Source organism: Streptomyces sp. XY006, from assembly GCF_002237655.1.
Classification (GTDB): domain Bacteria; phylum Actinomycetota; class Actinomycetes; order Streptomycetales; family Streptomycetaceae; genus Streptomyces; species Streptomyces levis.
In genome coordinates, this window is record NZ_NOKT01000005.1 from 113771 (window position 1) to 171441 (window position 57671).

The 57671-nt window shown below is 74.0% G+C and carries 48 protein-coding genes (2 of these 48 running past the window's edge); 27 read left to right on the plus strand and 21 right to left on the minus strand.

What is annotated here, in order from left to right:
- Both CHR28_RS08150 and CHR28_RS08155 read right to left on the minus strand, forming a co-directional pair.
- Positions 1-1128 carry the 5' portion of a GAF domain-containing protein gene (locus CHR28_RS08150; protein WP_094052826.1) on the minus strand. The gene continues 150 nt to the left of window position 1, outside the view, so 1128 of the gene's 1278 nt are visible here — the first part of the coding sequence; it begins with the start codon at positions 1126-1128; its stop codon lies beyond the left edge, outside the window.
- Positions 1129-1375: 247 nt separating this feature from the next.
- Positions 1376-3022, minus strand: a complete 1647-nt coding sequence (locus CHR28_RS08155; RefSeq protein WP_094052827.1) for an acyl-CoA dehydrogenase family protein — start codon at positions 3020-3022, stop codon at positions 1376-1378.
- Between the two features lie 110 nt (positions 3023-3132).
- On the opposite strand from CHR28_RS08155, the gene CHR28_RS08160 reads away from it, so the two are divergent.
- Positions 3133-4284 (plus strand): YihY/virulence factor BrkB family protein, encoded by a 1152-nt coding sequence (locus CHR28_RS08160; protein WP_094052828.1) that lies wholly within the window; start codon positions 3133-3135, stop codon positions 4282-4284.
- 16 nt (positions 4285-4300) lie between these two features.
- Here the strand turns inward: CHR28_RS08160 and CHR28_RS08165 are convergent, their stop codons facing one another.
- Positions 4301-5194, minus strand: coding sequence for an NmrA family NAD(P)-binding protein (locus CHR28_RS08165; protein WP_107473114.1), 894 nt, complete (start codon positions 5192-5194; stop codon positions 4301-4303).
- A gap of 81 nt (positions 5195-5275) precedes the next feature.
- Here CHR28_RS08165 and CHR28_RS08170 point away from each other — a divergent pair, with 81 nt between their 5' ends.
- Together CHR28_RS08170 and CHR28_RS08175 are read left to right on the plus strand one after the other, a co-directional pair.
- A complete protein-coding gene (locus CHR28_RS08170) occupies positions 5276-6211 on the plus strand; it encodes an AraC family transcriptional regulator (RefSeq protein ID WP_094052829.1) in 936 nt (311 codons plus the stop codon).
- A 187-nt stretch (positions 6212-6398) separates the two neighbouring features.
- Positions 6399-7088 (plus strand): helix-turn-helix domain-containing protein, encoded by a 690-nt coding sequence (locus tag CHR28_RS08175; RefSeq protein WP_094052958.1) that lies wholly within the window; start codon positions 6399-6401, stop codon positions 7086-7088.
- Here CHR28_RS08175 and CHR28_RS08180 read toward each other — a convergent pair.
- Positions 7068-7472, minus strand: a complete 405-nt coding sequence (locus tag CHR28_RS08180; protein ID WP_094052830.1) for a VOC family protein — start codon at positions 7470-7472, stop codon at positions 7068-7070. The genes CHR28_RS08175 and CHR28_RS08180 overlap by 21 nt on opposite strands.
- Before the next feature lie 76 nt (positions 7473-7548).
- Between CHR28_RS08180 and CHR28_RS08185 the strand changes: the two genes are divergently transcribed.
- Positions 7549-8202, plus strand: coding sequence for a ThuA domain-containing protein (locus CHR28_RS08185; protein ID WP_094052831.1), 654 nt, complete (start codon positions 7549-7551; stop codon positions 8200-8202).
- Between the two features lie 260 nt (positions 8203-8462).
- Positions 8463-9002 (plus strand): peptidoglycan-binding domain-containing protein, encoded by a 540-nt coding sequence (locus CHR28_RS08190; protein ID WP_094052832.1) that lies wholly within the window; start codon positions 8463-8465, stop codon positions 9000-9002.
- A 33-nt stretch (positions 9003-9035) separates the two neighbouring features.
- On the opposite strand, the gene CHR28_RS38920 is transcribed toward CHR28_RS08190, so the two are convergent.
- From CHR28_RS38920 to CHR28_RS08210, 3 genes are all read right to left on the minus strand, one after another.
- Positions 9036-9623 carry a helix-turn-helix domain-containing protein gene (locus CHR28_RS38920; RefSeq protein WP_373453336.1) on the minus strand — a complete coding sequence of 196 codons (588 nt, stop codon included), beginning with the start codon at positions 9621-9623 and terminating at the stop codon, positions 9036-9038.
- A gap of 199 nt (positions 9624-9822) precedes the next feature.
- Positions 9823-10245, minus strand: a complete 423-nt coding sequence (locus CHR28_RS08205) for a RidA family protein (RefSeq protein ID WP_094052833.1) — start codon at positions 10243-10245, stop codon at positions 9823-9825.
- A 187-nt stretch (positions 10246-10432) separates the two neighbouring features.
- Positions 10433-11527: a LacI family DNA-binding transcriptional regulator gene (locus tag CHR28_RS08210; protein ID WP_094052834.1), complete on the minus strand. Its 1095-nt coding sequence runs from the start codon at positions 11525-11527 to the stop codon at positions 10433-10435.
- Between the two features lie 252 nt (positions 11528-11779).
- On the opposite strand from CHR28_RS08210, the gene CHR28_RS08215 reads away from it, so the two are divergent.
- Positions 11780-13360, plus strand: a complete 1581-nt coding sequence (locus CHR28_RS08215; RefSeq protein WP_179272351.1) for a carboxylesterase/lipase family protein — start codon at positions 11780-11782, stop codon at positions 13358-13360.
- Positions 13361-13871: 511 nt separating this feature from the next.
- Here CHR28_RS08215 and mmuM read toward each other — a convergent pair.
- Positions 13872-14783, minus strand: coding sequence for a homocysteine S-methyltransferase (gene mmuM / locus CHR28_RS08220; protein WP_094052835.1), 912 nt, complete (start codon positions 14781-14783; stop codon positions 13872-13874).
- Positions 14784-14956: 173 nt separating this feature from the next.
- Here mmuM and CHR28_RS08225 point away from each other — a divergent pair, with 173 nt between their 5' ends.
- The 6 genes from CHR28_RS08225 (at position 14957) to CHR28_RS08250 (ending at position 22858) form a co-directional block, all read left to right on the plus strand.
- Complete coding sequence (locus tag CHR28_RS08225) at positions 14957-16273, plus strand: aminoglycoside phosphotransferase (RefSeq protein ID WP_179272352.1); 1317 nt, start codon at positions 14957-14959, stop codon at positions 16271-16273.
- A 273-nt stretch (positions 16274-16546) separates the two neighbouring features.
- A complete protein-coding gene (locus CHR28_RS08230) occupies positions 16547-17638 on the plus strand; it encodes a glycoside hydrolase family 43 protein (protein WP_094052836.1) in 1092 nt (363 codons plus the stop codon).
- A 1-nt stretch (position 17639) separates the two neighbouring features.
- Complete coding sequence (locus CHR28_RS08235; RefSeq protein ID WP_094052837.1) at positions 17640-19052, plus strand: RICIN domain-containing protein; 1413 nt, start codon at positions 17640-17642, stop codon at positions 19050-19052.
- Positions 19053-19169: 117 nt separating this feature from the next.
- Positions 19170-20216 (plus strand): rhamnogalacturonan acetylesterase, encoded by a 1047-nt coding sequence (locus CHR28_RS08240; RefSeq protein ID WP_094052838.1) that lies wholly within the window; start codon positions 19170-19172, stop codon positions 20214-20216.
- Positions 20217-20295: 79 nt separating this feature from the next.
- Entirely contained in the window at positions 20296-21978 is a 1683-nt protein-coding gene (locus CHR28_RS08245) for a DUF2264 domain-containing protein (protein WP_094052839.1), read from the plus strand.
- An 88-nt stretch (positions 21979-22066) separates the two neighbouring features.
- Positions 22067-22858, plus strand: coding sequence for an isocitrate lyase/PEP mutase family protein (locus CHR28_RS08250; protein WP_094052840.1), 792 nt, complete (start codon positions 22067-22069; stop codon positions 22856-22858).
- Positions 22859-22871: 13 nt separating this feature from the next.
- Here CHR28_RS08250 and CHR28_RS08255 read toward each other — a convergent pair whose 3' ends face one another.
- Entirely contained in the window at positions 22872-23459 is a 588-nt protein-coding gene (locus CHR28_RS08255; protein WP_094052841.1) for a TetR/AcrR family transcriptional regulator, read from the minus strand.
- Between the two features lie 435 nt (positions 23460-23894).
- On the minus strand, positions 23895-25217 hold the full coding sequence (locus CHR28_RS08260; RefSeq protein WP_094052842.1) for a jacalin-like lectin: 1323 nt from the start codon (positions 25215-25217) through the stop codon (positions 23895-23897).
- A 250-nt stretch (positions 25218-25467) separates the two neighbouring features.
- Here CHR28_RS08260 and CHR28_RS08265 point away from each other — a divergent pair, with 250 nt between their 5' ends.
- From CHR28_RS08265 to CHR28_RS08275, 3 genes are all read left to right on the plus strand, one after another.
- Positions 25468-27165 carry a PHP domain-containing protein gene (locus CHR28_RS08265; protein WP_094052843.1) on the plus strand — a complete coding sequence of 566 codons (1698 nt, stop codon included), beginning with the start codon at positions 25468-25470 and terminating at the stop codon, positions 27163-27165.
- Positions 27147-27674: a hypothetical protein gene (locus CHR28_RS08270; protein WP_256984162.1), complete on the plus strand. Its 528-nt coding sequence runs from the start codon at positions 27147-27149 to the stop codon at positions 27672-27674. Before CHR28_RS08265 ends, CHR28_RS08270 begins: the two co-directional genes overlap by 19 nt.
- Positions 27675-27818: 144 nt before the next feature.
- Positions 27819-29111, plus strand: a complete 1293-nt coding sequence (locus CHR28_RS08275; protein ID WP_094052845.1) for an MFS transporter — start codon at positions 27819-27821, stop codon at positions 29109-29111.
- Between the two features lie 28 nt (positions 29112-29139).
- On the opposite strand, the gene CHR28_RS08280 is transcribed toward CHR28_RS08275, so the two are convergent.
- The 6 genes from CHR28_RS08280 to CHR28_RS08305 form a co-directional block, all read right to left on the minus strand.
- On the minus strand, positions 29140-32016 hold the full coding sequence (locus CHR28_RS08280) for a glycoside hydrolase family 2 TIM barrel-domain containing protein (RefSeq protein ID WP_094052846.1): 2877 nt from the start codon (positions 32014-32016) through the stop codon (positions 29140-29142).
- Positions 32017-32028: 12 nt separating this feature from the next.
- The gene (locus tag CHR28_RS08285; protein WP_094052847.1) at positions 32029-32910 is read right to left on the minus strand and encodes a carbohydrate ABC transporter permease; all 882 of its coding nucleotides are present in this window, start codon (positions 32908-32910) and stop codon (positions 32029-32031) included.
- Positions 32907-33872: a carbohydrate ABC transporter permease gene (locus CHR28_RS08290; RefSeq protein WP_094052848.1), complete on the minus strand. Its 966-nt coding sequence runs from the start codon at positions 33870-33872 to the stop codon at positions 32907-32909. The genes CHR28_RS08285 and CHR28_RS08290 overlap by 4 nt, the downstream gene beginning before the upstream one ends.
- A gap of 20 nt (positions 33873-33892) precedes the next feature.
- Positions 33893-35158, minus strand: a complete 1266-nt coding sequence (locus tag CHR28_RS08295; protein WP_094052849.1) for an ABC transporter substrate-binding protein — start codon at positions 35156-35158, stop codon at positions 33893-33895.
- A 165-nt stretch (positions 35159-35323) separates the two neighbouring features.
- On the minus strand, positions 35324-36568 hold the full coding sequence (locus CHR28_RS08300; protein ID WP_094052850.1) for an ROK family transcriptional regulator: 1245 nt from the start codon (positions 36566-36568) through the stop codon (positions 35324-35326).
- A 395-nt stretch (positions 36569-36963) separates the two neighbouring features.
- The gene (locus tag CHR28_RS08305) at positions 36964-37467 is read right to left on the minus strand and encodes an STAS domain-containing protein (protein ID WP_094052851.1); all 504 of its coding nucleotides are present in this window, start codon (positions 37465-37467) and stop codon (positions 36964-36966) included.
- A 134-nt stretch (positions 37468-37601) separates the two neighbouring features.
- On the opposite strand from CHR28_RS08305, the gene CHR28_RS08310 reads away from it, so the two are divergent.
- Entirely contained in the window at positions 37602-37952 is a 351-nt protein-coding gene (locus CHR28_RS08310) for a helix-turn-helix transcriptional regulator (RefSeq protein WP_094052852.1), read from the plus strand.
- 55 nt (positions 37953-38007) lie between these two features.
- On the opposite strand, the gene CHR28_RS08315 is transcribed toward CHR28_RS08310, so the two are convergent.
- Positions 38008-39264, minus strand: coding sequence for a D-arabinono-1,4-lactone oxidase (locus tag CHR28_RS08315; RefSeq protein WP_094052853.1), 1257 nt, complete (start codon positions 39262-39264; stop codon positions 38008-38010).
- Positions 39265-39441: 177 nt separating this feature from the next.
- Between CHR28_RS08315 and CHR28_RS08320 the strand changes: the two genes are divergently transcribed.
- From CHR28_RS08320 to CHR28_RS08345, 6 genes are all read left to right on the plus strand, one after another.
- Complete coding sequence (locus CHR28_RS08320; protein WP_094052854.1) at positions 39442-40449, plus strand: hydroxyacid dehydrogenase; 1008 nt, start codon at positions 39442-39444, stop codon at positions 40447-40449.
- 131 nt (positions 40450-40580) lie between these two features.
- Positions 40581-41906, plus strand: a complete 1326-nt coding sequence (locus CHR28_RS08325; RefSeq protein WP_094052855.1) for a radical SAM protein — start codon at positions 40581-40583, stop codon at positions 41904-41906.
- A gap of 181 nt (positions 41907-42087) precedes the next feature.
- Entirely contained in the window at positions 42088-43581 is a 1494-nt protein-coding gene (locus CHR28_RS08330) for a cellulose-binding domain-containing protein (protein ID WP_094052856.1), read from the plus strand.
- A 206-nt stretch (positions 43582-43787) separates the two neighbouring features.
- The gene (gene rsgA, locus CHR28_RS08335; protein WP_094052857.1) at positions 43788-44894 is read left to right on the plus strand and encodes a ribosome small subunit-dependent GTPase A; all 1107 of its coding nucleotides are present in this window, start codon (positions 43788-43790) and stop codon (positions 44892-44894) included.
- Positions 44895-44985: 91 nt separating this feature from the next.
- Positions 44986-46401, plus strand: coding sequence for a DNA-3-methyladenine glycosylase 2 family protein (locus CHR28_RS08340; protein ID WP_094052858.1), 1416 nt, complete (start codon positions 44986-44988; stop codon positions 46399-46401).
- On the plus strand, positions 46398-46922 hold the full coding sequence (locus tag CHR28_RS08345; RefSeq protein ID WP_094052859.1) for a methylated-DNA--[protein]-cysteine S-methyltransferase: 525 nt from the start codon (positions 46398-46400) through the stop codon (positions 46920-46922). The genes CHR28_RS08340 and CHR28_RS08345 overlap by 4 nt, the downstream gene beginning before the upstream one ends.
- A gap of 44 nt (positions 46923-46966) precedes the next feature.
- Here CHR28_RS08345 and CHR28_RS08350 read toward each other — a convergent pair whose 3' ends face one another.
- The gene (locus tag CHR28_RS08350; protein WP_094052860.1) at positions 46967-47449 is read right to left on the minus strand and encodes a DUF456 domain-containing protein; all 483 of its coding nucleotides are present in this window, start codon (positions 47447-47449) and stop codon (positions 46967-46969) included.
- 210 nt (positions 47450-47659) lie between these two features.
- Between CHR28_RS08350 and CHR28_RS08355 the strand changes: the two genes are divergently transcribed.
- A complete protein-coding gene (locus tag CHR28_RS08355; RefSeq protein ID WP_094052861.1) occupies positions 47660-49495 on the plus strand; it encodes a protein phosphatase 2C domain-containing protein in 1836 nt (611 codons plus the stop codon).
- Positions 49496-49561: 66 nt separating this feature from the next.
- Positions 49562-51304, plus strand: coding sequence for a pyruvate dehydrogenase (locus CHR28_RS08360; RefSeq protein WP_094052862.1), 1743 nt, complete (start codon positions 49562-49564; stop codon positions 51302-51304).
- A 6-nt stretch (positions 51305-51310) separates the two neighbouring features.
- Here the strand turns inward: CHR28_RS08360 and CHR28_RS08365 are convergent, their stop codons facing one another.
- Positions 51311-52756 carry a helix-turn-helix transcriptional regulator gene (locus CHR28_RS08365; RefSeq protein WP_094052863.1) on the minus strand — a complete coding sequence of 482 codons (1446 nt, stop codon included), beginning with the start codon at positions 52754-52756 and terminating at the stop codon, positions 51311-51313.
- A gap of 236 nt (positions 52757-52992) precedes the next feature.
- Between CHR28_RS08365 and CHR28_RS08370 the strand changes: the two genes are divergently transcribed.
- Together CHR28_RS08370 and CHR28_RS08375 are read left to right on the plus strand one after the other, a co-directional pair.
- Positions 52993-53616, plus strand: a complete 624-nt coding sequence (locus CHR28_RS08370; RefSeq protein ID WP_094052864.1) for a hypothetical protein — start codon at positions 52993-52995, stop codon at positions 53614-53616.
- Between the two features lie 488 nt (positions 53617-54104).
- Positions 54105-54536 (plus strand): ATP-binding protein, encoded by a 432-nt coding sequence (locus CHR28_RS08375; protein WP_256984163.1) that lies wholly within the window; start codon positions 54105-54107, stop codon positions 54534-54536.
- A gap of 57 nt (positions 54537-54593) precedes the next feature.
- Here the strand turns inward: CHR28_RS08375 and CHR28_RS08380 are convergent, their stop codons facing one another.
- Both CHR28_RS08380 and CHR28_RS08385 read right to left on the minus strand, forming a co-directional pair.
- Complete coding sequence (locus CHR28_RS08380) at positions 54594-55634, minus strand: DUF2637 domain-containing protein (RefSeq protein WP_094052866.1); 1041 nt, start codon at positions 55632-55634, stop codon at positions 54594-54596.
- A 304-nt stretch (positions 55635-55938) separates the two neighbouring features.
- Complete coding sequence (locus CHR28_RS08385) at positions 55939-56790, minus strand: (2Fe-2S)-binding protein (protein ID WP_094052867.1); 852 nt, start codon at positions 56788-56790, stop codon at positions 55939-55941.
- Positions 56791-56965: 175 nt separating this feature from the next.
- Between CHR28_RS08385 and CHR28_RS08390 the strand changes: the two genes are divergently transcribed.
- A protein-coding gene (locus tag CHR28_RS08390) for a GntR family transcriptional regulator (protein WP_256984164.1) crosses the window boundary here: on the plus strand, positions 56966-57671 show its 5' portion. It continues 74 nt past the right edge of the window; only the first 706 of its 780 coding nucleotides appear in the window; it begins with the start codon at positions 56966-56968; the stop codon falls past the right edge of the window.

Genomic DNA, 57671 nt, shown 5'->3' on the forward strand with positions numbered 1-57671 from the left:
CCGCCGTACCCGGGACATCTCGGCACGCACCGTCACCGTACGGTCCGGGTCGCCGAACACGTCCGCCGCCAGGCCCGAGGCGCTGCGGCCCGAGCGGTGCACGGCCAGCAGGTACAGCAACTCCGCGTGCCGCGGGCTCAGTTCCCGGGTCCAGGAGCCCGCCGCGCCGGCCACCTCCACCGACCAGCGGCGCGCCTGTCTGAGGTCCAGCACGATCCGGGTCCTGCCGCGCGGCACCGGCTCGTCGGCCGCAGGCCGCAGCAGCCAGCCCCCGGCCAGCGGCTCCACCGCGCACAGCCCGAGCGCCGGCAGCCATCTCAGGCCGGCCGACAGCGACTTCGGCAGGGCCACGCGCCGCGTGTACGGCATGCCGCTCACCGCGGCCGTCCAGCCGTCCGCGTCGACGGCCAGGGCGCGGCCGCCGAGCCGGGCCAGCACCGGCGCCGCCACCGCGCGCAGCCGCTCCAGCGACTCCAGGTGCATCTCCCGCAGCCGCGCCTCGGCGAGCCTGGCCACCGAGTCGACCCAGGAGAGCGTGGCCGGATGCATCGTCTCCAGCGGCCCGCTGACGTCCACCACGCCCAGCAGCCGCCCGTCCCGCGGATCCGTCAGCGGGGCGCCGGCGCACGTCCAGCCGGCCTGGGAGCGCACGAAGTGCTCGGAGGCGAAGACCTGTACGGGCCGGCGCACCACCGCCGGAGTGCCCAGACCGTTGGTGCCGACCACGCTTTCCCGCCAGTCCGCGCCCAGCTCGAAGCCGAGCACGTCCGCCCGGCGCAGCACCGGCGGGCTGCCCTCGCGCCACAGCACCCGGCCGTCCTCGTCGGCCACGACCATGATGTGGTGGGCGACGTCCGCCGCGGCCAGCAGGCCCTGGCGCAGCACCGGCAGCACATGCCGCAGCGCCGACGACTCACGGCGCCGCTGCACCTCCTCGCGGGAGAGCGGATCGGCCCGGACGTCACGCTCGGGATCGACGCCGCTGCGCAGCATGCGCTCCCAGGACTGCTCGATCACGGGGCGCGGCGGGACGGGAGCGCGCCGCCCGGACAGCCGGGCGGAACGGACCTCGCTGAGGACCCGGGCCGCACGCGTGGTGTCCACAGCGGCCAGGTGCGTGACGTCCATACGCGTGCGCCCCCCGTAGTTGCCTTTTTGACCGTCTGTCTCATAGTGCCGTCTGCCCCGGGGGTGTGCGCACAGTCCGCACACAGTCACCAGCAAGTTGCAACCCCCTGCAACCCTGGTGGACGGCCCGGCCCTGACCGAAACTTGTGCCGCGCCGTCCCGAGCGGCGTTCAGTGGCTCGAACGGGCCAGTGCGGCGGGGGTGGTGCCGTGTCGGCGCAGCACCACCTCCGCTTCCCGCGGACGGGTCAGGACGCCGGGTCGTGCTCCGGCCGGGCCCGCTCCACCACCGCCGCCAGATCGAGCGTGTGCGGCAGCGTCCCGAAGGCGGCGCCCCCGTCACCGCCCAGCCGGGCCGCGCAGAAGGCGTCGGCGACCTGCGGCGGCGCGAAACGGACCAGCAGCGACCCCTGGAGCACCAGCGCGAGCCGCTCCGCCAGACGCCGCGCCCGGCCCTCCACGCCCTCCAGGTCGGCCAGTTCGGTCAGCAGGTTCTTGATCGCCGCGTCCAGCCGGTGATCGGCGCCGCGCGCCTGCCCGACCTCCCGCAGATAGGCGTCGAGCGCCCCCGGCTCCCGCCGCAGCGCCCGCAGCACGTCGAGCGCCTGGACGTTGCCCGCGCCCTCCCAGATCGAGTTCAGCGGCGACTCGCGCACCAGCCGCGGCATCCCGGACTCCTCGACGTAACCGTTGCCGCCCAGGCACTCCGCCGCCTCCACCGCGACCGCGGGGCACCGCTTGGTCACCCAGTACTTGGCGGCCGGCACCGCGATCCGCAGCAGGGTCCGCTCCTGCTCGCCTCCGTCGTCGCAGGCCGCCGCGAGGCGCAGCGCCAGCGTGGTGGCCGCCTCGGACTCGATCGCCAGATCGGCGAGGACGTTGCGCATCAGCGGCTTGTCGACGAGCCTGCCGCCGAACGCCTCGCGGTGGGCGCAGTGGTGCACGGCCTGGGCCACCGCCTGCCGCATCAGCCCGGCGGAGCCGAGCACACAGTCCAGCCGGGTCGCCGCCACCATCTCGATGATGGTGCGCACCCCGCGTCCCTCCTCGCCCACCCGGCGCGCCCAGGTCCCCTCGAACTCGACCTCGGCCGAGGCGTTCGACCGGTTGCCGAGCTTGTCCTTCAGACGCTGGATCCGGAACACGTTGCGCGAGCCGTCCGGCAGCACCCGCGGCACCAGGAAGCAGGTCAGCCCGTCCGGAGCCTGCGCCAGCACCAGGAAACCGTCGGACATGGGCGCCGAGCAGAACCACTTGTGCCCGGTCAGCTCGTAGGCGCCGTCCCGGCCGAGCGGCCGCGCGGAGGTGGTGTTCGCCCGGACGTCGCTGCCGCCCTGCTTCTCCGTCATGGCCATCCCGAACAAGGCCCCGGCCTTCTGGTGCGCGGGCCGCAGCTCACGGTCGTAGACCATGGACGTCAGCCGCGGCTCCCACTCGGCGGCCAGGTCCGGGTCCGCGCGCAGGGCGGGCACGGCCGCGTGCGTCATGGACAGCGGGCAGCCGTTGCCGGCCTCGACCTGCGTCCACACCACGAAGGCGGCGGCCCGCCGCAGATGCCCGGCGGGCCGGCCCCAGGCCGCCGTCAGACCGGCCGAGACACCCTTGCCGAGCAGCCGGTGCCAGGCCGGGTGGAACTCCACCTCGTCGATCCGGTGGCCGTACCGGTCGTGCGTGCGCAGCCGGGGCGGATTCTCGTTCGCCTGCGCGCCCCACTCCTGCACCTGGGCCGAGCCGGAGGTCCGCCCGAGCGCCGACAGCTCGCCGAGCACCTCCTCGCGCAGCTCCGGCTCCAGATGCCGTTCGACCGCGGCGGCCAGGGCCCGGTCCGCGGAGAAGACGTCGTACCCGACCAGCGGCGGGACCTGGTTCGTCACGAGGTGCGTGCTGCCTGCCATGGTGCGAACGTACCCCGCGGTAGCACCTCGGTCACCAGCGGACCCGGCCCGGTGTGCGAAGACCCGGCCTGTGGGTGAGTGGGGCCGGGCACGGCGGATACCGTTAGGGGGTGCAGCCAGCAAGTGAAACCCCCGACACGCCCTCCGGGCGCCTCCACCGTGCGCGGGCCCTCTACCGGAACGTCTCCAAGCGCAAGACCGCCTGGCTGTTGCTCAAGGACACCGTCAACTCCTGCATCGAGTACCGCATCCTGGGGCTCGCGGCCGAAGCCGCCTTCTTCACGCTGCTGTCGGTGCCGCCGCTGCTGCTGAGCATGATCGGGCTGCTCGGCTACGTCGACGCCTGGACCGGCGCCGACACCATCGCGAGCCTGCGCAGCAACCTCCTGGAGGCCTCGCGCACGGTGCTGTCCGACCGCGGCGTGCGCGAGATCGCCGAGCCGATCCTGCACGACGTGATGAAGGGCGGCCGGGTCGACGTCATCTCCCTCGGCTTCCTGATCGCGCTGTGGTCGGGCTCCCGCGCGGTGAACGTGTTCATCGACACCATCACTGTGATGTACGGCCTCGACGGCGTCCGGGGCATCGTCAAGACCCGCCTGCTGGCCTTCCTGCTGTTCATCGTCGCCCTGCTGATCGGCTCGGTCGCGCTGCCGCTGATGGTGGCGGGCCCGGACGCGATGGTGGACATCCTGCCGTGGTCGACGACGTTGGTGCAGGTCCTGTACTGGCCGGTGGTGATACTGCTGTCGATCGCGTTCCTCACCACGCTCTACCACGTGTCCGTGCCGGTGCGCTCCCCGTGGATCGAGGACGTGCCCGGCGCGCTGGTCGCCCTCGGCATGTGGGTGCTGGGCAGCTTCCTGCTGCGGATCTACCTCCAGAACACCGTCGAGGGCGCCACCATCTACGGCTCGCTCGCCGCCGCCGTGGCCGTGCTGCTGTGGATCGGCGTGTCCGCCTTCGCCGTGCTCGTCGGGGCCGCGGTGAACGCCGCCATCGACCGGGTCTGGCCGGCCGCCGCGACGGCCGCCGCCCGTGAGGCCAACGAGCGGATGCGCCAGGCCCAGGTCGCCGAGTACGTGGCGCGCGCCGCCGCCCGGGGCGAGGCCGACCCGGACATGCCGTCCGAGTTCCCCGAGCGCTGGTCCCGCTTCCTGCCCCCGGAGGACGTCACGGCCCGGCTGCGCACGCAGGTGAGGTCCACCCACGGCAAGAACGGCCACGGCACCGGGGAGGGGCAGCCGCCCGCCGGGAAGTGACGGGCCGGCCGGGTCCTCAGGGCCGCCAGGTGCCGGCCGCCGCCTCCTCCCGCACGAAGTCCGAAAAGCTCCGGGGCGCCCGGCCCAGGACCTTCTCCACCCCGTCCGAGAGATGCGCGTTGCGGCCGTCGAGGAGGGTGTCGAAGATCGAGGTCAGGGCGGCGGCCTCCCGCGGCGGCACCCCGAAGCCGGCCAGGGCCTTCCCGTAGTCCCGCGTCGAGACCGCCCGGTACGACAGCGGCCGTCCCGTCGCCGCGGCGATCTCCGCGACCGCCTCCCCGAAGGTCAGCAGCCGCCCGCCGGAGAGGGTCAGCGTCCGCCCGGTGTGGCGGTCGCCGGCCGTCAGCGCGGCCACCACCACGTCCGCGATGTCCCGGACGTCCAGGAACGGCTCACGTACCTCGCCGGCCGGGAACACCAGTTCGCCCCGCTGGCGCAGCTCCGCCACCAGCGGGCCCTCACTGAAGTTCTGCGCGAACCACGCGGCCCGTACGACCGTCCAGTCCGCGCCCGAGGCGCGCAGCGCCTCCTCGGTGGGCAGGGCCTGGTCCTCGCCCCGCGCCGACAGCAGCACCAGCCGCCGCACCCCGAGCCCGACCGCTTCCCGCGCGAGCGCCCCGACCGCCTCGGCGGCACCCGGAGCGCCGACGTCCGAGGGGAGGGCGAGGTAGGCCGCGTCGGCGCCCCGCAGGGTGTCCGCCCAGGTCGAGTCGTCCCACCAGTCGAAACCGGTCGCCCGTGACGCCGCCCGCACGGTCAGTCCGGCGGCCTCGGCGGCCCGCGCCACGCGGCTGCCCGTACGGCCGGAGGCGCCGGTGACCACGAGCGTCGTCCCGCGCGTGTTCCTCGCGGTGTCGTGTGTCGTGTCCTGCGTCGTGTCCTGCGTCGTGTCGTGTGCCGTGTTCGTCATGCCGTCGAGTCAACTGCCGTACGGCGGACGGAACCATCGCTGAACGGCTCATTCCCATACGGCCGCGTCTACGCTGGCCGTATGGACGCTCTCGCAGGCCTGCTCGAAGGCCCCCGGGCACGGGGTGCGTTCATGATCAGGGCGTGCTTCGACCCGCCCTGGGCGGTGCGGGTGGAGGACCGGGCGCCGCTCACCGTGATGCTGGTCGTGCGCGGCGAGGCCTGGGTCCTGCCCGACCGGGGCGAACGCACGCGGCTGCGCGCCGGCGACCTCGCCATCGCCCGCGGCCCCGACCCCTACACCTGCGCCGACGCCCCGGGCACGGCACCCCAGGCGCTGATCTTGCCCGGCCAGGAGTGCCGCCACCCCGACGGGCGGCCCCTCAACGGCTCGATGGACCTCGGCGTGCGTACCTGGGGCGACCGGCTCGACGGGGGCACCGTCCTGCTGATCGGCACGTATCCGATGCCGGGCGAGATCGGCGGGCGGCTGCTGGATGCCCTGCCGCCGCTGCTCACGCTGACGCCCGAGGTGTGGGACTGCCCGCTCACGCCGTACCTGTGCGCGGAGATCGTGCGGGACCAGCCCGGCCAGGAGATCGTCCTGGACCGGCTGCTGGACCTGCTGGTCATCGCCGCGCTGCGGGCGTGGTTCGCCCGGCCCGAGGCGGCGGCACCGGCCTGGTACCGGGCGCTGGCCGACCCCGTCGTCGGCGGGGTGCTGCGCCTGCTCCAGGACGACCCCGCCCACCCCTGGACGGTCGGCGCGCTCGCGGCCAAGGCCGGGGTGTCCCGGGCCGCCCTCGCCCGCCGGTTCACCGGCCTGGTCGGCGAACCGCCGATGACGTACCTCACCGGCTGGCGCCTCGCGCTTGCCGCCGACCGTCTGCGCGACACCGACGACACCCTCGACGCGGTGGCCCGCAAGGTCGGGTACGGCAGCGCGTTCGCCCTGTCCACGGCGTTCAAGCGGCTGTACGGGGTGAGCCCGGCGGAGTACCGGGGGCGGGTGGGGTAGGCCGGACACCTGGCTCCGGTCGGCCGTCTGCCGCGGTCGGTGCGGAGCGGGTGCCGAGCGCCGTGCGGGGTGCCGGTGGCGGGGTGTGTGCGGGTGTGTTGTGGCCGGTCGCGCAGTTCCCCGCGCCGCTTGGGGCGCGGTTCTCCGTGTCCCTGAGGGCGGCGCGCGGCGGCGTAGCCTGGTGGGCGTGTATGCGGAGCGGGTGTCGCGGCTCGCCGGGGCGGTCGTGTGGACCAATACCCCGGAGCCGTCCGGGGCGGGGCGGGTGCTGCCGGACGGGTGCATGGACCTGCTGTGGCACGACGGGCGGCTGCTGGTCGCCGGGCCGGACACCCGGGCCCACCTCACGGACGGCGAGGGCGGCCCCTGGGCCGGCATCCGTTTCCCGCCGGGCACGGCGCCCACGCTCCTCGGCGTCCCCGCGCACGAGCTGCGCGACCGCCGGGTCGAGCTGGCGGAGCTGTGGCCCGCCGCCGAGGTGCGACGGCTCACGGCCCGGGTGCGGGCGGCCCCCGACCCCGTGAGCGGTCTGGAGCAGCTGGCGCTGCGGCGGGCGGCCGAGACGGACCCGCCCGACCCGCTGCTGCGGCAGGTGGTCGCGGCTCTCGACGCGGGCCGCCCGGTCGCCGCCACCGCCGACGAACTCGGCGTCGGGGCACGCCGGTTGCACCGCCGCTCCTTGGCCGCCTTCGGCTACGGGCCCAAGACCCTGGCCCGCATCCTGCGGCTGCGCCGCGCCCTCGCGCTGGCCCGGGCCGGCACGCCGTTCGCGGAGACGGCCGCCCGGGCCGGATACGCCGACCAGGCCCATCTGGCGCGCGAGGTGAGGGAGTTGGCCGGGCTGCCGCTGAGCGGTCTACTCGGCCGCGGCGCCTAGCGGGGCGAACAGGTCCACCCCGTTGCCGTCCGGGTCGAGCACCACGGCGTACCGCTGCCCCCAGAAGGCGTCCCAGGGCTTGAGCTCCCCGTGGTACCCGGCGCCGGTCAGCTCCGCGTACAGCGCGTCCACCTCGTCCGGCCCGTCGCACCGCAGGGCCAGCGAGGTCCTGCCCCCGCCCGACGGGGGACGCCACCCGGGCAGGAAGGAGCGGACCGTCTCCTCGGTGTCGAGCATCAGCCGCAGCCCGCCGGGCAGCGGGGCCTCGGTGTGCGGCTGGTGCCCGGCGTCCTCGGGGAAGGCGAACCCCAGCCGGCGGTAGAAGGCGACGGAGGCGGCCATGTCGGAGACGACGAGGCCGATGGCATCGAATCGTGCGGTCATGGGCCCACCGTAGGCAGGGCCGCGACGGCCGGTCTTGAAGGAAACGGACACCGGACGGCCGGTTAGGTTCGATGCCATGGCTCCCCGACTGCTCGTCCACACGCGCACCACCGACTACCGGCACGACTCCATCCCGGCCGGGGTCGCCGCCCTGCGCGCCCTCGGCGCCTTCGAGGTGCACGCCACCGAGGACCCCGCCGCCCTGGAACGGCCCCTGGACGGCTACGCGGCCGTCGTCTTCCTCTCCACCAGCGGCGACATCCTCACCCCGGCCGGCCGGGAGCGGCTCGCCGCGTACGTGGAGTCGGGCGGCGGCTTCGTCGGCGTGCACGCGGCGGCCTGCACGGAGTACGGCTGGCCGTACTACGGGGAACTGCTGGGCACGTGGTTCGACCGCCACCCCCGCCACCAGCCGGGCAGGGCCGTCGTCGAGGACCACGACCACCCGGCGACCCGGCACCTGCCCGCCGTCTGGGAGTTCACCGACGAGTGGTACGACTTCCGCACCAACCCGCGCGGCACGGTCCGCGTCCTGGTCACCGCCGACGAGTCCTCCTACGAGGGCGGCGGCATGGGCGAGGACCATCCCCTGGTCTGGTGCCGCGACCACGGCCGGGGCCGGGTCTTCTACACGGCCCTCGGCCACGCCGCGGAGGCCTACGACGACCCCGCCTTCCGGGCGCACCTGCTGGGCGGCATCTCCTGGGCGGCCGGACGGCCCCTGCCCTGAGGGGCGTTCCGCACCTCCTGTGGCCGCCGGGACCTGCCCGGCGGACCCGCGTCCGTTCCCCCGTCCCACGCGCGTCCCCGGACGACCCGTCCCCGGGCGGGACGCCGCCGCCCGGCGCGTGAACCGTCCCTGGACGGTCCGTGGACGCCGGGAACGCTCGCCGCGGCCGGTGCCGGCCCATGAGGCTGTGCCGTGCCAGACGAGACGAGCCGCCCCAGGGGGAGACCCGCGGGGGACGGCGGTTCGGAAAGGACAACCGCATGAGGATGCGCAATCGGGCCATGGCGATGGTGACGGCCGCACTGCTGGGGGCGGGCGGCACCGGCATCGCCCTGGCACCCACCGCGAACGCCGCCCCCGCCTACTTCGGCATCGACGGCGGCGGCGTCGTCACCAACGACTGGGAGGACGAGGAGAACCTCGGCGTCGACGCGTACTCCAGGGGCAACGCCATCGCCCTGTGGGAGGCCGTCCTGTGGGCGGACGGCGCCCAGTGGGAGGACGACGAGGGGGAGTGGCGGCCCTTCAAGAAGAGCCAGATCGACGGCTCGTTCGGGCCGGAGACCGAGTCGGCCACGCAGTGGTGGCAGAGCCGGCACAACCTCCCCGAGACCGACGGCACCGTCGTCAGCGAGAGCTGGGACTTCGCCCAGACCCGGCTGCAGAGCCTGCCGGGCAACATCGTCCAGTACAAGGGCGACGCGCAGAAGGTCAACTTCAAGCGCGTGCGCGGCAAGTACCAGGTGAAGCTCAGGAACGTCGGGCCCTGGAAGAACGCGTACTACCGCAGCCTCGGCTGACCGGGCCTCGGGGCGCGGGTGACCCTCGCGGGGTCACCCGCGCCCCAGCGGCAGTACCCACAGCAGCCCGGCCAGCAGCACGACGATGACGGCGAAGGAGACCAGGGCCGCCGCCCGCCACCGCCGGTGCGCGAGGCCGGCGCCCGGCGCCCCGGCCGCCGGCACCCCCGCCGACCCGGCCGCGCCCGCCACGCCGTGCGGTGGCACGCCCGGCGGAAACGCGCCCAGTGGTGACGCGCCCGGCGGTGACGCACCGAGTGGTGACGCACCGAGTGGTGACGCACCGAGTGGTGACGCACCGAGTGGTGACGCGCCCGGCGGTGGCGCGCCCGGTGGTGGCGCGCCGGCCACGCAGTGCGGCCACGTCGGATCGGCGAGGTCCCACAGCGCCAGCAGCCGCGCCTGTTCGGCGCCCGCGACCCGGCACAGCGCCTGCACCGCACCCCTCGGCGGCTGCTTGGCACCGCTGAGGTACCGCTGCCACGACGACTTGCTGTAGGCCGTCCGCCGGGCCAGCTCCGCCAGGCTCAGACCCGTGCGGTCCTTCAGTGAGCGCAGTTGCTCGACCAGGTGCCGCGCCTCCCTCGGCAGTGCCTCCGGAAGCGGCCGCCAGCGTGTCATGGTCGTCCCCCCACCGCTCGCCGCCGCCCCACCCCCGGGCGCCGGCCCCTCCCCGCCGCATCGTTCGACGCCGAGCAGTTCCGGCCAGTTCCCCCTCTCGAAGGGCGCGCGGCGCGCGCAGGGGGTGTGAGACCACCGGCCGGGCGACCACCCGCCGCCGTCGCGTGCGCCGGGGCGGGCGGGGGCGGGGAGGCGGCGCTCAGCCGGCGTCCGGCGCCGCCGGGCGGACCGCCACCGCGTCGACCTCGAACAGCATGCCCGGCAGGGCCAGCGAGGCGACCCCGCTCAGGGTCTGCGCCGGGAGCCGGTCGCCGAAGCGGGCGTGCAGGGCCTTGCCGAGCACCTCCAGCCTGCCGGGATCGTGGTCCACGACGAACGTGCCGAGCCGGACGACGTGCCGGAAGTCCAGCCCCACCGCCTCCAGGGCCGACCCCAGCCGGTCGAAGGCGAGGTCCACCTGTGCGGCGAAGTCCCCCGGCACGGGGGCGCCGTCGGCGGTGGAGGCGTACTGGCCGGCGATGTACACCGTCTCGCCGGGGGCCGAGACGGCGTGGCTGTATCCGAACGGGGTGGGATCGTGCAGCGTGGCCGGATTGGTGATCGTGCGCGAGTCGCGCGTCATGCCCGGGTGGTCCTTTCCTCGGAGCACGGCCGCCGCCTCGGCGACGGCCCTGTCGCTCTCGCCAACTCCCGCCGGACACCGGCGCATTCCGCGGCGGGCCTTCAGCGCGTGGGAGGGGACTGAGGACCCCCTCAGCGCACCGGAGGGCGGGCAGTGCGCATCGGCTCGTCGGGAGAGCGGGCCGTGCTCAGGGAGTCCGTCCGCCCGGGCCCCGTCCGCCCGGGCCCCGTCCGCCCGGGCCGCGCGGGGGCGCCGCCGTGCTCGCCCGTTCCACCAGCCGTGTCGACAGCTCCGTCCGGGTGCTCTCCGGCCGGTGGCCGTCCATCATGCGCAGCAGCGACCGCAGGGCCGTCGCGGCCATCTCCGACAGCGGCTGGCGGACCGTGGTCAGCGCCGGGGACGCCCAGCGCGCCTCGGGCAGGTCGTCGAAGCCGACCACGCTCACGTCGTCCGGGACCCTCAACCCCCGTTCGCCGAGCGCCTCGTAGACCCCCAGGGCCATCCGGTCCGAGCAGACGAACACGGCCGTGGGCGGCTCGGGCAGGTCGAGGAGTTCCAGCATGCGGCGGCGGGCCCGGCTCTCGTCGAACCCGGCGTACCGGACGTACTCGGTGTGCTGCCGGACCCCGGCCGACGCGAGGGCCGAGCGGTAGCCGGCGACCCGCGCGCTGCTGCACATCGTGCGCCGGGAACCCGCGACCACGGCGATCCGTTCGTGCCCCAGCGACAGCAGGTGCTCGGTGGCCGTCACACCGCCCTGCCAGTTCGCCGCCCCCACGGACACCACGCCCTCCGGCGGTTCCTGCACCGGGTCGATCATCACGAACGGGATGCGGTGCTGCTCCAGCCAGGCGTACTGCGAGGCGCTCAGCTCGGCCAGGTTGAACAGCACCCCGGAGGAGCCCCGAGCCACCAGCTTGTCCAGCCAGCCCCGCTCGGGGCGCCCGACGCGGGAGCGGGTCAGCGCCGCCGACACCACGACCTCCAGACCCGCGTCGTGCGCCGCCTCCTCCGCCCCGTGCAGCACGGCGCCCGACCAGGAACTCTCCAGCGAGTGCACGACCAGGTCGACGAGCCGGGGCGCCTTCGCCGCGTCGAAGCGGGGCCGGCGGACGTAACCGAGCCGGTCGAGCGCCTCGGTGACGCGGCGGCGGGTCTCGGGCGCGACGTCCTCCCGGCCGTTGACCACCTTCGAGGCGGTCGGCACCGAGACCCCCGCCTCGCGGGCCACGACCGCCAGCGTCGGACCGGCCGCCGCGCTCGCACTCGCCGTACGCACCATCGGGAACCCGCCTCTCCGGCCCGCCCCAGGGCCGTGGAAATGTCGACCAGCGCTGCCCGCCGCGGTCCGGCTCCGACCGGGCAGAAAGCGCTTCCTACCTTAGGTGCGGCGCAGGACGCCGGGAAGACGGTTGCCGGCCCGCCGCCGTCCACCGAACGGCCGAATCACCCGCTCGTGCCCCGGAATACCCGGCCACAATGAGTTGCTCTGATCTTCACGGTGCACGAGCGCGGTGAGGAGGCTGGTGGACGGATGACGGCGGACCGGACGGACCCCGTGGTGAGCACGCCCCACGGCGCCCTGCGGGGCAGGTACGAGCGCGGCGTCGCGGTCTTCCGCGGCATCCCCTACGCGGCACCCCCCTTCGGCCCACGCCGGTTCCGCCCGCCCGTGCCCCTGCCGCCCTGGGACGGCGTCCGCGACGCCGGATCCTTCGGCCCCACCCCGCCCAAACCCCCGTACTCCGACGCCTTCGCCCGCTACCTGTCCGACCCCGTCGTCCCCGGGGACGACATCCTCAACCTCAACGTCTGGACCCCCGACCCGGACCCCGCGGCCCGCCTCCCCGTGCTCGTCTGGTTCCACGGCGGCGCCCTGACCAGGGGCTCCTCCGCGGTACCCGTGTACGACGGCCACGCCTTCGCCCGGGACGGCGTCGTCTGCGTGTCGGTCAACTACCGGCTGGGCGTCGAGGGCTACGGACTGTTCCCCGACACGCCACCCAACCCGGGCCTGCGCGACCAGATCGCCGCCCTGGCCTGGGTCCACGAGACCATCGAGGCGTTCGGCGGCGACCCGGGACGCGTCACCCTGTTCGGCCAGTCCGCCGGGGCCATCAGCATCGGCGCCCTCCTCGCCGCCCCGCAGACCCGGGGCCTGGTCCGCCGGGCCGTGCTGCAGAGCGGCCCGCCCGAGGCGTCCGAACGGGCCAAGGTGCGGCGCATGGTGCGCCGTATGGCGTCCCGGCTGAGGATCCCCGCCACCGCCGAGGCCTTCGCCGCCGTCGACCGGGAGCTGCTGCTGCGCACCCAGGCCGAGGTGGGCCGGCTCAGCAGCCCGGTCGTCGGCGGCCCCGCCTTCGGCATCGTCGTCGACGGCGACGTCGTCCCGCGCGACCCCCTCGACGCCCTCCTCGACGGCGCCGCCCCCGGCGTGGACCTGATGATGGGCTGGACCCGCGACGAGCACCGGCTCTGGCTCGTCCCGGGCGGTCTCATGGAGCGCGTCGACCGCCTCGGAGCCGTCGCCCTGGCCGGGGCCATGGCCCGCTGCCACTGCGGCAGCGAGGTGCCGCGCGGCTACCGCGCCCTGCACCCGGAGGCCGGCACGGCGGACCTCGTCGGCGACCTCGTCACCGACCACCTCCTGCGCATCCCCCTGCACCGGCTGGCCGACGCCCGGCCGTCGTACGTCTACGAGTTCGCCTGGCCCTCCCGCCTCCCCGGCCTCGGCGCCTGCCACGCGCTGGAGCTCGGCTTCGTCTTCGACACGGGCGAGGTGCCCGAGTCCCGCAGGCTCGCCGGCGAGGGCGCGCCCCAGGAACTCGCCGACGCCATGCACGGGGCCTGGGTCCGCTTCGCGGCGGAGGGCGACCCGGGCTGGGAACGCTGGGACGACACGCACCCCGTGCGGGTGTTCGGCGACCGCGCCCCGGGCGCCCCACACGAGGTGGCCTACACCGCCCACGGCCCCCGCGACCGCGAACTCGCCCTCTGGGCCCGAGACGCCGCCGCCCCGGCCCCGGCCCCCACCGACACCGACCAGCCCCGCGGCACGGAACTACGCGCAGCGGTACGCCGCCTGCGCCGGCCGGGGGCACTGCGGCGGGGCTGACGCCGGCGAGGGCGCCGACGGCCGCCCCCCCAACGCGTTCCGGGTCGGGGGACCCTGCTGCCGGCGGCCGCTCCGCTGCTGCACGATCTTGCGGGCTCAGCCGGCACGCCGACCGGGCCCGGTTCAACGCCTCCCTGCACGGCGCCGCCGAAGCCGCAGAGGCCGAACGGCGCCGGCCGAAGCAGTGCCGTGCGCTGCTCGGGCGGGCCACTGGACCGTGCGGCTCCGCAGTGGAGGCAGGCTCGGCGGGGTGCTCTGCGGTCGGGGCGTGGACCCGATCGGCCAACGCGACGCGCCATGTTGGGCCGCCCGACGGGGTCGGCGCCGGGAACAGGACCGGCTCGTGGCCGTCCGCGCCCTGTTCGCCCGGTGCGTCACCGGCCACCGGCAACCGGGAGAGGACGCGGGGCTGCGTGCGCTCGGCGAGGCGGCTGATGCCGGGTGAGCAGGAGTCGGGCTGAGGCCGGCGGGAGGCGCCCGGCCGTGGGGGCCGGTGGGTCCTCCGGGGCGTCTACGTCGTCGCCACTGCGCCCGCGATCCCCGAGATCGCCTCCGGCCCCACCCGGCAGCAGCCGCCGATCAGCCGGGCGCCCGCCGCCCGCCAGCGGTCCACCTGGTCGGCGGTGAACGTGGACCGGCCGGACCAGGCCCGTGCCGTGGCGTCCCAGGTCTCGCCGCTGTTGGGGTAGACGACGACCGGCTTGCCGGTCACCCGGGCCGCGGTGGCCGCCGCGGGCTCGACGTCCTCGGGCGCGCAGCAGTTCACCCCGACCGCGATCACCTCGTCCGCGTCGGCGGCCAGGGCGAAGGCCTCCTCCAGCGGCTGCCCGGCCCGGGTGCGGTCGCCGGCGACCGAGTACGTCAGCCAGGCCGGCACCCCGAGCCCGCGCACCGCCCGCAGCAGCGCCGCGGCCTCGTCGGCGTCCGGGACCGTCTCCAGCGCGAGGACGTCGGGCCGGGCCGCGGCCAGTACCTCCAGGCGGGGGCGGTGGAAGCGCTCCAGCTCGTCCACCGTCAGCCCGTACCGCCCCCGGTACTCCGAGCCGTCCGCGAGCATCGCACCGTACGGGCCGGCCGAGGCCGCCACCCACAGGGGGCGCGAGACCCCGGCCCGCCGCGCCGCCTCCCGCGCCGACTCCACGCTCAGTGCCATGAGCCGGGCCGCCCGCTCGTGGTCGATCCCGCGCTTGGCGAAGCCTTCGAACGTGGCCTGGTAGCTGGCCGTGATCGCCACGTCCGCGCCTGCCCGGAAGTAGGCCAGGTGCGCCTCGGTGACCGCCTCCGGCCGCTCGGCGAGGAGCCGCGCGGACCACAGCTCGTCGCTCAGGTCGTGCCCGGCCGCTTCGAGCTGGTTGGACATGCCGCCGTCCAGGACGACCGTCCCGGTGGCGAGGGCCTCGGCGAGGGTGGGGGTGCTGGTCATGCCGCCGACGGTAGTCGAGGCCGCGCGCCGGGCCCCGCTCGTCGCGTCCACCCCATGAACAGGCTGCCCGGCATGTGGGACGGGGGCCCGGTGGTGATCATGGGCCCTCCCTCCCCTCGACGCTCGCAGCGCGACGCGCGGACAGGAGCGGGGTGTCGGCATAGCATCGGGGGATGCCCGAGGTCGCTGTCGCAGATGCCGAAGTACGCGAGGTGCTGGGAGTCCCGCCGGACCGGGCGGAGTTCGAGCCGCTCCCGCACGATCCCCGCAACGGCGTCACGGCCGGGGTGTGGCGGGTCACGGGAGGCGGCCGTACGGCCGTGCTGAAGGTGCTGACGCGGACCAAGGAGACCGGCGTCGCGTGGGCGGCCTCCAACGATCCCCGGCACGGGAGCTTCTGGCGCCGCGAGGCCTACGTCCACCGGTCCGGGCTCGCCCGGGTCTGGGAGGGGCACGGCATCCGCGCGCCCCGGCTGCTGGAGTGCGTCGAACGCCCGGACGGGGACGTGGCGTTGTGGCTGGAGGACGTACCGGGCACGCCGGCCACGGCCTGGTCGCCGGACCGCCATGTGGAGCACGTCCACCGGCTCGGCAGGGCGCAGGGCGCGGTGGGCGCGGGGGAGGACCACCCCTGGCTCTCGGAGCGCTTCCTGCGCGACCGCACGGCCGGGGACACCACGGGCGCGGACCACCCGGACCACGACGAGGCGTGGCGGCACCCGCTGGTCCGGCGGCACTTCCCGCCCGGCCTGCGCGCCGACCTGGCCCGCCTGCACCACGACCGCGAGTGGTTCCTGACCGTCATGGAGTCGCTCCCGCGGGCCCTGTCCCACCTCGACCACCGGCCGGCCAACGTCGTCTCCGGCGGCCCCGGCACCAGCGTCCTGCTGGACTGGGCGTGCACCGGCGACGGCGCCCTCGGCGAGGACCTCGGCACGTACCTCACCGACTCCGTCCTCGGCCACTCCCTGCCCGCCGACGAGCTCCCCGGCCTGGCCAAGGCGGCCTACGACGCCTACCTGCACGGGCTGCGCGCGAGCGGCTGGCGCGGCGACGAAAACCTCGTCCGCCTCGGCCTGTGCGCCTCCGCGGTGAAGTACGTCGGACTCACCGCGCTGCCGCCGGCCCAAGCGGACGACGAGCCGGCGGCGCACGGCGGGCCGATGGCGCACGGCGGGGCGGTGGCACACGGCGGGCCTGCGGCGCACGGCGGGGCGGTGGCACACGGCGGGCCTGCGGCGCACGGCGAGGCGGTGGCACACGGCGGGCCTGCGGCGCACGGCGAGGCGGTGGTGCACGGCGGGTCGGTCGCCCACAGCGGCCCGACGGTGCACGAGGAGCCGGTGGCGCACAGCGGGCCGGGCGCCCTGCCGGTCGGCCTGCGCTACCGGGAACGTGGCCTGACGCTGGCGTTCCTGGCCGAGTGGGCGGCCGAGGCCAGGCTGCTGGCGCCCCGGCTGGGTTTCCCTCCGGCCCCGAGCGGCCGCTGACCGCCCGACCGGAAGCGAAGAGGCCATCGCTCGCGTCGCCGAGCTGCTGTCCTGCCCTGTCAAGGGCTGCGCCGGCACATCGGCACGCGAGACGGTGTGAGTCCGAGGTGTGACCGGTGGCCGGGCCGGGATCGCCGGTGTCTCCACGCCTTTGTCCCGTCGAACCCGTTGACCTGCTCGTGACACACCCTTACCTTTTCGGCGTTCGGAATGACAGATGGCGTTCGAAATGCCAAACAATGGCGTGTGTTCCCCCCACGAGAGGCAGGCCGCATGAGCCGCGACCCCGCTCTGCCCGAACCCCCCAGCCGCAGGCTGCTGCTGAAGGGCGCCGCAGCCGCCGGCGCCCTGGCCGCCGTCCCCGCCGTCCCCGCGGTCGCCCGGCCGGCCGACCTCGCCCGGCCCGCGAAGCCGGCCCCCTTCGCCAACCCGCTCGTGCGCAACCGCGCCGACCCGCACATCCACCGGCACGGGGACGGCTTCTACTACTTCACCGCCACCGCACCCGAGTACGACCGCATCGTCCTGCGCCGCTCCCGCACCCTGAACGGTCTGGGCACGGCGGCCGAGTCGGTCATCTGGCGTGCCCACGCGACGGGCCCGATGGGAGCCCACATCTGGGCCCCCGAACTGCACCGCATCGGCGGCAAGTGGTACGTCTACTTCGCCTCCGCCCCCGCCGAGGACGTCTGGGCGATCCGCATCTGGGTGCTGGAGAACGCCCACGCCGACCCCTTCAAGGGCACCTGGGTGGAGAAGGGCCAGGTCAAGACGGCCTGGGAGACCTTCTCCCTGGACGCCACCACGTTCACCCACCGGGGCACCCGCTACCTGGCCTGGGCGCAGCACGAGCCCGGCATGGACAACAACACCGGCATCTTCCTGTCCGAGATGGCGAACCCGTGGACCCTCAAGGGCCCGCAGGTGCGCCTGTCCACCCCCGAGTACGACTGGGAGTGCATCGGCTTCAAGGTCAACGAGGGCCCGTACGTCCTCAAGCGCAACGGCCGGCTGTTCATGACGTATTCGGCCAGCGCCACCGACGCCAACTACTGCGTGGGCCTGCTGACCGCCGACGCCGACAGCCATCTGCTGGACCCCATCAGCTGGTCCAAGTCGCCGACCCCGGTCTTCACCAGCAACGACACCACCGGGCAGTACGGCCCCGGCCACAACTGCTTCACGGTCGCCGAGGACGGCCGCACCGACGTCCTCGTCTACCACGCCCGCCAGTACAGGGAGATCGTCGGCGACCCGCTGAACGACCCCAACCGGCACACCCGCGTCCAGAGGCTCGGCTGGAAGCCGGACGGCACCCCCGACTTCGGCATACCCGTCGCCGACACGGCCGGGGCGGGTGCGTGAGATGAGACGCGCCCACGCCGCCCTCCTGGCCCTGTGCCTCGGCCTGTTCGGCGCCCTCGCCACGGCCGCGCCCGCCCAGGCGGCGCCCCGGACGATCACCAACGGCACCCAGTTCACGGACACTTCGGGCAACCCCGTCCACGCGCACGGCGGCGGGGTCATCAAGGTCGGGTCCTCCTACTACTGGTTCGGCGAGCACCGCAACGCCGACAACACCTTCCGCTCCGTCGACGTCTACCGCTCGACCGACCTGAAGACCTGGGAGTTCCGCAACCACGTCCTGACGGAGGCCGGCGACCCGGAGCTGGCGACCGCCAACATCGAGCGGCCGAAGGTGATGTACAACGCGGCCACCGGCATGTTCGTGATGTGGATGCACAAGGAGAACGGCACCGACTACAGCGAGGCCCGTGCCGCCGTCGCCGTCTCCGCCACCGTCGACGGGGACTACACCTGGAAGGGCAGCTTCCGGCCGCTCGGGCAGCACATGTCCCGTGACATCACCGTCTTCACCGACACCGACGGCGCCGGGTACATGGTCTCGGCCGCCCGGGACAACTACGACCTGCAGATCTACCGGCTCACCGCCGACTACACCGGTATCGCGAGCCTGGTCGCCAACCCCTGGCCGGGCGGACACCGCGAGGCCCCCGCCCTGTTCAAGCGCGACGGCGTGTACTTCATGCTGACCTCCGGCGCGACGGGCTGGAACCCCAACCAGCAGCAGTACGCCACCGCCACCCACATCGCGGGACCCTGGTCGGCCATGAGGAACATCGGCGACGCGACGGCGTACGGCTCGCAGACCGCGTTCGTCCTGCCCGTGCAGGGCACCTCCGGCACCTCGTACCTGTACCTGGGCGACCGCTGGGGCAACTCCTTCGGCGGCACCGTCAACGACTCCCGGTACGTGTGGCTGCCGCTGGCCTTCTCCGGCGCGACGACGATGTCCCTGTCCTGGTCGCCCGAGGTCACCGTCGACACGGCCGCCGGGACCGTCTCCGGCACCGCCGCGACCTACCAGACCCTGATCGCCCGGCACTCCGCCCGCTGCGCGGACGTGACCGGCCAGTCGCAGTGGCCGGGCGCGCAGATCAAGCAGTACGACTGCAACGGCGGCGGCAACCAGAGGTTCTGGTTCAAGTCCGTCGGCAGCGGCTTCCACCAGCTGATGGTCCGCAACAGCTCCCTGTGCGTGCGGGAGAACGCGACCACGGTCACCCAGGAGAACTGCGACGCCTCCGCCACGAACCAGCAGTGGTCGCTGACCACGACCGGCTCGTACGTGACCGTCAGGTCGCGGGCGAGCGGCGAGTGCCTGGACGTGAACGCCGCCTCCACCGCCAACGGTGCCGCGGTCATCACCCACACCTGCAACGGCGGCACCAACCAGCAGTGGACGCGCGGCACCTGACCGCACCCGGGGAGAGCGAGCCGGCTCCGCCCGGAGTACCGCCCGCGGTCTGGAAAGCGCTTGCCGCGGGCGGTACGGTCCACGCTCAGATCCTGTCGTCCGCCGGAGGAGCCGCGAGTGAGACGTATCAGCATCGCCGTCGTGGCTGCGGTGACCCTGGGAACCGCGCTGCCGGCCGCCCCGGCCACGGCGGCCGGGACGGCCGGGGCCTCCGCGGGCCTCGCCCGGTGCGCCGCCGGTGTCTGCCACTTCGACGTGCCGCCGGGCACCTACGACGTGCGCCTCGAACTCGGCGGAGCGGACGCGTCGAGCACGAGCGTCACCGGCGAGACGCGCCGCTCCCTGCTGCCCGAGACGCCCGTACCGGCCGGCGAGCGCGTCGTCCGGGCCTTCACCGTGAACGTCCGCACCCCCGAGGGCGAACCCACCGGACCCGACGGGACTCCCGGCCTCGACCTGCGCATCGGCGGTTCCGCCCCCGCCCTCGCCGCCATCCGGGTCACCCCGGCCCGGCCCGCCCGTGAGATCTTCCTGGTCGGCGACTCCACCGTCTGCGACCAGCCCGGCGACCCGTACTCCGGCTGGGGCCAGCAGCTGCCGCAGTACTTCCGCAAGGGCGTGTCCGTCGCCAACTACGCCGATTCCGGGGAGAGTACGGTGTCGTATCTGGGGAACCCGCGCCTGTGGGCCACCGTACGGCCCCTGATCCGCCGGGGCGACCCGGTGCTCGTCCAGCTCGCCCACAACGACAAGACCACGGACGAGGCCACCTACCGGGCCAACCTGGAGACCCTGGTCGCGGGCGTCCGGGAACGCGGCGGACAGCCGGTCCTTGTCACACCGATCGTGCGCCGCTGGTTCAACGCCGACGGCACGCTGAACAACGGAACCGCCCTCCTGGTCAACGGCCTCGGCGTCGACCACCCGGCCGTCGTCCGCTCCGTGGCCGCCGCGCGGGACGTCCCGCTGATCGACCTCACGGCGAAGACCAAGGAGCTCGTGGAGTCGCTGGGCGTGGAAGCGTCCAAGGCCCTCTACCTCACCGCCGAGGCGCGGGACAACACCCACACCTCCGTGCGCGGGGCGGCCCTCTACGCGCGCCTGGTCCGCGACGAACTCGTCACCCGGCATCTGGTGCCGCGGGGCACGGTGCGGGTGGGATGAACCCCTGGGGCGCCCCGACCGGAACCGGGGCGCTCCAGGCCCGACCCGTTCCGGCCGGTCCGAGCACGAGAGAGAACCGATGCAGCTGCCCCCCGACGACCGCACGGCATCCCCGTTCACCGGCTACACCCGCGCCCACTGGGAGGCGGCCGCCGACGCCCTGCTCGCCGCCGTGGAACCGTACGCGTCCGAGGACCGCGCGCTCTACCATCTGCCCGGCGACCGCACCAGCTGGTCCGGCCGCCTCTCCGACGGCCTGGAAGGATACGCCCGCACCCTGCTGCTGGCCGCCTTCCGCCGCGACGAGAAGGCCCTGGAGCGCTACGCCACCGGCCTCGCCGCCGGGGTCTCGGGCGTCTGGCCGCGCATCGAGGACCGCGGCCAGCCCCTGGTGGAGGCCGCGTCCATCGCCCTGGCGCTGCGCCTGACGCGGGAGTTGCTGTGGGACCGCCTGGACGACGGCGTGCGGCAGCGGACCGCGGCGTGGCTGGCCGACGCGCTCACGGCCGAACCCTGGCCCTGCAACTGGGAGTTGTTCCCCGTCACGGTCGGCGGCTTCCTCGCGGAGACGGGCCACGAGGTGGAGGCGTCCCGCGCGGCGGTCGACCGCGGCCTGGAGCGCGTCGAGCAGTGGTACCGGGGCGACGGCTGGTACACCGACGGCGACGGCCGCAAGTACGACTACTACAACGGCTGGGCCCTGCACCTCTACCCGGTGCTGCACGCCTGGCTGGAGCGGGACCAGGATCTGCTGGAGCGGTACGGGGCCCGCCTCGAACGGCATCTCGCCGACTACGCGCGCCTCTTCGGGGGCGACGGCGCCCCGATGCACCAGGGGCGTTCCCTGACGTACCGGTTCGCGACGACCGCCCCGCTGTGGCTGGGCGCGCTGACCGGCCGTACGCCGCTGGAACCGGGCGAGACCCGGCGTCTGGCGTCGGGCGCGCTGAAGTACTTCCTGGACCGGGGCGCCGTCGACGGCCGGGGCCTGCTGACCCTCGGCTGGCACGGCCCCGACGCGTCCGTCCTCCAGGGCTACTCGGGCCCGGCCTCCCCGTACTGGGCGAGCAAGGGCTTCCTCGGACTGCTCCTGCCGCCCGACCACGAGGTGTGGACGGCGCCGGAACGCCCCGGGCCGGCCGGGCGCGAGGACGCCGTCACCCCTGTCGGACCGCCCAACTGGCTGCTCCAGTCGACCCGTTCCGACGGCCTGGTCCGTCTGCACAACCACGGCAGCGAGGACGTCCGCTACGACCCGTACTACACCCGCCTCGCCTACTCCACCGTGACGGCCCCCGCCGCGTCGCACGACAACAGCGTGTTCGTCGGCGGCGACCCGGGCCGCACGGGCATCGAACCGCTCGGCACCGGCCCGGGCTGGGCGGCCTCACGGCACACGGCGGGCGGCGGAGCGCGGGTGACCAGCGTGGTGCTGGCACGCGGGGCGGTGGAGGTACGGGCCCACCTCGTCACCGGCGCCGAACCCGGGACGGCGGTGCGCGTGACCGGGTGGAGCGCCCCGGAGGGCGTCCGCGCGGAACTCCTGCCCGCGGTCGGCCTCGACGACGACCTCACCGGCCGCACGACCGGGGACGCCACCCTGTTCGTCGCGCTGGCCCGGCTCACCGCCGAGCCGGATCCGCCGCCGCTGGCGGAGACGGTACGGGTCGACAGCGACGGGCCCGGCACGGCCACGGTCCGCTGGAACACGGGGCCGGAGGTGCGGCTCCGGCTGGACGGGACCGGTGTGCACGTGAGCTGAGCCGAGCGGCACGTGAACCGGCAGTGGTGTGATCCCGCACGGGCATCGTTCGGCGGGTGCCGAAACGCCTCCGGCCTAGCGTGGCGGCATGACCGAAAGCCCCCGGCACACCCCGCCGGTCTCCGCCTTCGCCGCGCTCCACCAGGCCGACGAGCCGCTGTTGCTGCCCAACGCGTGGGACTACGCCTCCGCCCGGGCCCTCGCCGGGCAGGGCTTCCGGGCGGTGGCGACGACGAGCCTCGGCGTCTCCGCCGCCGCGGGCCTGCCCGACGCGGCGGCCGCGACCCGCGAGGAGACACTCCGGCTGGCCCGCGCCCTCGGCTCGGCACCGCTGCTGCTGTCCGTCGACGCCGAGGCCGGCTTCGGCGACGACCCGGACGAGGTCGCGGAGTTCGCGCGCGAGCTGTACGCCGTCGGCGTCGCCGGCGTCAACCTGGAGGACGGCCTCGGGCCCGCCGAGCGGCTCGCCGCGAAGATCTCCGCGGTGAAGCGGACCGTCCCGGCTCTCTTCGTCAACGCCCGCACCGACACCCACTGGCTGGGCGACGGCGACACCGCGGACACGCTCACCCGGCTCGACGCCTACCAACGGGCCGGTGCGGACGGTGTGTTCGTGCCCGGCCTCACCGACCCCGACCGGATCGCCGCCCTGGTCCGCCACCTGGACGTCCCCCTCAACGTCCTCTACTCACCCACCGGCCCGCCCGTCCGGCAGCTCGCCGACGCCGGCGCCCGCCGCATCAGCCTCGGCTCGCTGCTGTACCGCAGGGCGCTGGGCGCGGCCGTGGAAGCGGCGGCCGGCATCCGGGCCGGCCGGACACCGGGCGGCGCGACACCGTCGTACGACGACGTGGCGGGGCTCCTCCCGCCACCGGCCTGAGCGGCGCCCCCGTTCAGGCGCCGGGCGGCCTCTCCTCGCGGGGCCAGTTGAGCAGCAGTACGTGCAGGGCGTCGACCGACTTGTCCCAGGAGGCCTGTACGTCCCGGGGCGCGCCGAAGGCGCCGGTGGACTCCAGGGCGCAGTAGCCGTGGAACGCGCTGCGCAGCAGACGTACGGCGTCGGTGAGGTCGGGCTCCTCCAGGCCGTAGGCGCGGAGCATGCCGTAGGTGACCTCGGCGGTGCGGCGCAGGGCGGGGGAGTCGCTGACCAGGGCCTCGTCCAGGGGGAGCTGTGTCGCCGCGTAGCGGCCGGGGTGCTCCAGGGCGTAGGCCCGGTAGGCGCCGGCGAAGGCGGCGAGCGCGTCCCGGCCGGTGCGTCCGGCGACCGCCGCCGCGATCCGGTCGATCATCTCGCCGCCCGCGAGGAGAGCCATCCGCGTCCGCAGATCCCGCAGGCTCCTGACGTGCGAGTACAGGCTCGCGTCCTTCACGCCGAAACGGCGGGCCAGGGCGGACAGGGTGACGTGCTCGAACCCGGCCTCGTCGGCGAGGTCGGCCGCCGCCGCGACGAGACGGTCCGGGGTGAGGCCGGCTCTGGGCATGGGACTCGGGCCTCCCTGTCGGACGGTGCCGTGTTTCGGCTGGAGCCGTGCGATCGTAGCCCGCGCCGCACCCCGGGCAGGGGCCGCGGATGTCGCGGAGGCACCCGGCCGCTCGCCGCTCCCGGCGGCTGGGCGTTTCTGGCCGTCCGGCGCTCCCGGTGGCTGGGCGTTTCTGGCTGTTCTGCGCTCCCGGTGGCTGGGCGTTTCTGGCTGTTCTGCGCTCCCGGTGGCTGGGCGTTTCTGGCTGTTCTGCGCTCCCGGTGGCTGGGCGCTCCTGGCCGCTCGCCGCTCCCGGCGGCTCGGCACTCCCGGCCCCGCAGCGCTCCAGTTGGCTCGGCGCACCGGCCCGCTCGGCACTCCCGGCCCCGCAGCGCTCAAGGTGGCTCGGCGCACCGGCCCGCTCGGCGCACCGGCCCGCTCGGCGCTCCGGCCCGCTCAGCGCATCGGCGCGTAGATCACCCCCAGCTTGTCGATCTCGGAGCCCGCGCGGCCCGTGAAGCCCACGATGCGGTGGCCGGAGGGTGCGGTGAAGGTCCGCGCGTCGGACGTGGCCGTGCCGGCGGACAGGGTGCGGCCCCGGTCGGTGGTGAAGGACGCCGAGAAGATCCTGGTCCGGCCGTCCTTCTGCCCCTGGGTCAGCCGTACGGAGGTCAGGTGCTCGCCGGCGGCCAGGGTCAGGGACCGGGCCGTGCCGCCCGTGCCCCCGTGGGAGAGGACCGTGCCGCCGTCGTGGGTGAGGGACAGCGCGTCCAGACGGGCGTCGCCGCGCAGGGTGAGGGTGCGGGGAGCGGGGGCCGCGGGCAGGTCGTCCGCGTCGTTGAACGCCGTGCCGTGCGGGCCGCCGAAGAAGTCGCTCGCGCGCAGCGCGGAGTCCAGGGTGTAGGAGAAGCCGACCGTGTGCGGGAAGTGGTCGGAGAGGTGCCTGCCGTCCGCGCGCAGGAAGGACCGCCAGTCGTTGTCGTAGCCGGTGGCGGCGAGGTCGACGAGCGCGCTGCCCCGGTAGAGCACCTTGTCCACGACCTCGCAGTCGTTCGCCGGCGCCGCCGCGTCGCACACCAGCGCGTCGCCGCCCTGGGCCGGCGGGTTGCCGCCCCGCACGTGCTCGACCCACGCGTCCGTCAGGCCGTTCTCGGCCACGAGGGTGCGGATGTTGTCGCCGGTGCGGGTGTACCGGGTGTTGGTGTCGCCCATGACGATGACCGCGTTGCCGGACGAGTTGGCCTGGATGAAGGCGGAGAGCTGCTCGACGTTGGCCCGGCGCGCGGCGAGGGCGTCGTCCGTCGAGTCGGCGTTGGTGTGGACGTTGTACAGGTCGACGTAGGCGCCCTCGGCCAGCCGGACCCGCGCCAGGCTGAAGCCCTTGGGGGTGAGGCAGTTGGTGCCGGTGCACCGGTTCCACTTCACCCGCTGGAAGTCCTCGAAGGGGAAGTCCGACAGGGTGTTGAGGCCGTCGCCGAACGCCGCGCCGCCGCTGGTCGCCGTGCGGTACGGATGCCGGTCGTGGGCGTACAGCGAGGCGTGGTAGTTGAAGTCCTCCTGCACGTTGACGATGTCGTAGGCCCCGAGCCGCTGTCCGATCAGCGGGGTGTTGGTCTCGGGGTCGCTGTCGCCGAGGCCGAGGGGGAGGCCGGCGATGTTGTAGGTCAGCACGTCGAAGGAGCCGGTGGGCGGGGCCGCGACCGCGGGCGTGGCGGTGCCGGCGGTGAGTCCCGTGAGGGCCAGGGCGGCGGCGGTGAGGGTGCCGAGGAGTCGTCTCATGGTGGGGGTGTCTCCGGTCGGGGAGGCGCGACGGAACCTGAACGATGCTCAGGTTGGGCGTCAACCAGTGTGAGGGGCAAGGTGAGTTGAGGAAACAGTGAGGGGGCGGGGAGAGCCGCCGCACCGGGGCCGCCCGCCGCTCATCCCCTGGTCGTTCAACGTTCATGTTTCACCTCGATCCTCCCCACGCGGCGTGGCCACGCGCCGCGGAAGGCAGCCGCCGCACCGGCGGCACCAAGGAGGCGCTTCAATGGGACACGGGCACGCACACGGCCATCACCACCACGACCACGAGGCCGCACCGGCCCTGCCCGCCGCCTTCGACACCTCCGTCGCCGACGAGGCGCTCACCCCCGAACAGGCCTCGCGGCGCTCGCTGCTGCGCCGCGCCGGCCTGCTCGGCGCGGGCCTCGCCGCCGGCAGTGTCCTCGCCCAGGCCGCGCCCGCCGCCGCCTCGTCCGGCGCCGCCGCGTCCGCGGGCCGCCGCCGGGACGGCTTCCTGTGGCTCGCCGGCGACCACCACATCCACACCCAGTACAGCAGCGACGGCAAGTACCGCGTCGTCGACCAGGTCCGCCAGGGCGCCAAGCACGGCATGGACTGGCTCGTCATCACCGACCACGGCAGCACCACCCACGCGAGGATCGGCGTGGAGAAGGTCAACCCGGACATCAGGGCCGCCCGCGCCGCCTACGAGGACACCCTCGTCTTCCAGGGCCTGGAGTGGAACATCCCGGCCGCCGAGCACGGCACCGTCTTCGTGCACCCGGGCAGGAACGAGGTCGCCGTCCTCAAGCAGTTCGAGACGGACTACGACGGCAGCGTCAAGAACGCCTCCGACTCCACGCCGGCCAACGAGGCGCTGGCCGTCGCGGGTCTGAGCTTCCTCGCCGACCAGGTCAGGCGCCGCAAGGTCGAGGACGCCCTGATGCTCGCCAACCACCCGGCCCGGCGCGGCGTCGACTCCCCGCACGAGATCCGGGCCTGGCGCGACGCCACCGGCCCCGGCCGGCAGATCGCCGTCGGCTTCGAGGGCGCCCCCGGCCACCAGGCCGCCGGCCTGCCCGCCCCGCTCGGCATGGCCCGCGCCCGCGGCATCTACGACAACAGCCCCTCCGCCAACTCCTTCCCCGGCTACCCGCCGGAGAGCTACCGCACCTGGGGCGGCTTCGACTGGATGACCGCCACCGTCGGCGGCCTGTGGGACAGCCTCCTCGCCGAGGGCAAGCCCTGGTGGATCACCGCCAACTCCGACTCCCACCAGGTCTACGCCGACACCGCCGTGCGCGGCCCGGGCGGCGACTTCACCACCGACGGCCGCTACCCGGACCCCGTCTACGGCGGGAAGATCGACGTCACCCAGGGCGACTACTGGCCCGGCCAGTACAGCCGCACCCACGTGGGCGCCGACGGCTTCTCCTACGCCGCCGTGATGGACGGCATCCGCGCCGGCCGCGTCTGGGTCGACCACGGGCAGCTCGTCGACGCCGTGGACGTGCGCGTCACGGGCGGCGGCCGCTGGGCCACCCTCGGCGGCGCGCTGCACGTCAGGAAGGGCACCAAGGTCACGCTCACCGTCGACGTGACCCCGGCCGGCGGCCCCAACTGGGCCGGTTTCGTCCCCGCCCTGGCCCGTGTCGACGTCATCCAGGGCGAGGTGACGGGCCCCGTCGCCGACCGGGACACCTTCACGGCCCCGACCGCGAAGGTCGTCAAGGCGTACGACGTCAGCAAGGCCACCGGCGTCGTCCGCCTGACCTTCGACCTCGGCCGCGTGGACAAGCCCGTGTACCTCCGGCTGCGCGGCACCGACGGCAACCGGTCCGCCGTCGGCGCCCTGGGCGCGGCCGTCGACCCGGCGGGCCCCGCGCTCGACGTCGTCGGCGACGCCGACCCCTGGCGCGACCTGTGGTTCTACACCAACCCGGTGTGGGTCCTGCCCGCGTGACGCCGTACGCCCTCACCGTCGACCCGGGCATCGGGCACCTGCGCGCCGCCGACCACCTGCTGCGCACCCTGGCAGCCGAACTCGCCCTGCCCGAGGGCGCGTTCGGCTGCACCCACCTGGTGCGGGGCGAGCGTCCCCGGGTCGTGCTGTCCTTCGCCCTGCCCTCGGAGCCGCTCCAGCGCACCGCCGTGGAGCGGCTCACGGGCCTCGGCCACACCGTGGCGCCCGGGATTCCGGACCGGGTGGGGCGCGCGGTGCTCTACCCGGGCGCCGCGTCGCTCACCGGCACCCTGACGGTCGCGGACCTGCTGTCCCGGTCCGCGATCGACCGGGTGACGGTCCTCGGCACCCCGCAGCCCCCTGGGCCCGGCACGCCGCTGGTGACCCGGGACCACGTGCGCCCGCAGTGGCAGGACGGCGCGCTCGTGCTGACCGCCATGCCCGCCGCGGGCGGCGCCCTCGTCCCCTTCGAGGTGCCGGACCCGACCCCGTGCTGCGCGGACCACTGACGCGGCTCACGGCGCGGGTCGCCCAGCGGGGGCGGTTCCTCACCGCCCGGAGATCACTCACGCCCCCGAAAACCACCGTCCTGGACCTGCTGGAAGCAGGCAATATCGAGGAGTTCGGCACACACGGCACACGGGGGAGACGGCATGGCGCACGAGGCGGACCGGCGCGAGGACGAGTCGGGCGGCGCCCCGGCCGGTGCCGGCAGCGAGGTCCTGCCCGCTGCCCGGCCGCTGTGGCGGCAGCGGGACTTCGGGGTCTTCTGGACCGCCCAGACCCTCTCCGTGCTCGGCGACTCCTTCGCGCTGATCGCCCTGCCCCTGCTGGTCCTGGAGGCCACGGGCTCCCTCGCGTGCATGGGCCTGCTGACGGCGGTCGGCGGGGCGGCGTCGGTCGTGGCCGCCGTGTTCGCCGGGGCGGTGGTGGACCGGGTGGACCGGCGCCGGCTGCTCATCGCCTGCGACCTGGTCCGCCTGGGCCTGTACGGCGTGATCCCGCTGGTGTGGCTCTTCGGCCCGCAGATCTGGCTGCTGTACGCCGTGCTGCCGCTGTGCGAGGCCGTCGGCATGCTGTTCGCGGTCGGCTACGTCACGGTCGTGCGCGCACTGGTCGGCACCGCGCGGCTGACGGAGGCCAACGGGCGGCTGAACGCGACGGCCGCCACCGCCGGTGTCCTCGGGCCGCTGGGCGCCGGGCTGGTGGCCGCCTGGTCGGGCCCCGCCGCGGCCGTGGGCGTGAACGCGGCCAGCTTCGGGGTGTCGGCGCTGTGCCTGCTCCTCGTCCGGCTCGGGCCCCGCACGGCGGACGAGCGGACCGGTGCGCGCACGGGCCTGTGGCGGGACCTGCGCGTGGGTGTCGCCTTCCTGCGGGGCCACCCGGTACTGCGCTCCCTGACCGCCCTCCTCTTCGTCTTCAGCTTCCTCACCCTGGGCCTGAACGACCTGGTCATCTACCACCTCAAGCACGACCTCGGCCACGACGACGGTACGGTCGGCACGGTCATGGCGGCAGGCGCGCTCGGCACGGTCACCGGCGCCCTGCTGGTCGCACGGATCCGCCGCCGCCTCGGCTTCGGGGCGACCTGGACCGGCGCGGTCGCCGTGTGCGGCCTGGCCTTCGCCGGTCTCGGCTGGGCCCGCGACGTGCCGGTCGTGGCCGCCCTGAGCGCCGCCTTCCTGGCCTGCGTCGGCATCGCGGGCACCTGCTCGATGTCGCTGCGCCAGGAGGTCACGCCCGAGCACCTCCTGGGCCGCGTCACCTCCGCCTTCTGGACCCTGCAGTACGCGGCGGCGCCGATCGGGGCGGCCGTGCTGACCTGGGCCGCCGAGGAACGGGGCACGGCCCCCGTCGCCCTGGCCGCCGGGGCGAGCTGCGTCCTGCTCGCCGGGGCGGCCCAGTTCACCCCGATCCGCGCCTCGGGCCGCCCGGCGGGCCGTTGACCGTCAATCGGCCGGTCGATCAGTCAACTCATGGCTCCGTGGTCGAGAACACGAACGAGAACCGTGCCGGTTCGGCCTTCAGGTGGTAGCGGGGCAGCGGGCCCGGGCCGCACGACTGCGAGCCGATGCCGTGCTGCCCGTGGTCGAGGTTGACCCACACCGTGTCGCCGGGCGTGAGGTCGGTGCGGTGCCGGGCGGCGTCCAGCTGCTCGCTCGTCCAGCGCCGCGCCGTGAACCAGAACTCAGGGTCGCCCTCGATCCGCAGCCCGCCCAGCTCCACCCAGCGCACGTCGGCACGGGCACCGTTCTCCTGCGGGCGGAGGTACGGGGTCTGCAGCCCGTCCACCGTCGACCGCCAGCGGCCCACCATGGACGCCGCGCGGGTGTCCGGGTACGCCTCGCCGGGACCGCCGCCGAACCACTCCACCGCGTCGGCCTCCGGCAGCCCGAAGCGCACCCCGAGCCGGGGCAGCGGCACCGTCCAGTCGCCTTCGGGCGTCACGGAGACGGACAGCCGCAGCCGCTCGCCGTCGGACGTCCAGCGGTACACCGTGTCCAGGCCCACCTCGCGGGCGGCGGGCGCCACCCGGCTGCGGACCGTCAGCGCGTCGTCGCCCGCCTCGACCGACACCAGCCGGTGGCGCATCCGGTGCAGGCCGAGCGTCCGCCACAGCACGCCGTAGCGGGTGTCGGACTGCCACTCGGCGCCGTCGTCGTTGTCGGTCGGCGCCCGCCACACGTCCAGGCGCGGCGTCGCCCCGACCGCCACCGCGCCGATCGACAGCAGCGCCCCGGTCCGGGCGTCGAAGGCGGCCGGGCCGAGCGTGATCCGGTCCCCGTCGGGCACGGGCCGGTCGGTCGCGGGGAAGGTCGGCAGCGGCCGCGTCCCGACGGCGAACTGCCCCCAGGCCACGACGTGGTCCTTCGCGGCCCAGGCGGTGTCCCGCGCGAGCAGCGCCCGCACCGTCCACTGCCGCTCGCCGCCCCGGCCGTCCGCGGGCGGCTCGGGCAGCTTGACCTCGGCGCTCTCGCCCGGCGCGAGCGCCGGCACCGCGAGCGAACCCGACTCGACGGTCTCCCCGTCCACCTGGCAGGACCACTCGAAGGCCAGGGCCGACAGGTCCGCGAAGTCCTGCTTGTTGGTGACGTGCACGGTGCCGTTGGCGCCGTCGCCCTCGATGTGGACCGGCTCGATCACCTTCTTGTACTCGAGCAGGCCCGGCGACGGAGTCCGGTCCGGGAAGACCAGCCCGTCACAGACGAAGTTGCCGTCGTGCAGCTCCTCGCCGAAGTCGCCGCCGTAGGCGTAGCCCAGCCCGGGGTGCTCGACGCCGTGGTCGATCCACTCCCAGACGAACCCGCCCTGGATCCGCTCGTGCCGCTCGAACAGCTCCTGGTAGTCGGCGATGCCGCCCGGGCCGTTGCCCATGGCGTGCCCGTACTCGCACTGGATGAACGGCAGTTCGCGGCGCTTGCGGGTGCCGCCGTCGAGCCGCCGCCCGATCCTGTCGACCTCGTCGTGGAAGGCGTACATCCGCGAGTACACGTCCGTGTCACGGCAGTTCCAGTCGCCCTCGTAGTGCACCAGCCGCTCGGGGTCGCGCGCGCGGATCCACTCGGCCATGGCGGTCAGCCCCCGCCCGGTGCCGGCCTCGTTGCCCAGCGACCAGAACACGACCGACGGGTGGTTCTTGTCCCGCTCGACCATCCGCGCGGCCCGGTCCAGCAGGGCCGGGGTCCAGCGGTCGTCGTCGACCGGGTTGTCCCGCCAGTCCTGCTCGGTGAAGCCGTGGGTCTCCAGGTCGCACTCGTCGATGACCCACAGCCCGTACTCGTCGCACAGGTCGAGGAAGGCCGGGTGCGGCGGGTAGTGCGAGGTGCGCACGGCGTTGAGGTTGTGCCGCTTCATCAGCAGCACGTCCTCGCGCATGGTCTCCAGGTCGAGCGCGCGGCCCGTGCGCGGGTGCCACTCGTGCCGGTTGACGCCCTTGAAGAGGATCGCCCGGCCGTTCACCTTGATCAGGCCGTCCTCCAGGACGACCGTGCGGAAGCCGATGCGCAGCGGCACCCGCTCGCCCTCGGTGGCCAGCACACCGTCGTACAGCTTCGGCGTCTCGGCGGTCCACGGCTCGACCGCGACGGTGGCCGGCTCACCGGTGGCGACATCGATGTCCAGGGCCGGGACGGTCACCCGCCCCTCGACCTCGGAGTCGACGCGCAGAGTGCCCTCGCCGGTGGTGTGGTCGTAGGAGGCGTGCACGAAGAAGTCGCCGGCGCAGCCCTGCGGGCGGTGCAGCAGCGTCACGTCACGGAAGATGCCCGGCAGCCACCACTGGTCCTGGTCCTCCAGGTACGATCCCGCCGACCACTGGTGGACCCGGACGGCGAGCACGTTGCGCCCCGGCTTCAGCAGGTGCCCGACCGCGAACTCGTGCGGCAGCCTCGAGCCCTTGAACTCGCCGAGCTCGGTGCCGTTCAGCCAGACGCGGGCGCAGGACTCGACGCCGTCGAAGCGCAGCACCGCCCCGCCGTCCGACGGCCAGTCGGAGGGCAGGTCGAAGGCGCGCAGATGGTCACCGGTCGGGTTCTCCGTCGGGACGTGCGGCGGGTCGACCGGGAAGGGGTAGAGGTGGTTGGTGTAGATCGGGGACCCGAACGCCCCGTCGCCCTGGAGGACCCAGTGCCCGGGGACCGTGACCTCGGCCCAGGACCCGGCGTCGTGGCCCTCCCGGGCGAACGAGTCGTCCTCGGCGCCGGCCGTGGCCGACAGCCGGAAGCGCCAGCTGCCGTTCAGCGACAGGGACCGGGCGTCCGAGGACGCGTACCAGGCGCGGGGCGGCAGGAACCCGCGGCCCGGGGAGACGTCCTCGACGTAGTCGACGGAGGGGGTCGTGCGGAAAGACATCGGTCTCCTAGCTCAGCCCTTGATGCCGGTCTGCGCGATCCCCTGCACCAGCCAGCGCTGGAGGAAGAGGAAGACGAGGACCAGGGGCAGGATCGAGATGGCCGTGGCCATGAAGATCAGGTGGTAGTTGACGGTCTGGTTCGTCATGTACGACGACAGCGCCACCTGGACGGTCCAGGCGCTCGGGTCCTGGCCGATGACCAGGGGCCACAGGAAGGCGTTCCAGCCGTTGATGAAGGTGATCGTGGCGATGGCCGCGAAGAAGTTCAGCGAGTTCGGCACGACGACGCGCCAGTACGCGCCCCAGTAGCCGAGCCCGTCCACGCGTGCCGCCTCCTCAAGCTCCTTCGGGAACCCCAGGAAGTACTGCCGGAACAGGAAGCACGTGAAACCACTGAAGAGGCCCGGGATGATGAGACCCCGGTAACTGTCGACCCAGCCGAGCGACGACACCAGGACGAAGCTCGGCACGAACGTGACCGCCGTGGGCACCATCAGGGTCGCCAGGACCGCGTAGAACACCTTGTTGGCGTGCCGGTACGGGATGCGGGCGAGTCCGTACCCGGCGAGCGAGCAGATCAGCAGGATGCCGGCGGTGTGCAGGACGGCGACGACCACGGAGTTCCACAGGGACCGGGCGAAGTCGACGGTGACGTCGTCGAAGGGCTCGGTGAAGTTGCCCCACTGGACGGAGCCGGGGAACCACTTCCATTCCTCGCCCGTGATCTCCGGGTCCGTCATCAGCGCGTTGCGGACGATCAGGTAGAAGGGGACCAGGAAGAGGACTGCGGCGACACCGGTCGCGAGGTAGAGGCCGGTGTTGCCGAGGACGCCGCCCCGCTTGCCCGTGCCCGGCTCCGTGACCTTGTCGAGGTCGGGTGCTGTGATGGTCACTTGGACTCCTCACCCCTGCCGAAGCCCATGAGCTTGCCCTGGAACAACGTGACGACGCAGATGAGCAGGGTGAGGACGACCGCGCCCGCGCTGCCCACGCCGTAGTTCTGGTTCTCGCCGAGCGCCATCTTGTACAGCTCGACCAACGGCGGCTGGCCCCAGGTGGCCTTGGGCAGCAGGTTCCAGAACTCGTCGAACGCCTGGTAGGCGGCGACGAGCAGGAGCAGGATCACCGCGGTCGAGGTCGCCCGCAGCTGGGGCAGCGTGATGTGCCGGAAGGTCTGCCAGCCCGGCTTGGCGCCGTCGATGGCCGCGGCCTCGTACAGCTCCCGCGGGATGTTCTGCAGCGCCGCGATGAAGAGGATCATGTAGAAGCCCGACTGGAGCCAGAGGCGGACGGTCACGATGACCAGCCAGTACCAGGGTGGATCGGGGTTCGCCAGCCAGGCGACGTTGTCGATGCCGACCCAGCCGAGCACGGTGTTGGCCAGACCGAAGCGGACGCCGTTGAAGATGGACATCTTCCAGATCAGCGCGGCGGCGACATAACTGACCGCGGTGGGCAGGAAGAACACCGACCGGAAGAACGCCCGCATGAAGGTCAGCCGGTTCACCAGCAGGGCGAGCCCCAGCGACATCGCCCAGGTGGCGGGCACGATGAACGCGGCGAACACGGTGAAGGTGACGAGCGAGTTCAGGAAGTCGTCGTCCGTCAGGATCGACACGTAGTTCTCGAAGCCCACGAACTCGCTCGGCGTGACCGTGAAGCGGGCCTCGAAGAAGCTGAGCCAGATGCTCCAGCCGATGGGCACGAAGACGAAGATCACCAGGCCGATGAGGAACGGGCCGGTGAAGAGCCAGAAGTTGAAGGTGCTGCTCGCCCTGAGGCCCCGCCGCGGCCGGCCCTCGGAGACCTTGGCCGGGGCGGGGGAGGCGACCCCGCGTGTGGTGGTGGTCGACATGTCGGGATCCGTCCGGCGGCCTATCCGAAGAGCTTCTTGAGCTCGGCGTCGACCTTCTTCTCGGCGGCGGCCAGCTGGGCCTTGGGGTCGCCGTCCTTGCGGACGGTGTTGGCGATCACGTCCCAGAACGCGGCGATCATGGACTGCGTCCAGCCGATGTTGTCGAAGTGGCCGAACTCGTTGAAGAGCTTGACTCCCTCGGCCGGCAGACCGGACTTCAGCTTGTCCGCGGACCGGGCCAGGGAGGTGCGCGGCGGGATGTGGAAGCCGTAGGAGGTGGCGAAGTCCTCCTGGTACTGCTTCTGGTCGATCCACAGCCACTTGACGTATTCCTTGGCCGCTTCGACGTTCTTGCCCTTGGCGTTGACGAACATCGACCAGCCGCCGTTGTAGACCGACTGCTTGCCGGCCGGGCCGACCTTGGGGAACGGGAAGATGCCGATGTCGTCGCCGAGCGCCTTCTGCATGGCGGGCATGGCCCACATGCCGCACCACTGGATCGCGGTGAGGCCCTGGATGAAGGCCGACGGGTCCCAGGAGTCGGCGGGGGCGTCGAGAAGCAGGTTGCCGCTGGTGAAGAGCGCGCGCAGCTGCTTGAGGCCGTCGGCGACGGCGTCGGTGTTGAAGGCGGGCTTGTTGTCCGCGGTGAGGGTGTCGGCACCGGCCGACCAGATCAGCGGGCGGTCGATCGAGGTCAGGTCGTTGCCGAGGAAGATGCCCTTGACCTTGCTGGTGGTCAGCTTGTCGGCGGCCTCGATCAGCTCCTCGAGCGTGGTCGGAACCTCGATCCTCGCCTTCTCGAACAGCGAGGGCCGGTAGAAGAGGAACTGCGGGTCGTCGATCATGCGGACGCCGTATATCTTGCCGTCGACCGTGTGCGACGTGATGTCGGCCTGGTTGAAGTCGTCCTTGACCGGCTCGATGATGTCGGTCAGATCGGCCACCTGACCGCTCTTGACGAGCTGGATCTGCGGGTGGAACTCGAAGACGTCGGGCGCGTTGTCGGTGAGCAGCGCGGCGAAGAGCTTCTGCTCGAAGTTGTTGCCCGTGATCCACCGCGTGGTCACGCCGGCGTCCTTGTAGGCCTTGGCGTAGCGCTTGACGGCCTGTTCGACGCCGGCCTCGCCGTACGCGTGGAAGTACTGGACGAGGTTCTTGCCCGAACCCGACCCGCCGCCCCGCCCGGTGTTGCTGCCGCACGCGGCCAGTCCGCCGGCGGCGGCCAGGCCCATCGCGGCCCGCAGTACGGTTCGGCGGTCCCAGGTGCTGTTGCTCGATGCCGACATGCTGACGTCCTTGTCTCGAGTACGGCTGCGGCTCAGGGGGTGCGGTGCGGGACGCTAGAGCTTCGGCTAAGGCTTCGGCAAGGGGTTGGACGAAGTCGGTGCGAAGCGTTGTCTCCGGTTCGCGATATCGAACGCCCGAAGGGCGTGCGGGAGGTGCTCGCGCCGCTACGAGGGCGGCGCGGCGGCACGGCCGCGCACGGCGGCGCGGGTGCCGTTCTTCTGCCCGACCGCCTGCAGCGCGCCCTCCAGCGCGAACGTCGCGGCGCCCAGGCACACGGAGTCGGTGGGGATCGGCGACAGGACGATCTCGGTGGCTGCCAGCGGCCGCGGCAGCGCGTGCCGGGTCACGGCGTCGCGCACCTCGCGCAGCAGCGGCTCGCCCAGCGTGCGGGCGACCCAGCTGCTCAGCACGACGATCTCGGGGTTGAAGAGGTTCACCAGGTCGGCGACGCCGGCGCCCAGATAGCGGGCGGTCTCGTGCACGGCCCGCACCGCCACCGGGTCGCCCGCCGCGACCCCCCGGGCCAGCGCGTCGATGGTCGCCGTCTGGTCCTCGGGGTGCAGCAGCGCACTGTCGGGGCTCAGCTCCCGCAGATTGAGCATGATGCCGCGGGCGCCGACGTAGGCCTCCACGCAGCCGTGGTTGCCGCACCGGCACAGCCGTCCGTCCAGCACCATCGTGGTGTGGCCCCACTCGCCGGCGCTGTTGCTCACGCCGCGGTGCAGGCCGCCGCCCAGGACGAGCCCGGCGCCCACGCCCGTCCCGAGGTTGACCACCACGGCGTTCCCGCGCCCGCGCGCGGCCCCGAACCACAGCTCGGCGACCGCACTGGCGCGCAGCGGGTTGTCCAGGTACAGCGGGTAGGCGATGTGCTCGGTGAGCAGGTCGAGCAGCGGTACGTCGTGCCAGTCCCAGTTGGGCGCGTACTCGGCGACGCCGGTGGCCCGGTCCACCTGCCCCGGCACGCTCACCCCGACCCCGAGCACACGGGCGCCCTCGACGCCGGCCTGCGCGACCACCGAGCCGACGGCGGTGGCCACGTGGCCGACCACCTGCTCGGGCAGGCTCTCACCGGGCCGGACGTCCTCCTCGGCCCGGGCCAGCATGTTCAGTCCCAGGTCGAACAGCTCGACGTGGACGTACGTCTCGGCGATGTCGACGCCGATCAGCGCGCCGCCCGAGGCGTTGACCGCGACCAGGCCCCGGGGGCGGCCGCCGGCCGAGTCCTCGAAGCCGACCTCCGTGATCATGCGCAGGTCGAGCAGCTCGCCGACGAGGGTGGCGACGGTGGCGAGACTGAGGCCGGTGGCTGCCGCCAGCTCCTGCCGGGAGGTGGGGGAGGCCGCGATGATCTGGCGCAGCACCTCGTAGCGGTTCGCGGTGCGGATGTCGCGTGATGTGCGCTTCACCGGGTGTTCATCCCTTCCCAGACCGGCTCGGGCCGGGTCGACGTCGGCACCGGCGCGGCGCAAGGCTATGGGCTGCCGGCGACTTTCGACAAGGGGTTTGGAAAGGGGCTTTATAAAGTGCGGGCGTGGGGCGGTGACCGGGGGCGGGGGTGTGGCTCGCCCATGATGCCTCAGGGTGGGCGGCCGGGGCGTCCCGGGGGTCCACCCGCCAGGGGGCCCCGGGGGTTGGGCGCGGCGCACGGCGGGTGCCTCGGTCTTCGGCGGCTGCTTCGGTGTTCGACGGCCGCTCCGGTGCTCGGAGGGTGGTTCCGTGCCCGCACGGCGATTCCGTGCGGCGGCGGCTGGTTCGGTGTCGCACGGTGAGCCCGGTCGCTGCCGCTATGCCGGCTGTGCCGTCAGGACGCCGTGGGCCAGGCGGTGTGGGTCGCGTCCGGCATCGCGTCCCGCGCCGGGTCCGCCGACGGGCCGGGCCGGTGCAGCGGGTCCTCGAACAACTCCCGCGTGCCCGTCAGGTCGAGCAGGCGCCCGACCGCCGTCCCCGCGGAGCGCACGGTAACCGTCCTGCCCTGGCCGAGGGCGCGCGTGCGCAGGTCCATGAGCACGCCCAGGCCGGAGCAGTCGCAGAACCCGACCGCGTCCAGCTCCAGGTCGATGCCGCTGCCCGACAGGGCGAGGACGCCGAGCAGGTCCGGCAGCAGCCGCCGGCTGTCCAGGTCCAGCTCGCCCCACAGGGCCACCCTCATCCGGTCGCCGTCCGGCGTGGCGGTCATCCGGGCGCCGTGAGGCACGACCTCCAGGGGCGTCGTGCGGGGCGGCATCGCCGTGGGCGCATCGTCGCTCGCCGTACCCGCGGCGCCCCCCTCGGGGTGAGACCGCGCGGAGTACGCAGGCTCCGGCATGGCTGTCGCTCCCTCTTCCGTTCGCCCTGCCCTCGTGTCCAGCCTTGCCCCTTTACCCCAGACCCGTCAACCGATACATGAAACGCAGTACGTGTTTTTGAGTGCGCGAATGTTCGGTCAGTAGAGTGGGGGCCATGGATGGAGTGCCCGAGCCACACACCGGATGGACGTTCCTCACCAACCACGCCCGGGTGCTGGCGGCCATCGCCGACAACCACAGCGCCCGGATCAGGGACATCGCGGCCCACTGCCGGCTCACCGAACGTGCTGTCCAGAAGATCATTTCCGATCTGGAGCGGGACGGATACCTCTCCCACACCCGGGAGGGCCGGACGAACACCTACCGGATCGACCCCGGCAAGGTGCTGCGGCACCCCGCCGAGGCCGGCCTGACCGTGGCGTCCCTGCTGTCGCTGCTGCTCCAGGACGAGGCGGACCGCGTCGTGCCCCCCGGCCCGCCCGGCCGACCGCAGGCCACGGCTTGACCGACCGCAGGCCACGGCCTGACCGTCCGGCGGGTGCCGCCTCCCGCGGCGCGCCCTACGCCCCCGCCAGCACGTCCCGCACGAACGCGTTCGCGAACGTGCCCCGCGGGTCCAGCTCCCGCGCCAGCGACCGGAAGTCGTCCAGGCGCGGGTACAGCGCGCCCAGGGCGGAGGCCGGCAGGGTGAACACCTTGCCCCAGTGCGGCCGCGCCGAGAGCGGGGCCAGTGCCTCCTCCACCCGCCGCACCACCGGCAGCACCGCCCGCGTGTCCGCCACCCAGGTGAAGTGCGCCGCCACCGTGTCCCGGCCGTAGGACGGGCTCAGCCACTGGTCGTCGGCGGCGACGGTACGCACCTCGCAGGTCTGCAGGACGGGCGCGACCGTGTCCCGGAGCGCGTCGAGCGCGTGCAGCATCTCCACGGCGTGCCCGCGCGGCAGCAGATACTCCGACTGCAGCTCCTCCCCGCTGCTCGGCGTGAACTCCGCCCGGAAGTGCGGCAGCCGCTCGTGCCACGGCCCCGCCACACCGAACTGCTCGGTGCAGTTGACCGCCGGCATGCCCGGCACCGGGTGCAGCTTCTCCGTGGCCGGGGCGGCCCACGGGAAGGCGGGCAGCGGCTGGTCCGTGCGCCGCTTGAGCCACACCTGCCGGAAGCCCGGCGCCCGCCAGTCGGTGAACAGGCTGACGCTGTACGCCGTCGCCATCACCGTCTCGAAGACCCCCGAGTCCAGCCCCTCCAGCGGCAGTTCGGTGAACAGGTGCTGCTCCACCTCGTAGGCCGGCTCCAGGTCGAGGGTGAGCGCGGTGACCACGCCCAGCGCGCCGAGCGAGGTCACGGCCCCGCCGAACCGCTCCTCGTCCCGGCCGATGCGCACCGTCGAACCGTCGGCGGTGACCAGCTCCACCTCGCGGACGGGCGCCGCGAGCGGTCCGTTGAGCACCCCGGAGCCGTGCGTGCCGGTCGCGACCGATCCGGCCACCGAGATGTGCGGCAGGGACGCCATGTTGGGCAGCGCGAGCCCGTGCGCGTGCACCCGCCGGGCCAGTTCCGCGTAGCGCACGCCGCCGCCGACCCGGACCGTCCGGGCCGCGGTGTCGACGTCGACCTGCGCGGGCAGGTCCGCCAGGGACAACAGGACGCCCTCGGCGCCGGGCTCGGCTATCGCGTTGAACGAGTGGCCGCTGCCCAGCACCCGCACCCGGTCGCTGCCCGCGACGAGCGCCCGCAACGCGTCGAGCGAGCCCGGCCGGTGCAGTTCCTTCGCGGCGTAGGTGATGTTGCCCGCCCAGTTGGTCACGGTCCCGTTCATCGCGTCGTCCTTCCCGAGGCAGCGGGGGCCGGGGAAAGCCCCTGCCGGAACCTACCCCGGCCGCTGCGCATTGCCGACGCCGCCCGGGTCGGCCTACCGTGGAGGCGTTCCAGAGAGCGGTTTCTGCCCCGATGTCAAGGCCGCTCCGCCCGCGTCACGAGTGGGAAGGTCACCTCCTTGAGCCAGCGCCCCCAGGCACTGTTCGCCATGGCCGCCGAACACGTGCCGCAGGTCTTCCCGCCCGAGGTGCTCGCCCGGCTGCGGAAGTCGGTGGAGCTGGACCCCGCCCTGGTGGCACAGGACTTCACCGAGCCGGCCGTCCGCGACGTCCTGGCGGAGACCGAGATCCTGGTGACCGGCTGGGGCTGCCCGCCCCTCGACGAGACGGTGCTGGACGCCGCCCCCCGGCTGCGCGCCGTGCTGCACTCGGCCGGGTCGGTGAAGTCGTTCGCCGGCCCCGCGCTCTGGGAGCGCGGCATCGCCGTCTCCTCCGCGGCCGCCGCGAACGCGCTGCCGGTCGCCGAGTACACCCTCGCCATGATCCTGCTCGCCGGGAAGGACGTGCTCGCCGCCCGCGAGCGGCTGCGCGCCTCCCGGGCGCCGGCCGGCTGGGGCCTGGTCCCCGGCATCGGCAATCACGGGCGGCGCGTCGGGGTGATCGGCGCCTCCCGCATCGGCCGCCGCGTCCTCGAACTGCTCCGCCCCTTCGACCTGCGGCCCGCCCTCACCGACCCCTACGTCGACGAGCGCGAGGCCGCCGCGCTCGGCGTCCCCCTGCTGCCCCTCGACGCACTGCTGCGCTCCAGCGACATCGTCACCGTCCACGCCCCCGAGACACCCGAGACACGCCATCTGATCGGCCGCCGCGAACTGGCTCTCATGCCCGACGGGGCGGCACTGATCAACACCGCCCGCGGCTCCCTGGTCGACCACGACGCCCTCGTGGCGGAGCTGCGCGCCGGGCGCCTGACGGCGATCCTCGACGTGACCGACCCCGAACCGCTCCCGGCCGACTCGCCCCTGTACGACCTGCCCGGGGCGTTCGTCACCCCGCACCTCGCGGGCTCCCAGGGCAACGAGCTGACCCGGCTCGGCCTGGCCGTGGCGGAGGAGGCGGAGCGGCTGCTGGCCGGGGACGGCCTGGCCCACGCCGTCGATCCCGCCGTTCTGGATCACGCGGCCTGACGGCGGCCCCGGGGCGTGCGAAACACCGGATTCCCGGCACAGGTACCGGCTCGGGGGGACCCGGTACCGCTCACGCACACCCATGGGCATACCGTGAGGAGTCGTACGTCCGAGCCGGGAGGAGACACGGGATGGGCAGCGGCAGCCGTACCGCGCTGGTCGAGGATCTGATGGAGCGGTTCCCGCACGTCCCGCGGGAAGCCGTCTTCAAGGAGGACCTGCTCCGGGGCGGTGTGGCCTTCGACCCGTCGGCGCTCAGCGACAACGAGGGCGGCGACGTCAAGCCGAAGTCGTACTTCATCTTCTCCTTCGACCACGGCACCCTGCCCGAGCTGGGCGAGGCCGCGCTGCGCCGCCCGCCCGAGGAGATCATCCTCACCGGCGGCCCCTACGACCTGCGCCGCACGGTCGTCTCGGTCCGGGTGAACCCCGCCTCGCCCTACCGCGTCGCCGCGAACGAGGACGGCGTGCTCGGCCTCTACCTCGACGGCAAGCGGATCTCCGACGTCGGCGTGCCGCCGATGCCCGAGTACTACCGGCACACCCTGTCCAACGGGAAGTCGGTCATGGAGGTCGCCCCGACCATCCAGTGGGGCTACCTGATCTATCTGACCGTCTTCCGGGTCTGCCAGTACTTCGGCGCCAAGGAGGAGTGCCAGTACTGCGACATCAACCACAACTGGCGCCAGCACAAGGCCGCGGGCCGGCCCTACACGGGCGTGAAGGACGTCGAGGAGGTCCTCGAAGCCCTGGAGATCATCGACCGGTACGACACGGCGAAGACCTCCACCGCCTACACCCTCACCGGCGGCGCCATCACCAAGACGGTCTCCGGCCGCGACGAGGCCGACTTCTACGGCCACTACGCCAAGGCCATCGAGGAGCGCTTCCCCGGCCGCTGGATCGGCAAGGTCGTCGCCCAGGCCCTCCCGCGCGACGACGTCCAGCGGTTCAAGGACTACGGCGTGCAGATCTACCACCCCAACTACGAGGTGTGGGACGAGTACCTGTTCAAGATGTACTGCCCCGGCAAGGAGCGGTACGTCGGCCGCGACGAGTGGCACAAGCGCATCCTGGACTCCGCCGAGGTCTTCGGCGCCCGCAACGTCATCCCGAACTTCGTCGCCGGGGTCGAGATGGCCGAGCCCTTCGGCTTCAAGACGGTGGACGAGGCCATCGCCTCCACCACCGAGGGCCTGCGCTTCTTCATGTCGCACGGCATCACGCCCCGCTTCACCACCTGGTGCCCGGAGCCCACGACCCCGCTCGGCAAGGCCAACCCGCAGGGCGCGCCCCTGGAGTACCACATCCGCCTGCTCCAGGCGTACCGGCAGACGATGGAGGACTTCGGCCTCTCCTCGCCTCCCGGCTACGGCCCTCCCGGCGCCGGCAACGCGGTCTTCTCGGTCAGCTCCTTCATGGACAGCCTGCCCGCGGACGCGCCCGTGGAGGTCTGACGCGGTCCCCTTGAGACGGAGCGGCGTGCCGTACGTATCCACTCCCGAGCCGTGCTCCGGGATTTGAATACGTGGCTTGTCAGTTGTGTCAGAAGCGTGAAAAACTCCTCCCCGCCCCGAGGTTCCCCCAACTCCCATGCCGACGCGGTGAGTTGACCTCGCTTGCGGATGCAGGAGACTCATGCCCGACCTGCCGACCCCTCAGGACGCCACCGAGGCCGCGCTGTTCTCGGAGTGCTGGGACGCGGTCCTCGCCTACGCCGACCTGTGCACGTCCGGTTCCACGGCCGCCGCGCAGCTGGCCCGCGAGGCGTTCGCACACGGCATACGCGAGGCCCGCGCGGCCGAGGCCGGGCCCGTCCGGGGCACCGGCCGCCGCCCCGCCCGGCTGCCCCGCATACCCCTGCTGCTGACCTCCGTGCGCACCACGGCGGCGGCCTGGGAGGAGGACGGGCAGGGCCACAAACTCGACCCCGACCTGCGGCTGTGGCTGAACTCGGACAAGGCCGCGCGGTTCACCGGGCCGCCCCTGCGGCGCCCGCTCGCCCTGCGCGGTCTGCGCGACCTGCAGCAGGCGGACGCCGAACTGCTGTGGCTGGCCGAGGTGGAGGCGCTGCCGCTGTCCCTGGTCGCCCGGCGCCTGGGCCTGGACCCGGCCAACGCCGCCGAGGAACTCCAGCAGGTGCGCACCCTGTTCCGGGACCGCTGCCACCGCAACCACCTCGACAGCCCGATGGACGCCCGCTGCCGCAGCTACGCCCGGCTGCTGGACGCCGTCACCCGCTCGCCGGACGCCGGCACCCCGGACGACCTCTCCCGGCACCTGGCCACCTGCGTGGAGTGCGCCGAGGCCGCCGCCTGCCTGCGCCTGCACGGCGGAGGACTGCCCGCGGCGCTGGCCGGCGGGGTGATCGGCTGGGGCGGACTCGCCTATCTGGAGCGCCGCCGCCGCGCCGCCGAGGTGCGGCTGGGCGCCGGCCGCGCCGGCACGGCGGACCGGGCGGCCGACGACCCGGAGGACGGCACGCAGAAGGCGCGCGTCGCCCGCAACGGCCTCCTCGTCGCCGCCGTCCTCGTCTCCGCCCTGGCGCTCGGCGTCTCCCTGATGCCCTTCGGCGGCTCCGGCGACGAGCCCGGGACGCGCGACGACGCCGGCCGCCAGCCCGTGGCCGACCCCGGCCCGTCCCTGCCGTCCGCCCCCTCCGTGCCGCCCGCCACCTCCCAGCCGGCCGGCACCGCCGGCGGGGCCGGCGCCGCCTCCGACGAGCCGGACACGCCCCGCTCGTCGGAGAGCAGCAACCGCCACACCGAACCGCAGGGCACCGCCTCGCCCACCGACCGGCCCACACCCGCCGAGCCCACCTGCCGCGTCGAGTACGACCTGGTCAACCAGTGGCCCGACGGCTTCCAGGCCACCGTCAGCGTCACCAGCACCGCCGCCCTCGACTCCTGGCGCGTGTCCTGGTCCTTCCGCGACGGCCAGCAGGTCGGCCAGATGTGGGACGCCTCCGTCTCCCAGGACGGCTCCCGCGTCACCGCCACCGCCGCCGACTACAACAAGTCCGTGCCCGCCGGCGGCGACCTGGCCTTCGGCTTCATCTCCTCCTGGCGCGGCAAGAACTCCCCGCCGTACGACTTCACGCTGAACGGCCGGGCCTGCGCGAAAAGCGGTTGACGCGACCGTGGCGTGACGGGATACGGTGACGCCGGTTCTGCGAAGTGCCGCACGAGAACCGGAAGATCCGAGGAAGGACGAGGAGGTGTCGACCGATGGCTGTCATTGCGATGAGCGCTGCTCGCATCCAGTTCACGAAGTCCACCTCCGTGGCCGCCGGCTGACCGACCGTCGCGCCGGGGCCGTCCTCGAGAAGGATCCCCCTCTTGTCTTCCAGCTCCGCCTCATCCGTTTCCTCCGCCCTCGCCCCGTACGGCTGGGACACCGCCTGGGCCGAGGCGTTCGCTCCGTACGAGACCGAAGGGCTGCTGCCCGGCCGGGTCGTCCGGGTCGACCGCGGCCAGTGCGACGTCGTCACCGCCGACGGTGTGCTGCGCGCCGACACCGCGTTCGTCACCCCGCACGACCCGCTGCGCGTCGTCTGCACCGGTGACTGGGTCGCCGTCGAACCCGGCGGCAATCCGCGCTACGTCCGCACCTGCCTGCCCCGCCGCACCGCGTTCGTCCGCTCCACCTCCTCCAAGCGGTCCGAGGGACAGATCCTCGCGGCCAACGTCGACCACGCCGTCGTCGCCGTGTCCCTCGCCGTCGAGCTCGACCTCGGCCGCGTCGAACGGTTCCTGGCCCTGGCCTGGGAGTCCGGGGCGCAGCCCGTGGTGGTCCTCACCAAGGCCGACCTCGTCCCCGACGCCGTGACCCGTTCCCACCTCGTGCAGGACGTGGAGACCAGCGCACCCGGCGTGCCGGTGGTCCCCGTCAGCGCACGGGACGGGGAGGGGCTCGACGTGGTCGCGGCGATCGTCGCCGGCGGTACGTCCGTGCTGCTCGGGCAGTCCGGCGCGGGCAAGTCGACCCTCGCCAACGCGCTGCTCGGCGAGGACGTCATGGACGTCCAGGCCACCCGCGACGTCGACGGCAAGGGCCGTCACACCACCACCACCCGCAATCTGCTCGCCCTCCCCGGCGGAGGCGTCCTGATCGACACGCCCGGACTGCGGGGCGTGGGGCTGTGGGACGCCGGGACCGGCGTCGGGCAGGTCTTCTCCGAGATCGAGGACCTGGCCGAGCGGTGCCGCTTCCACGACTGCGCCCACGAGGCCGAACCCGGGTGCGCCGTGCTGGCCGCCGTCGACTCCGGTGAACTGCCGCAGCGGCGGCTGGACAGCTACCGCAAGCTGCTGCGCGAGAACCAGCGCATCGTCGCCAAGACGGACGCCCGCCTCCGGGCGGAGATCCGCAAGGACTGGAAGCGGAAGGGGGCGATCGGCAAGGCGGCGATGGAGGCCAAGCGGGGAGCGCACTGGCGCTCCTGACCGCGGTGTCGCGCCCGACCGCGGTGTCGCTCCTGACCGCGGTGTCCGATTTCCGCCAGCGACGGCCCCGCCGACGGCGGAGACTGGAGGCGTGAGCACCCAGGTAACGGACGAGGACACCAGGTACGAGGCCGTGCGCAGCCGGGACGCCCGTTTTGACGGCGTGTTCTTCTTCGCCGTCGAGACGACCGGCATCTACTGCCGGCCCAGCTGCCCCGCGGTCACCCCGAAGCGGGCCAACGTACGGTTCTTCGCCACGGCCGCCGCCGCGCAGGGCTCGGGATTCCGGGCCTGCCGGCGGTGCCGCCCCGACGCCGTGCCCGGCTCCGCCGAGTGGGACGTCCGCGCGGACGTGGTGGGCCGGGCCATGCGCCTGATCGCCGACGGCGTCGTCGACCGGGAGGGCGTCGCCGGGCTCGCCGCGCGCCTCGGCTACAGCGCACGGCAGGTGCAGCGCCAGCTCACCGCCGAGCTGGGCGCCGGGCCGGTCGCCCTCGCCCGGGCCCGGCGGGCCCACACCGCGCGCCTGCTGGTGCAGACCACCGAACTGCCGATCACGGAGATCGCGTTCGCCTCCGGCTTCGCCAGCGTGCGGCAGTTCAACGACACCATCCGCGCGATCTACGCCTCCACCCCGAGCCGGTTGCGCGCCACCGCGCCGCGCGGCGGCCGGACCCGGGGCACGGGCACCCCCGGCGCCGGGATCCCACTGCGGCTCGCCCACCGCGGCCCCTACCAGGCCGGATTCGTCTTCGACCGGCTGGCCCACGAGGCCGTGCCCGGCATCGAGGAGGTGAGCGGCCCGCCCGGCGCGCGCACCTACCGGCGCACCCTGCGCCTGCCGTACGGCACCGGCATCGTCGCCGTCGGCGAACGCCCCGGCACCGCCCGGAGCGCGGCCGGCGCCCACCCGGGCGGCTGGCTCGACGCCCGGCTGCACCTCACCGACCCGCGCGACCTGACCACCGCCGTACAGCGGCTGCGCCGGCTGTTCGACCTCGACGCCGACCCCTACGCCGTCGACGAGCGGCTCGGCGCCGACCCGCGGCTCGCGCCCCTCGTCGCCGCCCGGCCCGGCCTGCGCTCGCCCGGCGCCGCCGACCCGGAGGAACTCGCGGTGCGCGCCCTGGCCGGGCCCGCGGAGGCGGAACGCCTGGTGCGGCGGTACGGCAAGGCCCTCGACGCCCCCTGCGGCGGCCTCACGCACCTCTTCCCCGAGCCGGCCGTCCTCGCGGAGGCCGAGCCCGGCGGCCCCCTCGGCGCGCTCACCACCGCCCTCGCCGACGGCGCCGTACGCCTCGACCCGGGCGCCGACCGGGACGCCGCGCAGGACGCGTTGCTGGCCCTGCCCGGTGTGGACGCCCGCACGGTGGCCGAGATCCGCGCCCGCGCCCTCGGCGACCCGGACGCCGCACCGCCCGGCCTAGGCCTTCCCGACACGTGGCGCCCCTGGCGCTCGTACGCCGTGAACCACCTGCGCGCAGCAGGGGAGTGGGAGCTTCGATGAACCAGCCGACCTATTGGACCAGCGTGCCCAGCCCCGTCGGGCCGCTGCTGCTCACCGCCGCCCCGACCGGCGAACTGACCTCGCTGTCCGTGCCCGGGCAGAAGGGCGGGCGCGAGGTGCGGGACGACTGGCTCCGCGACCCCGGGCCCTTCCGCGCGGCACGGGAGCAGCTGGCCGCGTACTTCGCCGGGGACCTGAAGGAGTTCCGGCTGGCGTGGCGTAGCGAGGGCACGCCCTTCCGGGAGAAGGTGTGGGCCGCGCTGGACGACATCCCCTACGGCTCGACCGTGACGTACGGCGAGATCGCCCGGCGGATCGGGGCGCCCCGGGCGGCCGTGCGGGCCGTCGGCGGCGCGATCGGCGCGAACCCGCTGCTCGTGGTCCGCCCGTGCCACCGGGTGATCGGGGCCGACGGCACCCTGACCGGCTACGCGGGCGGCCTGGACCGCAAGGTGCGGCTGCTGACGCACGAGGGGGTGCTGACGGGGCAGGAGATGCCGACGCGCGAGGGGACGCCCTGACCTGTTCCGTCGAGGGGACCTCCGACCTGTTCCGTGGGGGCGTCTCAGCCCCAGAGGACCGCGCCCAGCCAGGCCGCCGCGATCAGCTGGCAGGTGAAGAGTTCGGCCAGGATGCTGGAGCCGCCCGAGCGCATCACGGTGCGCAGGGCGGACCTCGCCTCGGCGCGGCGGCCCAGCCGGACCCGTTCGAAGAGGTAGACACCGGCCACGAAGCCGGGGACGGCGCCGACGACGGGCAGCAGGACGAAGCCGACGGTGGACCCGGCCCCCGCGCAGGCCAGCATGCGGCGGCTGGTGCGGTTCGCCCGCAGCCGCCTCGGCGGCAGCGCCCAGCGCACGGCCTGGGAGGCGAGCAGGAGGACCGTCGCACCGACCAGCACCCACCAGGCGACGGGCTGCGGGTCCTTCAGGGCCCACCACAGGACCGCGGCCCACACGAGCAGCGACCCCGGCACCGCGGGCAGCAGCACTCCGCACAGGCCGAGCAGGATGACCAGCCCGACCAGGAGGAGGTCCCACACTCCCATCTGACCAGACTGCCGGAACCCGCGAGAAGGCGCAGGTCAGCAGGGTGTCCGGGGCCGAGACCCGCAGGTCAGCCGCCCATGGCGCCCGAGGCGCCGGTATCGCACGGCCGTTCTACGGCTCACCCGGCGCGCGGGGAACGGTGGGGTGGCGGGCCGGTTTTTTCCACAAGCCCCGTTTTCATCCCGCTCGGGCGGTGGACAATTACGGGCATGAGCCAGCAGGGGGGAAGGCCCACCGGTCACGAGGACGACTGGTGGGGGCAGTTGTACGACGACTCCACCGGCGACACGGGCCCCGCACCGGCCCCCGATTCCCTGGACGACCGCTTCGCCTCGGCGGCGGGGACGGTGGGCGGCCCCGGGGAGACCGGGCCGGCCGCCGCGGAGCCGGTGGTTCCGTCGCCCCGGTCCGGAGCGGACGACGTGCCGGGCGGCCCACGTCGGCGGGCTCCGCAGCGGGCCCCGTGGGAACCGCCACCGGCCCGGGCCACTGGCCCCGTGACCTTCCCGACGGCGTCCCGCCCCCCGGGCCGCTCGGAGCCCGCCCCAGGGAGCCCGCCCCGGCCCCCGGCCCCACCGCCCCCGGCCACCGCGGTGCCGTCGCGGACACCCCCGGCCCCACCGCCCATGCCTCCGCCACCGCCCTCGGCTCCTCCGGGCCGCCGCGAGGCCGAGCCCTCGTCCCCGCCGACGGCGGACCCGCCCCGTGACGCCACACCCCCCACGGCGGCCGGCTGGCTCGCTCCACCGGCACCCGCCGCCCCGCCACCCGCACCTCCGGGCACGGCCGCCCCGCCACCCGCACCTCCGGGCACGGCCGCCTCGCCACCCGCACCTTCGGGCACGGCCGCCTCGCCACCCGCACCTTCGGGCACAACCGCTCCGCCACCCCTACCGCCGGGCACGGCCGCCTCGCCACCCGCACCTTCGGGCACGGCCGCCTCGCCACCCGCACCTTCGGGCACAACCGCTCCGCCACCCCTACCGCCGGGCACGGCCGCCCCGCCGCCCGTGGCGCCCGCCGGGTCCGTCGACGGGGACGCGTCCGGTTCGCGAGTCGAGCCGCCCGAGGGCGTGCCCCGGGCCCGGGGGCACGTCGGTTCACGGCCTCCCACCTACGACGCGGAGCCCACCGCCCTCCCGGCCGCCGACCCGGACGACCTCGGCGACCTGGTCGCGGACACCGTCCTCGACGGGGCCCGCTACGGGGTCTGCACCCTGCGGGCGGCGTCCGTTCGCGGGGACTCCGCGCGGTACCGGGGAGAGCCCCGGCGCGACGCGCTGCTCACCGCCCGGTTCGGGACCGGCGAGCACGCGCTGCTCCTCGTGGCCATGGCGACCGGCGCCCGGACGGCTCCGGGGGCGCACCGGGCCGCCGCCGAGGCCTGCCACTGGATCGGCCGGGCCGTCGGACGCAGTCACGTGCGGCTCGTGGAGGACATAAGGGGCGGCCGTCGCGGCGACCTCAAGTCAGGTCTGCACCGTCTCACCGACCGCAGCCTGGGCAAGCTCCGCGCCAGCGCCTCCGAACAGGGCGTCGCCCCGGAGGAGTACGCCGCCGGTCTGCGCTGCCTGCTGCTGCCCGCCGACCCCGAGTGCCGCACCCGCGTGTTCTTCGGCGTCGGTCCGGGCGGGCTGTTCCGGCTGCGGGAGGGGGAGTGGCAGGACATCGAGCCGCAGGTCGCCGACGTCAGGGGTGAAGCGGTCGTGGGCTACGGCTCGCCGCCCTCCGAGACCCCCGAGGGCGACCGGCTCACCATGGACCTGGGCATCCCGACCCCGCCCAGCCCCTACGAGCCCGCCCCGGAACCACCCCGCGAGCCCTTCCGCTTCCGCACCTCCGTCGCCCGCCCGGGTGACACGCTCCTGATGTGCTCCAGCGGGCTCGCCGAGCCCCTGCGCGGCGAGCCGGAACTGGGCGAGTACCTCGCCGAGCGGTGGTCCCGGCCCGAGCCGCCCGGCCTCGCCGCGTTCCTCGCCGACTCCCAAGTGCGGGTCAAGGGCTATGCCGACGACCGTACGGCGGCGGCCGTGTGGGAGGCGTGAGGGGCCGCCCTGTGACTTGATGGAACCCGGAGGGATCCCAGGAGACCGAAGGGGCAGACGAGAACCATGGCCAAACAGAACGTCGCGGAACAGTTCGTCGACATCCTGACCCGCGCCGGAGTGAAACGCCTCTACGGCGTCGTCGGCGACAGCCTCAACCCGATCGTCGACGCCGTCCGCCGCAACTCCGCCATCGACTGGATCCACGTCCGGCACGAGGAGACCGCCGCCTTCGCCGCGAGCGCGGAGGCCCAGATCACCGGCAATCTCGCCGCCTGCGCCGGCTCCTGCGGCCCGGGCAACCTGCACCTCATCAACGGCCTCTACGACGCCCACCGCTCCATGGCCCCGGTCCTCGCCCTCGCCTCCCACATCCCCTCCAGCGAGATCGGCCTCGGGTACTTCCAGGAGACCCACCCCGACCGGCTGTTCGCCGAGTGCAGCCACTACAGCGAGATGATCTCCAGCCCGCAGCAGATGCCGCGGCTGCTGCAGACCGCCATCCAGAACGCCGTCGGCCGCAGCGGCGTCAGCGTCGTCACCCTGCCCGGTGACATCGCCGACCGCCCGGCCCCCGAGAAGGCCGCGGAAACCGCCCTCGTCACCTCCCGGCCCACGGTCCGCCCCGGCGACGCCGAGATCGACCGGCTCGTCGAGATGATCGACGAGGCCGGCAAGGTCACCCTCTTCTGCGGCAGCGGCACGGCCGGGGCGCACGCCGAGGTCATGGAGTTCGCCGCGAAGGTCAAGTCACCGGTCGGGCACGCCCTGCGCGGCAAGGAGTGGATCCAGTACGACAACCCCTTCGACGTCGGCATGAGCGGACTGCTCGGCTACGGCGCCGCCTACGAGGCCACCCACGAGTGCGACCTGCTGATCCTGCTGGGCACGGACTTCCCGTACAACGCGTTCCTCCCCGACGACGTGAAGATCGTCCAGGTCGACATCCGGCCGGAACACCTGGGCCGCCGCTCCAAGCTGGACCTGGCGGTCTGGGGGGACGTACGGGAGACGTTGCGCTGCCTGATTCCGCGGGTGAAGGAGAAGAAGAACCGGCGCTTCCTCGACCGGATGCTGAAGAAGCACGCCGACGCGCTGGAAGGCGTGGTGAAGGCGTACACCCGCAAGGTCGAGAAGCACACGCCGATCCACCCCGAGTACGTGGCGTCCGTGCTGGACGAAGTCGCCGCCGACGACGCCGTGTTCACCGTCGACACCGGCATGTGCAACGTCTGGGCCGCCCGCTACATCTCACCCAACGGCCGCCGCCGCGTCATCGGTTCCTTCTCCCACGGCTCGATGGCCAACGCCCTGCCCATGGCGATCGGCGCGCAGTTCACCGACCGCAGGCGCCAGGTCGTGTCGATGTCCGGCGACGGCGGCTTCTCCATGCTGATGGGCGACTTCCTGACGCTGGTGCAGTACGACCTCCCGGTCAAGGTCGTCCTGTTCAACAACTCCTCCCTCGGCATGGTCGAGTTGGAGATGCTGGTCGCCGGGCTGCCCTCGTACGGCACGGCCAACAAGAACCCCGACTTCGCGGCCGTCGCCCGCGCCTGCGGCGCCTACGGCGTGCGCGTGGAGAAGCCCAAGGACCTCGCCGGGGCCCTCAAGGACGCCTTCAGGCACAAGGGCCCGGCCCTCGTCGACGTCGTCACCGACCCCAACGCGCTGTCCATCCCGCCGAAGATCAAGGCCGAGATGGTGACCGGGTTCGCCCTGTCCGCGTCCAAGATCGTGCTGGACGGCGGGGTCGGCCGGATGCTGCAGATGGCCCGCTCCAACCTGCGCAACGTGCCCCGGCCGTAGGGGCCGTCAGCTGTAGGGCGTCCACCGGCGTACCGAGGTGTCGTACAGGTAGCGGGGCAGGCCCGTGATGCCGCTGGTGCGGAACGGGCGGCCGTCGTCGTCGATGCGGACGGTGCCGCTGCGGCCCTGGGAGGACCAGTCCAGCTCCAGGTACCAGCGGCAGTCGCAGCCCCGCGTCCGCGCGTTGACCAGCAGCACCTCGGGGTCCTGCGCCGAGACGCGGTACGGCATGCCGACCGCCGGGATCGGCGTGCCGGCGTCGTTCCCGGGGACGGCGCGGGCGATGGGGCGGTCCTTGTCCAGGTCCACGTCGAAGGAGCGCGGGGTGATCGAACCGCCGCAGCCCTGGTCCATGGCGTAGGCGTTGCCCTGGACCGGGTCGGCCCGCCCGACCACGCGCACGCGCAGGGCCTCCAGGACGACGGCCGTGTCGCTCCGCCCCTGCACGGACAGCCGTACGAGCGTCTCGCCGCCGTGCACCGCGTTCTGCGTCGCCGCCCAGACCCCGGCGTCCTGCGGGACCGGGGGCGGCGGGACCTGGGCCGGTGGTTTGGCGACCACGTAGTCGTGACCGCAGCCGAGCTTCCACGCCTGGGAGTTCGCGGACCAGGTGAGCGGTACGGCCGGGGCCGCCCCGCCCTGCGGCGGGGCGGTGGCGCGCCCGGAGGGCCCGGGGCCGGGCTTCCCCTTTCCCTTCCCCTTTCCCTTCTCTCGCGGGTCGGGGGAGGGCGAGGTCCCTCTGGGGGTGGGGGAGGCGCTCGGTGAGCGGGAGGCGCCGCCCCGCTCGGGCGCCCCGGACTCCGTTGCCCCGGGGGTGGCCGGACCGGCCTCGCGGGCACGGTCGTCGGCGGATGCGCGCCGCCCGTCCGGCAGCGCGGCCAGGCTCCCGAGCGTCGCGAACACGGCGCAGGCGGCGGCCAGCCCCACCGCGAGGCGCCTGCGGCGGTACCAGGGACGACGGGAGACCGCGCCTCCGGCCGTGTCCGCCCCCGCGTCGGGCGCTGTGTCCGCGCCCCCGTCGCGCGCCGTGGGCGCGCTCTGTGTCGCGCCCGCGCTGTGCGGGGCGCTCTCGGCCTGCGGTGCGCGCCCGTCCTCTGCCGTGCCCGGCGCGTTCGTGGCGCCCGCGTCTCCGGCCGCGCCCTCGCCGCGCGCCGGGTCCGCCTCCTCCGTCGCGCCGTCCGATGCCGCGCCCCGGGGCCGTTGACGGGCCGCCACCGCGAGGAGCCAGTGGCGGTGGAGGTCCAGGCGTTCCTCGGGCGAGGCCCCGCACAGGGCCGCGAACCGCTCCACCGGGGCGAAGTCGAGGGGCACCGCCTCGCCCGCGCAGTAGCGGTGCAGGGTCGAGGTGTTCATGGCCAGGCGGCGGGCCAGCGAACCGTAGCTGCGGTCCGTGCGCTCCTTCAGTGCCCTCAGCAGCGCCGCGAACTCCGCGACGTCGTCCCGTGCCGACACCGTGCCCCCGTCTCGTAGGTGCGAACCGGGCCCGGGACGGCATCCCAGGCGCTCATGTACCTGCACGTCAGACGGGCTGGGATGGTTCCACCCCGGCGGATCGGGCGCCGGCTGTTGCGCCGGCCCGCTGTGACCGCTGATGCTCTTGGTGTCGCCACCGACCAGGCCCGCTCGACCGGCGGGCGCCGTCGTTCGCGGCACACCACATCCACGCACCGCATCACGGGGGAACACCCATGTCCAAGCGCATCCGAGCCGGCGCGCTCACCGCACTCGTCACCGCCGCCCTCGCGGCCGGCACGGTCCTCACGGCACCGGTCGCCGGCGCCGCGCCGAAGGCCGCCGCACCCACGTTCCTGTCGGCGTCCCAGCTGCCGCCGCACCCGACGTCGTCCTGGACCGCCGGGCCGGTCACCGAAGGGTTCCCGGAGGCACTCGGCGTCTGCGTGAGCACCGAGGGCGTGCCCTCCTACGACTACCGGCACCGGGAGTTCCGGACCGACCTGGACACCAGCGCGGTGCAGCTGACCGTCGTGGCGGACACGGCCGCCCTGGCCAAGGCCCTGGCGAAGCACTACGACGACCTGATCCGCACCTGTGCCGACCGCATCGAGAAGGCCGACCCGGACGTCGCGGCCGAGAGCCGCGACTACGGCACGCTGCCGGTGGAGGAGGGCGCCCGCGTCCGCGGTCTGCACACCGAGACCTCCTGGGGCGCCAACGACGTCTCCCTGATGTCCGTCGGCCGGGACGGCAGGACCGTCACCGTCGTGCAGTGGGGGCAGATGGGCGACTTCGACGACGCCCCCGTGGCCGCCTTCAAGAAGACGACGACCACCGCCGTCAACAAGCTGTACTGACGGGCGAGCGCCGGACAGGACCGGGGCCGTCCTCCCGCCACGGGGGTGGGGAGGACGGCCCCGTACCGGTCGGTGCCCCCGGGAACACCGTCGTAGTTCAGCCAACTTCAGCCGGTCGGCGCGCACGGGGTCCGGGCGCCCCGCTGCCGCGCCGGGTACGCACGGATCGGCAGCCGGCCGTCGGCCCATCGTCCGATCTCCGGCGGTCAGGATCCGTCCGGGGCGTCCGACCGGCTACCCTCTTGCCCCCCTCCCCGCCTCCGCCGCACGGCCCGACGGCCCGCCGCCCGCCCCTGCGTCCGCCCTCGCGTGGCCGAACACCTGGTCGTCGACGATCCGGCATGACTGCCGCGTGCCCGACGGGGCATGGATCCCCGTGAACGTGTTCGAGCAGGAGGGGAACCGACATCGGCGCGCGGGCGGGGGTCATGGAGAGGCAGGCACGAGGAGGCGGTCCCGTAGCGATCGGGGCCTTCTCGGCGAGGACAGTGGAGGACGGGACCGACGACGTCACGGAGCAGGTGCCGGAGCCTCAGCTGAGGCGCAGACTCGGCAGGTCGGACCTGCGCGCCGTGCCGGAGGCCCGCAGGGCCCTGCGGGAGCTGCTCGGGCAGTGGGGGAAACCGGGGCGGTCCGACCTCTCCGACGTGGCGGAGCTGCTCACCAGCGAACTCGTCACCAACGCCATCGTCCACACCGACCACGACGCGGTCCTGACGGCCACCGTCGGACCCCGCGGACTGCACGTGGAGGTACGGGACTTCGTGGCCCGCAGGCCCCGGCCGCGCAGGCCGGTCGCCGACGACGGCACCAACGGCAGGGGCCTGTTCCTGGTGGAGTCCCTCGCGGACGCCTGGGGCGTCCGGCCGCACGGCGTGGGCAAGGCCGTCTGGTTCGAACTGGAGGCCAGGGCGGCGTGAACGCCGAAGGGGCGCGGCCCACAGGCCACGCCCCCTTGCCGTGCGCGTGCGGCCCGGTCAGCCGAACTGCTGCTCCAGGTCCTTGAGCTTGCGCTCCAGGGAGTCCAGACGCGGCAGCGCCATGGTGTCGTCCTCCGCGGTGAGATCGACGGTCACGGGGTCAGACCCTTTGCGAACGGGCTGCAGGGAGGGACGCGAGCGGACGGGCAGTGGCTCCGGACCCGATATGGCAGGCTCCGCGGTGACCTGCGAGGAGCCGCGCTCCACCTGCACCTCCAGCTGCCGGCCGCCGCCGCGGCCGAGGTAGCCGCGGTGGCCGCGGCTGATCGCCTTCAGCTGGGCCCGCTCCACGCGCTGCTGGTCGCGGCGCCGCTGCCGTTCGGCGTCCTTGGTGCGCTTGTCCTCGCGCACCTCGTCGACCGCCTCGTCGAGGCTGCGCACCCCCTCCAGCAGCATCAGCGACCAGGCCCTGTAGGTCTCCCGGGGGGCCCGCAGCCAGCGCACGATCCGGATCTGCGGCAGCGGACGCGGCACCAGACCCTGCTCGCGCAGGGCGGCCCGGCGGGTCTGCTTCAGCGCGCGGTCGAACAGGACCGCCGCGGAGAGGGACATGCCGGCGAAGAAGTGGGGGGCGCCGTCGTGGCCGATGCCCCGGGGCGCGTGCACCCAGTTGAACCAGGCGGCGGCCAGGGCGAACGTCCAGACGAGTATGCGCGAGCCGAGCGCCGCGTCACCGTGGCTGGCCTCGCGCACCGCGAGCACGGAGCAGAACATCGCCGCGCCGTCCAGCCCGAACGGGACGAGGTACTGCCAGCCGCCGGTCAGGCCGAGGTTCTGCTCGCCGAAGCCGACCAGGCCGTGGAAGGAGAGCGCGGCGGCGACGGCCGCGCAGCAGAACAGCAGGACATAGGAAACGGTGCCGTAGATCGCTTCCTTGCGTCTGCGGCGTTCCTCGCTGCGCTCCCAGGAATCGTCCGCGCTCGTGTCCTTGACCGAGGAGCGCTTGCCGCGCGCGAGCACCGCCACCGCCGCCAGCATGCCCAGGAGAAGCACGGCGCCCGGAAGCAGCCAGTTCAGCGATATGTCGGTCAGTCTCATGTGGGTGGTCCCTTGCATGGGGATAGGGCGTAACGCCCGCCATAGTGGCCCAATCCCACCGGCCCTCAGGGGGTTTCGGGGCAAGAGGCCGCCAAGGAGGTGCAAGGGGATGCCCAGGGCGGCGTTCTGCTCGAACTGCCGCTTGAGGGGCGGGAGTTGAGTTCGAACAAGACTACCCGTACGAGTGGTTCTCCGGAAAGTTCCCGTCACTCGTGAGGGAGTTGTGAATCGCTTGCGGGTGCGCGGGTGGCCGATTCCGTGATGATCCTACGGGACGCCGGAGGGGCCGGCGCCCGACGGTCCGTCAACTCGCCGTGGCCAGCAGCTTGCTGACCCGGTCCGTGTCGCAGGTGCGCGGGCAGGTGGCGCAGGTGTCCTCGGGGCGCAGGGTGTAGAACATGCAGCAGCTCGCGCGGTCCCGGGTGCGCAGCGGCTCGCCGCCGGGGCCGGTCAGCTCGCGGAACGCGGCCGTGCCGACGTACGGCTTGGTCGCGCCCGGCAGGAGCAGCTCCAGTTCGCGCATCGCGCGCCGCTCCTCCAGCTCTCCGAACAGCTGCCCGACGTACCACAGGCCCTCGACGATCTCGTCGGTCGCCATGCCCCACAGGGCCCGGCCGCGGCGCCGCATCCGGGGGCCGAATCCGGTCAGGACCGGCTCCAGGTGCTCGGCGACGGCCGACCGCACCTCCGCGCGCAGGGCCTCCTCGTCCGCGACGACCCGGGCGCCGGGCAGCGTGGCGGCCTCGTCGCCGGGCAGGCAGGCGAAACCGGCCGGGCGGACGGCGAGGTGGCCGAGGGCGTGGGCGGGGTCGGTGCGGTCGTACGAGACGTGCGTCACGGGGTAGCGGGGGACGCGGCGCTGCAGGAACCACGGCACGGTGATCAGCAGGCAGGCGGGCCAGGCGTACCGGTGCAGGCCGAAGCTGGCGACGACGTCCGGGCGGGCCTGCCGGTCGTAGTCCCGCCGGATCTGCGCCTCGTCCCAGGCGAGGTAGGCGTCGAGGCCGGGACCCGCGGCGGCCAGGTCGGCGGCGCCGGTCCAGCCGCCGCCGCGCGGGGTCTCCTGCCCGGGGCCGAGTTCGGTGACGGTGAGTCCCGGGAGGACCTCGGCCAGGCGTGCGTAGGCGACGGAGACGGCCGAACGGGTCGCGGGCATGTGATCACCGATCCGTGTCTGTAGACGTCCCTCGCGGGCGAGTCCCGAAGGTAAGCCTTACCTTACCGAAGATCGCCGGGATTTGAACTGGGGGCCGGTGCGCTTATCGTGCTTGACGGACGAGTAACAACCCGTCGTAATGACCCCAAGTACCGATACGTCCGGAGGAGGACCCGTGAAGCAGGGTGCGCAGGGCTCCGCCGGGACGGGGATCCCGCAGGTCCGGGCGGAGGCCGCCGGGCAGGCCCGGGTCCCGCGGCAGGCCGCGGCGGCGCGCGGGGAGCACACGCACTCCGAGCCGCCCGCGCCACGGGTGCGGCCCGTCGTGCAGCGGGCCTCGGTGCGGGGTCAGATCCTCGACGCGCTGCGCGCCGCGCTGGTGGCCGGGGATCTGCGGCCCGGGGAGGTCTACTCGGCGCCGGTGCTGGGGGAGCGCTTCGGGGTGTCGGCGACGCCGGTGCGGGAGGCGATGCAGCAGCTGGCGCTGGAGGGCGCGGTCGAGGTGGTGCCCAACCGCGGCTTCCGGGTGGTGGAGCGTGGGGCGCGCGAGCTGGCGGAGCTGGCCGAGGTCCGGGCGCTGATCGAGGTGCCGGTGATGCTGCGGCTGGCCCGGACGGTGCCCGCCGAGCGGTGGGCCGAGCTGCGCCCGCTGGCGGAGGCGACGGTCCGCGCGGCCTCCTCCGGCTGCCGGGCGACGTACGCCGAGGCCGACCGCGGGTTCCACCGGGCGGTGCTGTCCCTGTCGGGGAACCGCCAGTTGGTGCGGCTCGCCGAGGACCTGCACCGCCGGGCGCAGTGGCCGCTGGTCGGGGGCGGACCGGGAATGCGGGGGCGTGCGGACCTGGTCGCGGACGCGCACGAGCACACGGCGCTGCTGGACG

Bases quoted from the DNA above. Each gene is read 5' to 3' on its own strand.
- CHR28_RS08370 (WP_094052864.1), top strand. From the start codon at position 52,993: ATGTCCAAGCGCATCCGAGCCGGCGCGCTCACCGCACTCGTCACCGCC.
- CHR28_RS08225 (WP_179272352.1), top strand. From the start codon at position 14,957: ATGCCCGAGGTCGCTGTCGCAGATGCCGAAGTACGCGAGGTGCTGGGA.
- CHR28_RS08235 (WP_094052837.1), top strand. From the start codon at position 17,640: ATGAGACGCGCCCACGCCGCCCTCCTGGCCCTGTGCCTCGGCCTGTTC.
- CHR28_RS08275 (WP_094052845.1), top strand. From the start codon at position 27,819: ATGGCGCACGAGGCGGACCGGCGCGAGGACGAGTCGGGCGGCGCCCCG.
- CHR28_RS08205 (WP_094052833.1), bottom strand. From the start codon at position 10,245: ATGACGCGCGACTCGCGCACGATCACCAATCCGGCCACGCTGCACGAT.
- CHR28_RS08325 (WP_094052855.1), top strand. From the start codon at position 40,581: ATGGGCAGCGGCAGCCGTACCGCGCTGGTCGAGGATCTGATGGAGCGG.
- CHR28_RS08290 (WP_094052848.1), bottom strand. From the start codon at position 33,872: ATGTCGACCACCACCACACGCGGGGTCGCCTCCCCCGCCCCGGCCAAG.
- CHR28_RS08245 (WP_094052839.1), top strand. From the start codon at position 20,296: ATGCAGCTGCCCCCCGACGACCGCACGGCATCCCCGTTCACCGGCTAC.
- CHR28_RS08165 (WP_107473114.1), bottom strand. From the start codon at position 5,194: ATGACGAACACGGCACACGACACGACGCAGGACACGACGCAGGACACG.
- CHR28_RS08155 (WP_094052827.1), bottom strand. From the start codon at position 3,022: ATGGCAGGCAGCACGCACCTCGTGACGAACCAGGTCCCGCCGCTGGTC.
- mmuM (WP_094052835.1), bottom strand. From the start codon at position 14,783: ATGACCAGCACCCCCACCCTCGCCGAGGCCCTCGCCACCGGGACGGTC.
- CHR28_RS08190 (WP_094052832.1), top strand. From the start codon at position 8,463: ATGAGGATGCGCAATCGGGCCATGGCGATGGTGACGGCCGCACTGCTG.
- CHR28_RS08360 (WP_094052862.1), top strand. From the start codon at position 49,562: ATGGCCAAACAGAACGTCGCGGAACAGTTCGTCGACATCCTGACCCGC.
- CHR28_RS08310 (WP_094052852.1), top strand. From the start codon at position 37,602: ATGGATGGAGTGCCCGAGCCACACACCGGATGGACGTTCCTCACCAAC.
- CHR28_RS08215 (WP_179272351.1), top strand. From the start codon at position 11,780: ATGACGGCGGACCGGACGGACCCCGTGGTGAGCACGCCCCACGGCGCC.
- CHR28_RS08230 (WP_094052836.1), top strand. From the start codon at position 16,547: ATGAGCCGCGACCCCGCTCTGCCCGAACCCCCCAGCCGCAGGCTGCTG.
- CHR28_RS08250 (WP_094052840.1), top strand. From the start codon at position 22,067: ATGACCGAAAGCCCCCGGCACACCCCGCCGGTCTCCGCCTTCGCCGCG.
- CHR28_RS08185 (WP_094052831.1), top strand. From the start codon at position 7,549: ATGGCTCCCCGACTGCTCGTCCACACGCGCACCACCGACTACCGGCAC.
- CHR28_RS08260 (WP_094052842.1), bottom strand. From the start codon at position 25,217: ATGAGACGACTCCTCGGCACCCTCACCGCCGCCGCCCTGGCCCTCACG.
- CHR28_RS08265 (WP_094052843.1), top strand. From the start codon at position 25,468: ATGGGACACGGGCACGCACACGGCCATCACCACCACGACCACGAGGCC.
- CHR28_RS08295 (WP_094052849.1), bottom strand. From the start codon at position 35,158: ATGTCGGCATCGAGCAACAGCACCTGGGACCGCCGAACCGTACTGCGG.
- CHR28_RS08180 (WP_094052830.1), bottom strand. From the start codon at position 7,472: ATGACCGCACGATTCGATGCCATCGGCCTCGTCGTCTCCGACATGGCC.
- CHR28_RS08170 (WP_094052829.1), top strand. From the start codon at position 5,276: ATGGACGCTCTCGCAGGCCTGCTCGAAGGCCCCCGGGCACGGGGTGCG.
- CHR28_RS38920 (WP_373453336.1), bottom strand. From the start codon at position 9,623: ATGACACGCTGGCGGCCGCTTCCGGAGGCACTGCCGAGGGAGGCGCGG.
- CHR28_RS08380 (WP_094052866.1), bottom strand. From the start codon at position 55,634: ATGAGACTGACCGACATATCGCTGAACTGGCTGCTTCCGGGCGCCGTG.
- CHR28_RS08350 (WP_094052860.1), bottom strand. From the start codon at position 47,449: ATGGGAGTGTGGGACCTCCTCCTGGTCGGGCTGGTCATCCTGCTCGGC.
- CHR28_RS08345 (WP_094052859.1), top strand. From the start codon at position 46,398: ATGAACCAGCCGACCTATTGGACCAGCGTGCCCAGCCCCGTCGGGCCG.
- CHR28_RS08385 (WP_094052867.1), bottom strand. From the start codon at position 56,790: ATGCCCGCGACCCGTTCGGCCGTCTCCGTCGCCTACGCACGCCTGGCC.
- CHR28_RS08255 (WP_094052841.1), bottom strand. From the start codon at position 23,459: ATGCCCAGAGCCGGCCTCACCCCGGACCGTCTCGTCGCGGCGGCGGCC.
- CHR28_RS08210 (WP_094052834.1), bottom strand. From the start codon at position 11,527: ATGGTGCGTACGGCGAGTGCGAGCGCGGCGGCCGGTCCGACGCTGGCG.
- CHR28_RS08355 (WP_094052861.1), top strand. From the start codon at position 47,660: ATGAGCCAGCAGGGGGGAAGGCCCACCGGTCACGAGGACGACTGGTGG.
- CHR28_RS08305 (WP_094052851.1), bottom strand. From the start codon at position 37,467: ATGCCGGAGCCTGCGTACTCCGCGCGGTCTCACCCCGAGGGGGGCGCC.
- CHR28_RS08330 (WP_094052856.1), top strand. From the start codon at position 42,088: ATGCCCGACCTGCCGACCCCTCAGGACGCCACCGAGGCCGCGCTGTTC.
- CHR28_RS08280 (WP_094052846.1), bottom strand. From the start codon at position 32,016: ATGTCTTTCCGCACGACCCCCTCCGTCGACTACGTCGAGGACGTCTCC.
- CHR28_RS08315 (WP_094052853.1), bottom strand. From the start codon at position 39,264: ATGAACGGGACCGTGACCAACTGGGCGGGCAACATCACCTACGCCGCG.